The organism is Alkalibaculum sporogenes (assembly GCF_009362815.1).
GTDB classification, from domain to species: Bacteria; Bacillota; Clostridia; order Eubacteriales; family Alkalibacteraceae; genus Alkalibaculum_A; species Alkalibaculum_A sporogenes.
Genome location: NZ_WHNX01000016.1, coordinates 1 through 57,671 on the forward strand (window position 1 = coordinate 1; position 57,671 = coordinate 57,671).

At 31.3% G+C, this 57,671-nt stretch carries 54 protein-coding genes, 1 riboswitch and 1 other annotated feature (1 of these 56 running past the window's edge); all 54 genes read left to right on the top strand.

The annotated features are described in order from the left end of the window. The first annotated feature begins 233 nt into the window (after positions 1-233). Positions 234-968 carry an energy-coupling factor ABC transporter permease gene (locus tag GC105_RS10770; protein ID WP_193708384.1) on the top strand — a complete coding sequence of 245 codons (735 nt, stop codon included), beginning with the start codon at positions 234-236 and terminating at the stop codon, positions 966-968. Then, positions 952-1,233 carry an energy-coupling factor ABC transporter substrate-binding protein gene (locus tag GC105_RS10775; protein ID WP_152804621.1) on the top strand — a complete coding sequence of 94 codons (282 nt, stop codon included), beginning with the start codon at positions 952-954 and terminating at the stop codon, positions 1,231-1,233. Before GC105_RS10770 ends, GC105_RS10775 begins: the two co-directional genes overlap by 17 nt. Beyond that, positions 1,220-1,900: a cobalt ECF transporter T component CbiQ gene (gene cbiQ / locus GC105_RS10780; RefSeq protein ID WP_152804623.1), complete on the top strand. Its 681-nt coding sequence runs from the start codon at positions 1,220-1,222 to the stop codon at positions 1,898-1,900. Before GC105_RS10775 ends, cbiQ begins: the two co-directional genes overlap by 14 nt. Before the next feature lie 92 nt (positions 1,901-1,992). Continuing rightward, positions 1,993-2,817 (top strand): energy-coupling factor ABC transporter ATP-binding protein, encoded by an 825-nt coding sequence (locus GC105_RS10785; RefSeq protein ID WP_152804624.1) that lies wholly within the window; start codon positions 1,993-1,995, stop codon positions 2,815-2,817. Beyond that, entirely contained in the window at positions 2,792-4,027 is a 1,236-nt protein-coding gene (hemA, locus tag GC105_RS10790) for a glutamyl-tRNA reductase (RefSeq protein ID WP_152804626.1), read from the top strand. The genes GC105_RS10785 and hemA overlap by 26 nt, the downstream gene beginning before the upstream one ends. 4 nt (positions 4,028-4,031) lie before the next feature. Then, positions 4,032-4,646: a precorrin-2 dehydrogenase/sirohydrochlorin ferrochelatase family protein gene (locus tag GC105_RS10795; protein WP_152804628.1), complete on the top strand. Its 615-nt coding sequence runs from the start codon at positions 4,032-4,034 to the stop codon at positions 4,644-4,646. Between the two features lie 27 nt (positions 4,647-4,673). Then, positions 4,674-5,588, top strand: a complete 915-nt coding sequence (hemC, locus tag GC105_RS10800; RefSeq protein WP_152804630.1) for a hydroxymethylbilane synthase — start codon at positions 4,674-4,676, stop codon at positions 5,586-5,588. After that, positions 5,578-7,080, top strand: a complete 1,503-nt coding sequence (gene cobA, locus GC105_RS10805) for a uroporphyrinogen-III C-methyltransferase (RefSeq protein WP_152804632.1) — start codon at positions 5,578-5,580, stop codon at positions 7,078-7,080. Before hemC ends, cobA begins: the two co-directional genes overlap by 11 nt. Before the next feature lie 4 nt (positions 7,081-7,084). Then, positions 7,085-8,056 (top strand): porphobilinogen synthase, encoded by a 972-nt coding sequence (gene hemB / locus GC105_RS10810; protein ID WP_152804634.1) that lies wholly within the window; start codon positions 7,085-7,087, stop codon positions 8,054-8,056. A 138-nt stretch (positions 8,057-8,194) separates the two neighbouring features. Then, the gene (hemL, locus tag GC105_RS10815) at positions 8,195-9,481 is read left to right on the top strand and encodes a glutamate-1-semialdehyde 2,1-aminomutase (protein WP_152804636.1); all 1,287 of its coding nucleotides are present in this window, start codon (positions 8,195-8,197) and stop codon (positions 9,479-9,481) included. Positions 9,482-9,642: 161 nt separating this feature from the next. Then, complete coding sequence (gene cobI, locus GC105_RS10820) at positions 9,643-10,344, top strand: precorrin-2 C(20)-methyltransferase (RefSeq protein ID WP_152804638.1); 702 nt, start codon at positions 9,643-9,645, stop codon at positions 10,342-10,344. An 89-nt stretch (positions 10,345-10,433) separates the two neighbouring features. Beyond that, positions 10,434-11,216: a sirohydrochlorin cobaltochelatase gene (locus GC105_RS10825; protein ID WP_152804640.1), complete on the top strand. Its 783-nt coding sequence runs from the start codon at positions 10,434-10,436 to the stop codon at positions 11,214-11,216. Between the two features lie 54 nt (positions 11,217-11,270). Continuing rightward, positions 11,271-11,912, top strand: coding sequence for a precorrin-8X methylmutase (locus GC105_RS10830; RefSeq protein WP_152804642.1), 642 nt, complete (start codon positions 11,271-11,273; stop codon positions 11,910-11,912). A 3-nt stretch (positions 11,913-11,915) separates the two neighbouring features. Next, positions 11,916-13,043, top strand: coding sequence for a cobalt-precorrin-5B (C(1))-methyltransferase CbiD (gene cbiD, locus GC105_RS10835; RefSeq protein ID WP_152804644.1), 1,128 nt, complete (start codon positions 11,916-11,918; stop codon positions 13,041-13,043). Positions 13,044-13,115: 72 nt separating this feature from the next. Further along, positions 13,116-13,733, top strand: coding sequence for a precorrin-6y C5,15-methyltransferase (decarboxylating) subunit CbiE (gene cbiE / locus GC105_RS10840; RefSeq protein ID WP_152804646.1), 618 nt, complete (start codon positions 13,116-13,118; stop codon positions 13,731-13,733). Then, positions 13,726-14,310, top strand: coding sequence for a precorrin-6Y C5,15-methyltransferase (decarboxylating) subunit CbiT (gene cbiT, locus GC105_RS10845; protein WP_152804648.1), 585 nt, complete (start codon positions 13,726-13,728; stop codon positions 14,308-14,310). Before cbiE ends, cbiT begins: the two co-directional genes overlap by 8 nt. An 88-nt stretch (positions 14,311-14,398) precedes the next feature. Beyond that, a complete protein-coding gene (cobM, locus tag GC105_RS10850) occupies positions 14,399-15,154 on the top strand; it encodes a precorrin-4 C(11)-methyltransferase (protein WP_152804650.1) in 756 nt (251 codons plus the stop codon). Between the two features lie 2 nt (positions 15,155-15,156). After that, complete coding sequence (locus GC105_RS10855; protein WP_152804652.1) at positions 15,157-16,215, top strand: cobalt-precorrin 5A hydrolase; 1,059 nt, start codon at positions 15,157-15,159, stop codon at positions 16,213-16,215. Continuing rightward, a complete protein-coding gene (gene cobJ, locus GC105_RS10860) occupies positions 16,208-16,945 on the top strand; it encodes a precorrin-3B C(17)-methyltransferase (protein ID WP_152804654.1) in 738 nt (245 codons plus the stop codon). Before GC105_RS10855 ends, cobJ begins: the two co-directional genes overlap by 8 nt. Beyond that, positions 16,942-17,631 carry a precorrin-6A reductase gene (gene cobK / locus GC105_RS10865; protein ID WP_152804656.1) on the top strand — a complete coding sequence of 230 codons (690 nt, stop codon included), beginning with the start codon at positions 16,942-16,944 and terminating at the stop codon, positions 17,629-17,631. Before cobJ ends, cobK begins: the two co-directional genes overlap by 4 nt. A gap of 156 nt (positions 17,632-17,787) precedes the next feature. After that, positions 17,788-18,465 (top strand): cobalamin B12-binding domain-containing protein, encoded by a 678-nt coding sequence (locus GC105_RS10870; protein WP_152804659.1) that lies wholly within the window; start codon positions 17,788-17,790, stop codon positions 18,463-18,465. Between the two features lie 55 nt (positions 18,466-18,520). Then, positions 18,521-18,706: riboswitch (cobalamin riboswitch) on the top strand. Positions 18,707-18,852: 146 nt separating this feature from the next. Continuing rightward, positions 18,853-20,214, top strand: coding sequence for a cobyrinic acid a,c-diamide synthase CobB (locus tag GC105_RS10875; protein WP_152804661.1), 1,362 nt, complete (start codon positions 18,853-18,855; stop codon positions 20,212-20,214). A 45-nt stretch (positions 20,215-20,259) separates the two neighbouring features. Continuing rightward, a complete protein-coding gene (locus tag GC105_RS10880) occupies positions 20,260-21,321 on the top strand; it encodes a pyridoxal phosphate-dependent aminotransferase (protein WP_152804663.1) in 1,062 nt (353 codons plus the stop codon). Positions 21,322-21,329: 8 nt separating this feature from the next. Continuing rightward, a complete protein-coding gene (gene cbiB, locus GC105_RS10885; RefSeq protein WP_152804665.1) occupies positions 21,330-22,289 on the top strand; it encodes an adenosylcobinamide-phosphate synthase CbiB in 960 nt (319 codons plus the stop codon). A gap of 239 nt (positions 22,290-22,528) precedes the next feature. Continuing rightward, on the top strand, positions 22,529-23,398 hold the full coding sequence (locus GC105_RS10890) for a nitroreductase family protein (protein WP_152804667.1): 870 nt from the start codon (positions 22,529-22,531) through the stop codon (positions 23,396-23,398). Positions 23,399-23,436: 38 nt separating this feature from the next. Then, on the top strand, positions 23,437-24,057 hold the full coding sequence (locus GC105_RS10895; RefSeq protein WP_152804669.1) for an NUDIX hydrolase: 621 nt from the start codon (positions 23,437-23,439) through the stop codon (positions 24,055-24,057). A 301-nt stretch (positions 24,058-24,358) separates the two neighbouring features. Next, positions 24,359-24,865 (top strand): cell division protein ZapA, encoded by a 507-nt coding sequence (locus GC105_RS10900; protein ID WP_152804671.1) that lies wholly within the window; start codon positions 24,359-24,361, stop codon positions 24,863-24,865. 80 nt (positions 24,866-24,945) lie between these two features. After that, a complete protein-coding gene (locus tag GC105_RS10905) occupies positions 24,946-25,695 on the top strand; it encodes a hypothetical protein (protein WP_152804673.1) in 750 nt (249 codons plus the stop codon). Between the two features lie 185 nt (positions 25,696-25,880). Next, positions 25,881-26,300, top strand: a complete 420-nt coding sequence (locus GC105_RS10910) for an RrF2 family transcriptional regulator (RefSeq protein WP_343030016.1) — start codon at positions 25,881-25,883, stop codon at positions 26,298-26,300. 16 nt (positions 26,301-26,316) lie between these two features. Further along, positions 26,317-27,486, top strand: coding sequence for a cysteine desulfurase NifS (nifS, locus tag GC105_RS10915; protein WP_152804675.1), 1,170 nt, complete (start codon positions 26,317-26,319; stop codon positions 27,484-27,486). Position 27,487: 1 nt separating this feature from the next. Next, on the top strand, positions 27,488-27,862 hold the full coding sequence (nifU, locus tag GC105_RS10920; protein ID WP_152804677.1) for a Fe-S cluster assembly scaffold protein NifU: 375 nt from the start codon (positions 27,488-27,490) through the stop codon (positions 27,860-27,862). 115 nt (positions 27,863-27,977) lie between these two features. Next, complete coding sequence (locus GC105_RS10925; protein ID WP_152804679.1) at positions 27,978-29,036, top strand: AI-2E family transporter; 1,059 nt, start codon at positions 27,978-27,980, stop codon at positions 29,034-29,036. 47 nt (positions 29,037-29,083) lie between these two features. Then, positions 29,084-29,278, top strand: a binding site (T-box leader). 127 nt (positions 29,279-29,405) lie between these two features. Beyond that, a complete protein-coding gene (gene alaS, locus GC105_RS10930; protein WP_152804681.1) occupies positions 29,406-32,045 on the top strand; it encodes an alanine--tRNA ligase in 2,640 nt (879 codons plus the stop codon). Between the two features lie 189 nt (positions 32,046-32,234). Then, entirely contained in the window at positions 32,235-32,495 is a 261-nt protein-coding gene (locus tag GC105_RS10935) for an IreB family regulatory phosphoprotein (RefSeq protein WP_152804683.1), read from the top strand. Between the two features lie 238 nt (positions 32,496-32,733). Further along, positions 32,734-33,681 (top strand): aldo/keto reductase, encoded by a 948-nt coding sequence (locus tag GC105_RS10940; protein ID WP_152804685.1) that lies wholly within the window; start codon positions 32,734-32,736, stop codon positions 33,679-33,681. 1 nt (position 33,682) lies between these two features. Beyond that, the gene (gene ruvX, locus GC105_RS10945; protein ID WP_152804687.1) at positions 33,683-34,096 is read left to right on the top strand and encodes a Holliday junction resolvase RuvX; all 414 of its coding nucleotides are present in this window, start codon (positions 33,683-33,685) and stop codon (positions 34,094-34,096) included. A 15-nt stretch (positions 34,097-34,111) separates the two neighbouring features. Then, positions 34,112-34,363, top strand: a complete 252-nt coding sequence (locus GC105_RS10950) for a DUF1292 domain-containing protein (RefSeq protein WP_152804689.1) — start codon at positions 34,112-34,114, stop codon at positions 34,361-34,363. Between the two features lie 109 nt (positions 34,364-34,472). After that, positions 34,473-34,907 (top strand): Fur family transcriptional regulator, encoded by a 435-nt coding sequence (locus GC105_RS10955; RefSeq protein ID WP_152804690.1) that lies wholly within the window; start codon positions 34,473-34,475, stop codon positions 34,905-34,907. 35 nt (positions 34,908-34,942) lie between these two features. After that, positions 34,943-36,604, top strand: coding sequence for a ribonuclease J (locus GC105_RS10960; RefSeq protein WP_152804692.1), 1,662 nt, complete (start codon positions 34,943-34,945; stop codon positions 36,602-36,604). A 159-nt stretch (positions 36,605-36,763) separates the two neighbouring features. Continuing rightward, positions 36,764-37,798, top strand: a complete 1,035-nt coding sequence (gene mltG / locus GC105_RS10965) for an endolytic transglycosylase MltG (RefSeq protein ID WP_152804694.1) — start codon at positions 36,764-36,766, stop codon at positions 37,796-37,798. A gap of 63 nt (positions 37,799-37,861) precedes the next feature. Then, positions 37,862-38,509, top strand: coding sequence for an O-methyltransferase (locus GC105_RS10970; protein WP_152804696.1), 648 nt, complete (start codon positions 37,862-37,864; stop codon positions 38,507-38,509). Positions 38,510-38,535: 26 nt separating this feature from the next. After that, on the top strand, positions 38,536-39,762 hold the full coding sequence (locus tag GC105_RS10975) for a peptidase U32 family protein (protein ID WP_152804698.1): 1,227 nt from the start codon (positions 38,536-38,538) through the stop codon (positions 39,760-39,762). Positions 39,763-39,855: 93 nt separating this feature from the next. Beyond that, complete coding sequence (locus GC105_RS10980; RefSeq protein ID WP_152804700.1) at positions 39,856-41,325, top strand: penicillin-binding transpeptidase domain-containing protein; 1,470 nt, start codon at positions 39,856-39,858, stop codon at positions 41,323-41,325. Between the two features lie 130 nt (positions 41,326-41,455). Then, positions 41,456-42,166 carry an RNA polymerase sporulation sigma factor SigK gene (gene sigK, locus GC105_RS10985; protein WP_484476968.1) on the top strand — a complete coding sequence of 237 codons (711 nt, stop codon included), beginning with the start codon at positions 41,456-41,458 and terminating at the stop codon, positions 42,164-42,166. Between the two features lie 576 nt (positions 42,167-42,742). Beyond that, entirely contained in the window at positions 42,743-44,425 is a 1,683-nt protein-coding gene (locus GC105_RS10990; protein WP_152804704.1) for a GspE/PulE family protein, read from the top strand. Positions 44,426-44,441: 16 nt separating this feature from the next. Then, complete coding sequence (locus tag GC105_RS10995; RefSeq protein WP_152804750.1) at positions 44,442-45,512, top strand: type IV pilus twitching motility protein PilT; 1,071 nt, start codon at positions 44,442-44,444, stop codon at positions 45,510-45,512. A 15-nt stretch (positions 45,513-45,527) separates the two neighbouring features. Next, positions 45,528-46,739: a type II secretion system F family protein gene (locus GC105_RS11000; protein ID WP_193708387.1), complete on the top strand. Its 1,212-nt coding sequence runs from the start codon at positions 45,528-45,530 to the stop codon at positions 46,737-46,739. A 90-nt stretch (positions 46,740-46,829) separates the two neighbouring features. Beyond that, positions 46,830-47,195, top strand: a complete 366-nt coding sequence (locus tag GC105_RS11005; protein ID WP_152804707.1) for a type II secretion system protein — start codon at positions 46,830-46,832, stop codon at positions 47,193-47,195. Between the two features lie 506 nt (positions 47,196-47,701). Next, positions 47,702-47,989, top strand: a complete 288-nt coding sequence (locus GC105_RS11010; RefSeq protein WP_152804709.1) for a DUF2325 domain-containing protein — start codon at positions 47,702-47,704, stop codon at positions 47,987-47,989. A gap of 382 nt (positions 47,990-48,371) precedes the next feature. Next, on the top strand, positions 48,372-50,372 hold the full coding sequence (locus GC105_RS11015; RefSeq protein ID WP_193708388.1) for an Eco57I restriction-modification methylase domain-containing protein: 2,001 nt from the start codon (positions 48,372-48,374) through the stop codon (positions 50,370-50,372). A 77-nt stretch (positions 50,373-50,449) separates the two neighbouring features. Beyond that, positions 50,450-51,769, top strand: a complete 1,320-nt coding sequence (locus GC105_RS11020; RefSeq protein WP_152804713.1) for a replication-associated recombination protein A — start codon at positions 50,450-50,452, stop codon at positions 51,767-51,769. A 64-nt stretch (positions 51,770-51,833) separates the two neighbouring features. Then, positions 51,834-54,761, top strand: a complete 2,928-nt coding sequence (locus GC105_RS11025) for an insulinase family protein (protein WP_152804715.1) — start codon at positions 51,834-51,836, stop codon at positions 54,759-54,761. A 70-nt stretch (positions 54,762-54,831) separates the two neighbouring features. Then, positions 54,832-56,139 (top strand): D-alanyl-D-alanine carboxypeptidase family protein, encoded by a 1,308-nt coding sequence (locus GC105_RS11030; RefSeq protein ID WP_152804717.1) that lies wholly within the window; start codon positions 54,832-54,834, stop codon positions 56,137-56,139. A 23-nt stretch (positions 56,140-56,162) separates the two neighbouring features. Next, positions 56,163-57,671, top strand: the 5' portion of a protein-coding gene (locus GC105_RS11035) for a U32 family peptidase (protein WP_152804719.1). The gene runs 885 nt beyond the window's last position; only the first 1,509 of its 2,394 coding nucleotides appear in the window; it begins with the start codon at positions 56,163-56,165; its stop codon lies off the right edge, out of view.

The following is a 57,671-nucleotide window of genomic DNA, read 5'->3' on the forward strand; positions in this document are numbered from 1 at the left end:
CCCGTAATCGACAAGTCGATTACGGGTGAGGATTACTTGAACTGAAGCGAAGCCAGACAAATGGCTTGCCAATTTGTCTGTCATAGCAGAAGAATAAATGAAAACAAAGTTTTCATTTGGCGAGTGTCCGCGACCCAGGAATCGACTTGTCGATTACGGGTGAAGAAAATCATGAAAAATTTATTAAATAATACCACTAACTCCGCTTTAAATAATTAAAAGGAGAGGTTAGAATGAAAAGATTTAAATCACCAATCTTTATATGTTCACTACTACTCTTAACATTTTTTAGTGTAAGAGAAGTACAAGCAATGCACATTATGGAGGGATTTCTACCAAAAGGGTGGGCTGTATTTTGGACTTTGATAACGATACCATTCTTTATATTAGGAATTCGTAAACTTAATAGTATATTTAAAAATCAACCTAATAAGAAACTTTTAGTCGCATTAGCTGGTGCATTTGTATTTTTACTATCTGCATTAAAGATACCTTCAGTTGCTGGTAGTTGTTCCCATCCAACGGGAGTAGGATTAGGAGCTATTATGTTTGGACCGACTATTATGACTGTGATAGGAGTAATTGTGCTACTATTTCAGGCACTTTTATTAGCACATGGAGGAATCACGACATTAGGAGCTAATGCTTTCTCAATGGCCGTAGTAGGACCATTTGTTTCTTTTGGTATATTTATGATTTTAAGAAAAAGAAATGTAAATATTGGAGTTTCAGTTTTCTTTGCTTCTGCTTTAGGTAGTTTATGTACTTATATTGTGACTTCTATACAATTAGGATTGGCATTCCCAGATCCAGTAGGTGGTGTGGCAGCTTCACTAGTTAAATTTCTAGGTATTTTCGCTATTACTCAAATACCAATTTCCACTGTGGAGGGTATCATTACAGCGTTAGTCTACGATAAAATTAAAGAATATGAAGGGGAGAGTATACTAAATGAAAAAATCAACTAAATTTATTCTTGTCGCTATTATTTTACTATTAATCGTAACGCCACTTATATTTATAGATTCAGAATTTGGTGGAGCAGATGGTGAAGCAGAAGAAATGATAACTGTTATTTCTCCAGAATACGATCCGTGGTTTGAAAGTTTTATTGAACCTGCAAGTGGTGAGATTGAAAGCATGTTATTTTCATTACAAGCTGCTTTTGGTGCTGGGATTATTGCTTATTATTTAGGATATAATAGAGGTAAAAAAGTAAATGCTACAAATTGATAAGATCGCTTACACAAATAGATTAACTAAAATCAATCCGATGCTAAAATTCGTAGTATCGATAACATTATTATTTACAGCTATAATTTTTGAAAATATCTTATTTTACTTAGTGATTACAGTCGGGATAGCAATGATTCTGACATTATACGCAGGTATTGAATTAGGTCGGTATATTAAGCTTTTGCTTATACCGTCCTCCTTCTTGTTTATGAGCATAATGACAATACTTTTATCAATATCTAGTAGTGTGGACTTATTTATATATAAAATTCAGATTGGCAATATATATATTGGGATTACTCAAACTTCTTTAGACACTTGTATTATATTATTGTTAAGAAGTATAGCTTGCCTTTCAGCAACATATTTGTTAGCTCTTACATTACCAATGAATCAATTAATAAGAGTGCTTAAAACTCTAAAAATGCCCACAGTAGTTATTGAAATGGTGATGTTGATTTATAGATTTATAATGATGTTTTTAGAAGAATACAATGAAATGCAAACAGCTCTCTATTTAAAATTTGGATATGGAAATTTAAGAATATCCTATAGATCTATAGCACTACTAATAACAAGCTTGTTTACACGAATGATGAGTAGATACGAAGAACTAAATATTTCTCTTGAAGTAAAATTATACAATGGAGATTTTCACGTATGATTTGGGAAGTGAGAAGTGAGAAGTGAGAAGTGAGAAGTGAGAAGTGGGGATGGCACTTGTTGACTAATTGTAGTTACATATAGGAGGTACTTATGATAAAAGCAGATAATATAAGCTATAAATATAAAGATCATACTCTTGCTTTAAAAGACGTTAGTATCGATTTAAATAATGGTAGCAAAATTGCATTAATAGGTGGTAATGGAGCTGGTAAATCTACTTTATTTTTGAATTTAATGGGAATATTAAAACCAACACAAGGGTGTATATATTTTAATGACAAACCATTAGAGTATAATAAAAAATATATGTACAATTACCGACAGAAAGTAAGTATGGTATTTCAAGATCCAGACAAACAAATATTTCATTCTAATGTTTACGATGATGTTGCATTTGCTCTTCGCAATATTGGGATAGAAGAGGAAAAAGTAAAAGCTAGAGTTGACGAAGCGCTAATGAAAACAGGTGCCTATGCATTTAAGGATAAAGCAGTTCATTATTTAAGTTATGGTCAAAAAAAGAGGGTAGCTATTGCAGGAATTATCGCCTTGGATAGCGAGATAGTACTTTTTGATGAACCTACAGCAGAACTCGATCCTGCCATGACTAAGGGAATTATTGATATAATTAATAAATTATCTGATGAAGGTAAAAAAGTCATTATATCTAGTCACGATATGGATTTAATATACTCTATTTGTGATTATGGATATATATTAAGCGATAGAGAGGTAATCGCAAATGGGCCTATAGAAGATTTGTTTTCCATGGACGATATTTTAATGAAAGCAAACCTTTCGCAACCTTGGCTAATGAAAGTACATAAAAAAATGGGAGTTCCACTATTTAGAAACGAAGAAAGTCTTTTTGATTATTGGAGTGAATTACATGGAAATAGCAGTAATAGGAGTTAATCATCATCTGGCCCCAATAGAAATAAGGGAAAAGGTTTCTTTTACAGAATCCAGAAAAGATGAAGCAGTAAGAACTTTAAAAGATTATAATATTGATGAAATGGTTATTTTATCAACCTGTAATAGAAGTGAATTTTATTTCTCGTCGAATCACATAAATGAAGGTATAGAGCATGTTTGTGATTACTTAACACAATATGCCCAGTGTGATAATTTAAAGAAATACTTGATTATTAAGAAAGATGCGGATGCTGTACGTCACCTATACAAAGTAACTGCAGGACTAGATTCACTTGTTATAGGAGAAGATCAGATATTGGGACAAGTAAAAGATGCACTACAATATGCAATGAACAGTTTTCATAGCGGAAAATTACTCAATAAATTATTTAGGGATGCTATAACTAAGGCTAAACAGGTTAAAAATACCTATAAAATATCTGAAAATCCTACTTCTATTAGTTATGTAGGGTTAAAAATGCTTAAGAATGAAATAAAAACATTAGAGGGAAAGAAGGCATTAATCATTGGTGCTGGGAATATGGGATCACTTACCCTTCGTTATATTATGGATGAAAATCTTGAAAAAGTGTATTTAACTAATCGTACTCATAATAAATTGAATATTCTTTTAAATGATTTTAAAGAAGTTGTACCAATACCTTATGAGGATCGATATGACTATTTAGATGAAGTAGATATTCTTATTACAACTACAGCATCTCCACATATAATTTTCAAGAAAGAAAAAATGCCAGTGTTAAATAAAAAATTATATATTTTAGATTTAGCCTTGCCTAGAGATGTAGAAAAAGAGATAAGTGAAATAGATAATGTTAAACTATACGATATAGATGACTTAACAAAAGTAATAGATAAAAATATAGACTATAGGCGACAATTAATTGAACCTATTATGGAAATTATAGATAGTGGAGTCTGTGAGTTTTATCAATGGAAGTGCACTACTAAGTTAGACCCTACTATAGAACAATTACAGATAAGATGTGAAGAAATAAAAAGAGATACCCTTGACTACATTTATAAAAAGACGGACATTACTATCAAGGATAGAAAAATTATCGAAAAAATGATGAATTCTGCTCTTAAAAAAAGCATTCAAAAACCTATTTCTAATTTAAAGAAAATAGATGATCATGAAAAATTAGATGATTATATTACTATGGTAAACGAACTCTTTGGGATGTGATTTGATGTATTATCCAGTATTATTAGAAATAGAAAATAAAAAAACAATAATATTTGGCGGTGGAAAGGTAGCCTACAGGAAATCACAAAGCATATTACAATGTGATGGAAAGGTCACTTTGGTTAGCAAAGAATTTAGAGAAGAAATTCATTCTCTTAAAAGACAATACCCTAATCTGGTAACACTTATAAATGATAAGTTTCAAAGTGAATATATAACAGATTGTTATTTAGTAATTGCAGCAACAAATTCTTCTGACATTAACGAACAGATACATGAAGTCTGTAAAGCTAAAAACATTTTTTGCAATCGAGTAGATAATGGAAATAACTCAGATTATATAGTGCCTTCGGTAATAAGAAGAGGTGATCTTATTGTGTCGGTATCTACATCAGGGAAGAGTCCAACTTTAAGTATAAATATTAAAAAAAAATTAGAACAATATTTGGATGATGATATTGAAGAATATATACATTTGCTAGGTGTTATAAGAGAAAAAGTAATTAAGCAAGAGATTAGTGATGAAGAGAAGAAAAGTACTTTAAAAGGACTAGTAAAAATGGACTTAGAAGAACTTAAGAACTTAATTGAAATGAAAACTTATACACAAACAAAATAAAGTTAAAACATAAAAAGGAGATCATTTATGAAAGTAAATGTAGGCACAAGGGGAAGCAAACTTGCCTTGACACAAACAAAGTGGGTAATTTCTCAATTAAAGTTGAAAAATCCTGACACTGAATTCGAGATAAAAATTATTACTACTACTGGAGATCGAATTCAAGATGTAAGTCTAGATAAAATAGGTGAAAAAGGTGTTTTTGTAAAAGAAATAGAAGAACAACTATTAAGTGGAGATATAGATTTAGCTATTCACAGTATGAAGGATATGCCTGGGATATTGCCTAATGGATTAATGTTTTCTTGGGTACCGCCAAGAGAAGATTTTAGAGATGCACTTATTCTAAAGGAAGGGTATAGAACTTTAGGAGATTTGCCACAAGGAGCTACAATAGCAACTGGAAGTAAACGTAGGAAATATCAATTATTAAAGGTAAGATCTGATTTGAATATCGTACCTATTCGAGGAAATATAGATACTCGCTTGCGTAAGATGAAGGAACAAAATTTAGATGGGATTATTCTAGCGGCAGCTGGTCTAAAGAGATTGGATTTTTACAATGATTTAAAAGAAAATATCGAGCTTTTAAAACCGAATATCATGTTGCCATCTCCTGCACAAGGTGCACTAGCCTTGGAAATAAGAGAGGATCACAAAGAACTGCATCAAATAATAGAGAGTATTAAAGATGAAGAAACACATATTCAAGTTACTGCTGAAAGAGCTTTTTTGACTGGAATTAATGGAAATTGTCATATACCAATCGGAGCACTTTGCACAATCAAAGGCCATACCATAGAACTGGAAGGACTACTTGGTAATGAAGATGGTTCTACTTTAGTCAATAGGGCAGTTGCAGGGAACATAGACCAAGCAGAAGAATTAGGATATAAACTTGCAAAAATCATTAATGAGGAGTTGAAAAAAAATGAGCGGTAAAGTGTTTTTAGTAGGGGCTGGACCTGGAGATTATAAACTCATTACTATGAAAGGGCTTGAATGTATTAAGGATGCTGATGTTATAGTGTATGATAGATTGGCATCCCCTAAATTATTGACATATAAACGAAATGAGTGTGAATTGATTTACGTTGGAAAGGAATCAAGCAATCATACTAAGACTCAAGATGAAATAAATGAAATTATCTGTGAAAAAGCGTTAGAAGGCAAAATAGTTACAAGACTTAAAGGTGGAGATCCTTATGTATTTGGTAGAGGTGGAGAAGAAGGTCAATATTTAATAGATAGAGGCGTTGATGTAGAAGTTATACCTGGAATTACCTCTGCGATTGGCGGTTTAGCATACGCTGGAATTCCTATTACTCACAGAGACTATGCATCATCATTTCATGTGATTACAGGACACCTAAAGGAAGAAAACCAAGAATTAAATTGGGAAGTATTAGCTAAGTTAAAGGGAACTTTGGTGTTTTTAATGGGTATGAGTGAACTTAAAAATATTTCTGCAAATTTAATTGGTAATGGTATGAAAGCTAATACACCAGTTGCTGTAATAAATTGGGCAACTACTGAGAGACAAAAAGTTGCAGTAGGTACTTTAGACGATATTTACGATATAACACTTAGAGAAGGGCTATCATCACCTAGTCTTATTGCAGTTGGAGATGTAGTGAAAATGCGTGGAAGTCTAAACTTCTTCGAAAACAAGTTGTTAAATGGTAAAAAAGTATTAGTTACTAGAGCTAGAGCTCAGAGTAGTACACTATCAGATAAAATTTATAATTTAGGAGGAACGCCTATAGAGTTCCCAACCATTAAGATTGAAGATTTAAGCGAAGAAAAGTCTATTACAGACGAGATTATGAAAGTAAAAGAGTACAATTATATCATTTTCACAAGTCAAAATGGTGTTAAGTTATTTTTTAATAGAATGATTGATCTAGGCTTAGATATGAGACAACTAGCCAATGCAACTATTGTAGCGATTGGAAATGTTACAGCTCAAGAAATAAAAAAATATAATTTGATTGCAGATATAGTACCCAAAAAATACATTGCAGAAGGCATCTATGAAGAGTTAGAGAACCGTTTATCTTCAGACGACAAGATTCTTATACCAAGAGCAAAAGAATCACGTGATTTTCTGGTTGATGAATTAAACAAAATATGTTTCGTTAAAGAATTGAAGGTATATCAAACAGTTCTTGGCGAAGGTATCCAATCTCAGGATAATATCAAAAAAATGATTATGAATAAAGAGATAGATTACATAACTTTTACTAGTTCTTCAACAGTGAAAAATTTAGTAAAGATGATAGGTGATCCAGAAATACTAAAAAATAGCCATCTTATATCTATAGGACCTATAACTTCAAAAACAATGATGGAATTAGGATTAGAGGTGTACAGAGAAGCTGAAGATTACGATATAGATGGAATTATAAAAGTTCTCGTAGATTGTAAGGGGTGATAACATGTTAAAGAGACCTAGAAGAATGCGGGCAGATAATATCATACGCTCTATGGTTAAGGAGACGTATCTAGAAATTGATAATTTAGTGTATCCACTATTTGTAGTAGAAGGAGAAAATATTAAAAGAGAAATTTCTTCTATGCCTGGAAACTATCACTTTTCAGTGGACATGCTAATAGAAGAAGTAAAAGAACTTATCAGTATAGGACTTAATAAAATTATGATATTTGGTATTCCTAATCACAAAGACGAATGTGGTAGTGAAGCTTACAACAAAGATGGTATTGTTCAAAGGGCAGTTGAAGCATTAAAAAAACGGTTTAAAAATGAAATATATATAATAACAGATGTTTGCCTTTGTGAATATACATCTACAGGACATTGTGGATTAATAATCGATAAACGAGTGGACAACGATTCAACTTTACCATTATTATCAAAAACTGCATTAAGTCATGCAGAAGCAGGAGTAGATATGGTAGCACCTTCTGATATGATGGATGGCAGAATTAAACATATGAGATTATACCTAGATGACAATGGATTTTCACAAGTTCCAATTATGGCATATAGTGCAAAATACGCTTCCTCGTACTACGGGCCATTTAGAGAAGCCGCTGGGTCAACACCGGAATTTGGCGACAGAAAAAGTTATCAAATGAATCCTGCAAATAGTAGAGAAGCATTATTAGAAGTTGAGTTGGATTTAGAAGAAGGCGCGGATATTGTTATGGTAAAACCAGCTCTAGCATATCTTGACATTATTAGCAAAGTGAAAGAAATATCAAATGTGCCTGTAGCTGCCTATAATGTAAGTGGTGAATACTCTATGCTAAAGATGGCAATAGCTCAAGGTCTAATGAACGAAGACGTAATAATGGAAACATTGTTGTCTATAAAAAGAGCAGGAGCAGATATTATCATAACATATTTTGCGAAGGAAATAGCACTAACAAAATCAAGTTTGAGCTAGTGTGTTCATACTAGATGATATTTATATAGTTTAGACTAATATTCAGTAGGGGATGAAGAAAACCCCCACTGAACAAAGTTTCACTTTATAAACATAATATTAGAGAAAATATTGTAATTAACGGAAGGAGGATACAAGATGAATTTTAGTAAATCAGAAGAATTGTTTAAAGAAGCAAACAAATACATACCAGGTGGGGTAAATAGTCCTGTTAGGGCGTTTCAATCAGTTGGAATGAGTTCTATATTTGCCAGTAAAGGTAAGGGGAGTAAAATCACCGATGTAGATGGAAATGAATTTATAGATTATATTTGTTCTTGGGGACCTTTGATTTTGGGACATAGTAGTGAAATAGTATACAAAGGGATAGAAAAGGTTTTTGAAGAAGGCATAACATATGGACTCGCTACGGAAATGGAAATCAAAGTTGCTAAGCTTATCGTCGATGCATATCCTTCTGTAGAAATGATTAGAATGGTGAATTCAGGTACTGAAGCCACTATGAGCGCATTGAGACTAGCTAGAGGTTATACAAATAGGAGTAAAGTACTAAAGTTTGAAGGGTGTTATCATGGCCATTCAGATGGACTTCTTGTAAAATCGGGATCAGGTACTTTGACTTATGGTAGCCCAACTAGTTCAGGCGTTTCAGAGGATGCTATAAAGAACACTTTAGTAGGACAATATAACGATGCTAAAATGTTAGAAGAAATTTTTAAAATTCATGGGAAAGAATTAGCTGCTGTTATTATTGAACCAGTGGCTGGAAACATGGGTGTGGTACCTGCAAATGAAGAATTTTTAATAACACTGCGAAAACTAACAGAGGAGTATGGAGTAGTACTAATCTTTGATGAAGTAATCACAGGATTTAGAGTGAGTTTTGGTGGAGCACAGGAAGTATATAATATTAAACCTGATATTACTTGTTTCGGTAAGATTATTGGAGGTGGTTTGCCTGTAGGTGCCTTTGGAGGAAAGAGAGAGATTATGGAAATGCTTGCACCATTAGGATCTGTTTATCAAGCGGGTACCTTATCTGGAAATCCATTAGCGATGCTCTTAGGTTTTAATTGTTTAACGTATTTAAAAGAAAATCCTGAAATGTATAATAAGATAGAACAACTAGCAATTGAACTAGAAAAAGGAATGATAGAACATATTAAAGAATTTAAAGTAGAAGCAAGTGTCAATAGATTCAAGGGGATGTTAAATGTGTTTTTTACTGGTGAAAAAGTACAAACTTTTGAAGATGTAAGTAAATGTGATACAAAGGTTTATGAAAAGTATTTTAAACTTATGTTAGATTGTGGCATTTTGTTGCCGCCTGCTCAATTTGAAGGGATGTTTTTATCAACTGCACATACAAAAGAGGATGTAGAAAAGACACTTGAGGCAAATAAAAAGGCAATGTCATTATTGTAGTTAGTTGTTAGTTGGTTAGTTGGACATTTGGAAGTTGGACGAGGCTACAAGGTGAAGTAGGTACAAATATAAGTTCCAACTTTCCAACTTTCTACTTTCTAACTTAAAAAGACGTTAGTTAGACAGTTTGTAAGACGTGTTATAAAAAAAGGAGGATAAATATGTTGGGTACTTTGTATGGAATAGGAGTAGGGCCTGGAGATAGCGGTTTAATAACTCAAAAGGCCATAGAAATTATAAAAAACATTGATATTATAGTGGCCCCAATATCAAAAATGGGGAAAAAAAGCAAGGCTTTTCAGATTGCAAAACCACATTTAAAGGATAATGTAGAAACTGTTGAATTAGAATTTCCCATGATTGATTTAGAAAAAGAAAAAGACACGTTAACGACTAAGTGGAAAGAAAATGCTGAAGTAATTGCAAAATTGTTAGAACAAGGTAAAAATGTAGCTTTCTTAACATTAGGTGATCCTATGGTTTACAGTACATATTCTTATATGATTCCATATTTAGAAGAAGTAGATATTAAGCCTGTGACTATTCCAGGAATTACGTCGTTTTGTGCCTCAGCTTCTGCTTTAGGTGTACCTATTGTTCAAGGTAATGAGACTTTCTGTGTATTAACACAAATAACCTCTTTAGAAGAATTTGATAAATACAGAGTTTTATTTGAAAATATCATCATAATGAAGCCAAACAGTTCAAGAGAAACTATAAATGAAGCGATAAAGAAGTACGACTTGTATGATAAAGTCTATGCAGTATCGAATTGTGGTGATGAGAGCCAAGTAATTGCAACAGGCTTGATTAAAGAAGATGTAAGTTACTTCACAATAATATTGATAAAAGGACTTAAATAATAGACAAATTGTATCTAGTATAAATCACACAGATATTATAACAAAATAATGGGCCGTTTTTGCCTACGTCAAAGATAAAGGAGATCTACATGAAGAAGAAAGCGCTATTAGTAGTTAGTTTTGGAACTTCTTACGAGGAGACACGTAAGAAGACTATTGATAAAATTGAAGAGGATCTAGCTAATAATTTTCCAGAAGCTCAAATGTTTCGAGCTTTTACATCCCAAATGATTATAAATAAGCTTAAAAAACGTGATGGACTTATGATTAACAATCCTAAGGAAGCGTTAAATGAGTTAGTTAATCTGGGATTTGATGAAGTATTAATACAACCTACCCATATAATTAATGGGTCAGAATTTGAAGGTTTATATAGTGATATAATCGAATTTAAAAGTAAGTTTAGTAAAATTGAATTAGGAAGACCTCTTTTAACTAGTACAGAAGATTACGTAAAAGTAGTTCATAGCATGTCGCAAATATTTCCAAAGGACTTAGAAGATAAGATTATACTTCTAATGGGACATGGATCTGAGCATCATGCTAATGCAGCGTATCCATGTTTAGATTATGTTTTTAAAGAAGAAGGTTTTAATAATGTACATATAGCAACGGTAGAAGGATTCCCAGAGTTAGATACTATTATAGATAAAACTAAATCTCAGTCAATAAAAAATGTAACCCTAATGCCACTTATGATAGTAGCAGGAGATCATATACAAAATGATTTAGTAGGTGATGAAGAAGATTCATGGAAAAATATACTTTTATCTAAAGGATATAACGTAGACTCTATTATTGTAGGTATGGGAGAGATAGAACAAATCCGTCAACTATTTATAGAACACGCGGAAAATGCCGTCCTTATTTAACTTAAAGATATAAAAAAATATTCATTATAAATAATATAAAGAGGTGAAATGTTTATGCAAGATTATATTGCTCAACCTATGGAAATTGAAAAGAAGAGCTTTGAAATTATCTTTGAAGAAATGGATAAATCAGATAAAGAACTTTTTAGTGTAGATGAGTTGCAAGTTATTAAGAGGGTAATTCATACTTCAGCAGATTTTGAGTACTCAAAAATTACTAAATTTATTAACGAGCCCATAGAAAATGCTAAGAAGAGTATTAAAAGTGGTAACAAAGTATACGTAGATACTAATATGATTAAATCAGGTATTAATAAAAGAGTTTTAGAGCGATTTGGATGTGAAATGGTAAACTATGTATCTGATGAAGATGTTAGAGAAGAAGCCCAAAAAAGAGAAACAACTAGATCAGTAGTATCTATTGAGAAGGCTTGCAAAAAAGAAAACATTAAGATGTTTATTATCGGTAATGCTCCTACTGCCTTGTTTTCACTAATGAATATGATCGAAGAAGGCTTTGTTAAACCAGATTTTGTAATTGCAGTACCAGTAGGATTTGTAGGTGCAGCAGAGTCTAAATTTGAATTTAGCAAACTAAATGTACCATCTGTTGTTGTTCAAGGTCGTAAAGGTGGTAGTACAATAGGTGTTGCAATTTTTAACGCTATACTGTATATGATGGATAATAATAGGTAGTATATGGATAAGTTTATTATTAAAGGAGAAAAGAAACTAAGATATGGTTATACTACTGGCTCTTGCGCAGCTGCTGCCACAAAGGCTGGATTAACCATGTTGTTTTCAGGAGAAAAAACTGAGCATATTGATCTCCACACTCCAAAAGGATGGAATTTACATTTAGAAGTAGTAGATATTAAGCAAGAAGAAAATTCCGTAAGTTGTGCAATTATAAAGGACAGTGGTGATGACCCTGATATGACCAACGGAATATCTATCTATTCAAAAGTGAGTTTTACTGATGTTCCAGGCATTGTATTATCAGGTGGAATAGGTGTTGGAGTTGTCACGAGAAAAGGTCTTCCAGTCCCAGTTGGACAAGCTGCTATAAACCCAGTTCCCAGAGAAATGATTTTGTCTGAGACAAGAGCCCTTGTTGAAAGGTACAAATATCTAGGAGGTTTGCATATACAGATTTATACTCCTCAAGGTGAAGAAATAGCAAAGAGGACTTTTAATCCAAAACTTGGAATAGTTAATGGTATATCAATACTAGGTACTACTGGAATAGTGGAACCTATGAGTGAAAAAGCTTTAATAGATTCACTAAAACTTGAGATGAATGTGCTTAGTGCAAATAATAAAGAAAATATAATTCTTTTTCCTGGGAATTATGGGAGAAAGTTTGCTAATGAGGACTTAAGATTAAATATAAAAAATAGTGTAAAGATTAGTAATTACATTGGCGAGATTTTGGAAAGTATTGATACCTTAAGGTTTAAGAATGTTCTTTTTGTTGCTCATATAGGAAAATTGATAAAAGTTGCTGGTGGAATTATGAATACTCATAGTAAATCAGCAGATGCTCGAATGGAGATTTTAGGTGCATATACTTCTGCGTGTGGGGGAGACAGCCAATTAACTAAAGATATCCTTCACTGTATAACTACAGATGAAGCAATAGAACTATTAATACATCAGCCCTTTTATGAGGAAGTATTAGATAAAATTCTTGAAAGAGTATCTTATCATATGAACAGTAAGATATCTAGTTACACTAATATAGGTTTAATTATGTTTACTAATACACACGGTATTTTGAGGATGGATGAGAAAGCTAAACAGATGCTGCATCTATTCAGAGATTAAATAATAGGAAATCTAATATTTAATACCACTAACATATTTTATTCGTACTTATAAAAATGTGAGGTGAAAGATATGTACATTGACGTTATTGGGATAGGTCCTGGAAATCCTGATTATATATTACCTATTGGTATGAAGAAAATTTATGAGGCAGATGTGCTTATTGGAGGCCAAAGAAATTTAGAAGATATAAATGTACTGTATAAAGAGTTAATATATATCAGAAATAACTTGCAAGAAATTATTAACTATATACAAAATAATTATACAAAGAAAAAAATCGCTATTGTAGTATCTGGTGATCCAGGATTTCATAGTATGCTTGCATATCTTAATAAGAATACAAAAGGAATTGATATTGTAGTAACACCGGGGATTAGTTCTTTTACTTATTTCTTTTCAAGATTAGGAATGACCTGGGATGATGCGATTCTTAGCAGTGTTCATGGTGAAAAAAAAGATTACTTACAACTCATAGAAAATAACAATAAGATAGCATTTCTAACAGACACAAAATGTACACCCAAAATTATGGCTCAAGAAATGAAAAAGAAAGGAATAACACATAAAAAAATTTACATTGGTGAAAGGCTTTCCTATACAAATGAAAAGATACATAAGTTAAGTATAGAAGAGGCAGCAAAGTATGAGACAGATCCCTTATGTGTTGTGGTAATTACAAATGAGTGATGAAAGAAGACCAAGCTTTGGTATCCCCGACGAAGAGTTTATCAGAGGAAAAATACCGATGACTAAGGAAGAAATAAGAGTCATAACTTTATCTAAATTACAGATTCAGCAAGATAGTGTAGTTTTAGATATAGGAGCAGGTACCGGTTCAATATCTATAGAATGTTCTTTGATTGCTCGGTTAGGAAAAGTATATGCTGTAGAAGTAGTTGACGAAGGAATTGAACTAATTAAAAAAAATATTGAAAAGTTTGGTGTGAAAAATATTACTCCAATTCATGGAATGGCACCTAAATCTCTTGAAGGGGTTAAAATAGTTGATCGCATAGTAGTAGGTGGAAGCAGGGGAAACATCGTTGAAATCCTTGAATGGGCTAATGATCATCTCTCAAAAGATGGAATTATAGTAGCAAACTTTATAACTATTGAAAATTTATTTTATTTTATCGAAGCTTTGAAAGAAAAAAAATACGAGTATGAATTAACACAAGTAACTATTGCTAAAAGCAAAACTATTAAAGACATAACTATGATGCAAGGTCATAATCCTGTTTTTATTGTAAAAGCACAAAGATAGAAAAAGACTGATAACAGTTATGCACTAGAGAAAGATAGCTGAAAAGTAAAGAGAACGACAAATAATATAATGAAAGAGGTATGATGATATGGGTAAGGTTTATTTTATAGGTGCAGGACCAGGAGATCCTGAGTTAATAACTTTAAAGGGTAAGAGATTAATCGAAATAAGCGATGTGATTATTTATGCTGGTTCTTTAGTAAATCCTGAAGTACTGACATATTGCAAAGAAGGTGCTAAAATTTTCAATAGTGCTAGTATGGATTTAGATGAAGTATTAGCAGTTACTAGAGAAGCTATTAGAGAAGGAAAAGATGTAGCTAGAGTACATACTGGTGATCCTAGTATTTACGGAGCAATAAGAGAACAAATTGATCCTTTAGAAAAAGAAAATATCGAGTGTGAAGTTATACCGGGAGTTAGCTCATTTACTGCTTCTGCTGCAACTATGAAAAAAGAATTTACATTACCAAGTATTTCTCAGACAATAATTTGTACTAGAGTAGAGGGAAGAACTCCAGTTCCTGAAGAAGAGTCACTTGAAAAATTAGCGTCTCATAGAGCTTCAATGGCTATCTTTTTATCTGTTCAAATGATCGATAAAGTTATAGAAAAATTAACAGTACATTATCCAATTAAAACCCCTATTGCTGTAATTCAAAAGGCATCTTGGCCAGATGAAAAAATAGTACTTGGAACTTTAGAGGATATTGTAGAAAAGGTGAAAGCAGAAAATATCACAAAGACTGCTCAAATATTAGTGGGTGACTTTTTAGGAGATGAATATGAACTATCTAAGTTGTATGACAAAAGCTTTACCCATATGTATAGGGAAGGGAAATAATTTTGTGGGCAATTGTAACAGTAACTAAGAACGGAGTAAGTAAAGCTATTCAAGTTAAAGAGATGTGTGATTCTGAATTAAGTATAGACATTTATACAATCGAAAAGTATAAATGTGAAGGTGTACTTGCGCCTACACAGGATTTAAAAGAATTGATTTTACAAGTTTATTCAAAGTATAAGACCATATTATTCATTATGGCTAGTGGTATTGTAGTTAGAATGATTGCACCTTTGATACAATCAAAAATAGTAGATCCAGCTGTACTTGTAATGGATGACAAGGGAGAGAATATTATCAGTCTTTTATCTGGACATGTGGGTGGTGCAAATGAAAAGGCTAAAGTACTTGCAAAGATTATTAGTGCAAGACCTATTATTACTACATCATCAGATGTAAATAATAAAATTGCAGTAGATACATTTGCTATGAGACATAAATTATTTATAACAGATTTTACTTCTGCAAAGGAAGTAACTGCTTTAATTATTAATGAAGAAAAAGTATGTATTATAAATAATAGTGGCATTAATATAAATAAAGAGTGTCTTTGTGAAAATTTAACTATAGATGATTATGAAAATTATAAAAATTATGAAGGTGCAATAATTATTAGTCAAAAAAGTAACTTTGATATTAAGATACCATATGTACATTTAGTTCCTCAGGATATTATTCTGGGAATAGGATGTAGAAAAAATACAAAAACAAGAGATATTATTGAATTTATAAATACTACTATGAAACAAATACAATTGCATATCAAATCTATAAGAGCACTGTCTACTGTAGATGTAAAGCAATATGAAATAGGAATATTAGAGACGAAAGAACACTTTGGTGTAGATTTAGATATTATTTATAGAGATGAAATTGCGCTGCATCAAAATAAATTTAAACAATCATCCTTTGTTATGAAAACAATTGGGGTAGGAAATGTAAGTGAACCCTGTGGTTATATATCATCACGGGAGGGTACGTGTCTTTTAAACAGGACAGTTAATAATGGAATTACATTATCTATTTGGAAAGAAAAAGAGGAGGTACACGTAAATGAATAAATTATATGTAGTTGGGATCGGACCAGGTAATAGAGAAAATATGACTTTATCTGCAGTTAATGCATTAAAGGATAGTAATATTATTATTGGCTACGATACATATATCGATTTAATAAAAGATTTAATAATAGATAAAGAAATTGTAAGTAATGGAATGAGAAAAGAAGTAGATCGTTGCAAGGAAGCTATCGTACTTGCGTCAAAGGGCAATACTGTATCTGTGGTGAGTAGTGGTGATGCAGGTGTATATGGTATGGCAGGTCTAATATTAGAGATTATTAGTAAAGAATATTCACTATCAGAATTTGATGTTCAAGTAATTCCAGGCGTTACTGCTGGCAATTCTAGTGCAGCTATTTTAGGAGCACCGCTTATGCATGATTACGTGACAATTTCTTTATCAGATTGGTTAACTAAGTGGGAAACTATTGAAAATAGACTTCATTGTGCCGGTAAAGGAGATTTTATCGTAGTTCTTTATAATCCGAAAAGCAAATCTAGGACTGAATACATTAAAAAGACGCAAGAGATATTATTAAATTACAAATCTCCTCAAACCCCAGTAGGAATTGTGAAAAGTGCTTTTAGAGATGATCAAAATTCGCAGATTACGACATTAAAACAGATGGTAGACTGTGATATAGATATGTTTTCTACCGTAATTATTGGTAATTCAAATACTTTTGTAGATGGTGAATATATTATCACTCCTAGGGGGTATAGCATTTGAAATTGGTTTTTGCAGGGACAAAAATGGGTAGAGAATTTGTAGAAGAACTACTCCAAAATGGCGAAAAAGTAATAGTGTCAACTGCTACTACTTACGGTGCATCCCTATATAAACCCCATAAGAACTTAACGGTAAATGGTCATAAAATGAATCTTGAAGAGATGAAAAACTATATAGATAGCAATAAAATTGACGAAATAATAGATGTTACTCATCCATATGCTGTTAATGTTACAGAAAATATGATAAAATGTGCAAGAAAACTAAATATACCTTATAGAGTCATTGAACGAGATTCTTTTATAAAAGAAAATAACAGTGATGGTATAACTATTATGAATAATTATGTGGAAGCATGCGACTATTTACTTCAACAAGAAGGAAATATATTATTGGCAATAGGGAGTAATAACTTAGAAACATTTAAAAGTTTGGATCCTAACAGAGTATTAATTCGCGTTTTACCCACATCTCAAGTTTTATTAAAATGTGAGACATTAGGTTATAATCCTAAAAATATTATAGGGATGCAAGGTCCATTTAGTTATGAATTTAATAAGACTTTATATAGTGATTATTGTATAAAATACCTTGTAACTAAAGATAGTGGTAAATCTGGAGGAGTAGTAGAAAAAGTCAAAGCAGCTTTAGATTCTGAAGTAGAAGTTATAATGATTACACGATAGTTTGACTAAAGTATTTATTCAAATGAAGATATAAGTAATATACTAGACGATTTTTCTGGCTTTAGCTAGAAAAATCGGTATTATAAATTATTTATTTTATATATAGTACTTAGATTAAGGATTAATATCTAGGATTATAAATAGGAGGAGTATTACATGATTTTAGAGGATATAACTAGCGCCCTTGGTGAATTAGACGAAGAACTACTCTTTAGATTAATAAACGAATATTTATCTTCAGATCCCTCAGAGGAAAAAGCTAATAAGATAATTAGTTACTGCCAAGAAGGTACTAAAATTGTAGGAGAAAGATACCATATGGGAGAGTATTTTGTTGGTGATTTAATATTTGCTGGAGAGTTATTAACTGAGGTTATAGACATGGTAAAACCTTATTTAATTCACGAATCAAGTGAATATATTGGCAAGATATTACTAGGAACTGTCCACGGAGATTTACATGATATAGGTAAGAATATATTTAAAAGTATGTGCGAAGCAGCAGGGTTTAAAGTTTATGATATTGGAATTGATCAAAAAGAGAGTACATTTGTACAAAAAGTAAGAGAGATTAAACCGGATATTGTTGGTATGAGTGGTATTTTAACAGTAGCAATTGAAGCAATGAAGGAAACTGTCGATGCGCTTAAAGAAGCAGGCCTTCGTGACAACTTAAAGATTATTATCGGTGGAAATCCCGTTAATATAGAAGCATCGAATTATATTGGTGCTGACGCTTTTTCTGTCAATTCAAATGAAGGTGTAAATATATGCATAGATTGGATGAAAGAAAAAAAGCAAATTAAAGATCCATCAAAAAATGTCGAGATATAAATATTTCCTAGGAAAATCTATGTATCGTCATTAAATTTTAAAAAGATATTGTATATCTATAAGATGTATGATAGTATCTAATTAAGTAAATAAAGAAACATGGGAAAACGGTTAAAGTCCGTTGCAGCCCCCGCTACTGTAAGTGCAGACGAAACATCTAAAAAAACCACTGGAATATCTGGGAAGGTAGATGTAAGAATGAAGCACAAGCCAGGATACCATCTGTTTACATATCTTCGGAGGGAAGAAAGATATAACGAATCCCTAATTCCGACGATAAGCGGAATTTTTTTTGTTTACGATAAGACATTATTACCTCCTTTATTATTCGGTGAGAAAACTCCTACTTTCTCACCGTTTAAAATTTATTAGGCAGAAGGTGTATAAATGAATAGGTTTATGATAGCTGGAACGAATAGTGGTGTTGGAAAGACTACTATAAGTATTGGTATAATGGCAGCATTAAGAAAAAGAAAATATAGAGTAGCACCATTTAAGACAGGACCTGACTATATAGATCCTGGTTTTCATAAATATGTTACAGGTAACCCATCATATAATTTAGACAGTTATATTCTAGAAGAAAACCATATAAAGTACTTAGTTAATAATGCTAGTGTGGATAAAGATATAGGGGTAATAGAGGGCGTTATGGGCCTATACGATGGTTTTGGAGTAACCTCAAATATCGGAAGCAGTGCACATATTTCTCTTGTGACACAGACGCCTGTTATTTTAGTAATCGATGCAACAGGCATGTCCAACAGTGCAGCAGCAGTAGTACTAGGATATAAAATGTTAAATCAGAATGTCAATATACAAGGCATAATAGTAAATAGAGTCTCAGGTAAGGAACATTATAAATTGGTGAAAGAAATTATTGAATACCATACGAATATAAAGTGTATTGGCTATATGCCTAAGAATAATGATATTTCTTTGTACAGTAGACATTTAGGTTTAATTCCTGCTGATGAACTGATATATTTAGAAGATAAAATTAATAAGTTGATTGATATTATAGAAGAATGCATTGACGTAGATTTATTGCTAGAAATTTCAAAGCAAGCTAATAAGCTTGAATACAATAATAAAATATACGACAATTTTATAAAAAAACATAGTAAAGATTATAAAAACAAGAAAATTGGTATTGCTTGGGACAAGGCCTTTACTTTTTATTACCAAGCAAATTTAGATATATTAAAGAAACTAGGTGTTCAATTTATTGAATTTAGTCCCTTAGCAGATAAAAAAATCCCAGATAATCTCGATTCAGTGTATATTGGAGGAGGATTTCCAGAAATTTTTTCCAAGGATTTAGAAAGTAACACTGAATTCAAAAATAGTTTAGTTGAATATATGGAAAATGGCGGAAAGTGCTATGGTGAATGCGGTGGTTTCATGTACCTTTCTAAAGGTATCAAAAATTTAGAAGGAGAATATCATGAAATGCTAGGATTTTTGCCAGTAACTTGCGAAATGACTGTAAAACTTCAACGGTTCGGATATATTGAAATGGATGTTGAAGTTGATAATCAAAAATTTACTACTAGAGCACATGAATTTCATCATTCTAAATTAATAAATGTAGATTCTAATATAGATTATAAGTACAAAATTAAAAAGTATAGAGATAAAAAAATTCTTCGTCAATGGGAATGTGGTATACAAAAGCAAAATACTATAGCAGGATATCCTCATTTGTATTTTTTGAGCAATTTAGAATTAATGACGAAACTTCTTTAAAAATATTTTAAAGATAATTTATACTTATAGAAAAGAGGAAATAACATGCCTAATTATATACATGGTGGTAATGTTTGGGCGGATGGGGCTCCTGAACAATGGATAGACTTTTCTGCTAACTTAAATCCAAAGGGAATACCTGAAGTAATGATAAACAGTATAAAAAATAATCTTGATAAAATTGTATACTATCCTGAAGTAGATATGGAACTGCCAAGCTTAAATATTGCTAGCTACCTAGGAGTACCCTCTGAGCAAATACTACCTACTAGTGGTGGTATCGGAGCTCTTTCTTTAATTAGCGAAGGATTAGTATCACCTAAGATAGCTATATTACAGCCAGGATTTGTAGAGTATTTAAGATTGGCAAAAAATAAAAAATCAGAAGTAGTACATATTCCGATTATTAATGAACAAGGCAAAGTTTTTTATCCAGAAGACAAAATAATAAATGCATTAGATGAAAAGACTATGCTTTTCATTTGCAACCCATCAAATCCTATAGGTACAACTATACCTAGAGACTCAATGTTATCTATTATAGATTGTGCACAACAAAAAGGTGCTACTGTAGTAGTGGATGAAGCTTTTATAGAATATTCACAAGAAGATAGTGTTAAAGACCTTGTTGAAAAATATCCTTGTTTAGTTATTGCAGGATCTTTAACAAAGATTTTTGCTATACCAGGTATTAGGCTAGGATATATATGCGCAAATGCAAATTTAATTGAGGAACTAAAACAAAGACAAACTCCATGGAGTTTATCTTCTTTTGCTTGCGACGTTACAAATGTATTGGGAAGCACAAAAGAATATGTGGAAGATTCCATTAAAGAGAATAAGATTCAGAGACAATTTTTAACCTATGAATTAGAGAGTCTAGGTGTATCTGTATTTGACTCTAAAGCAAATTTCTTGTTATGTGACCTTAGACAAAAGAAAATAAAAACTGAAGAATTACAGAAGTCTTTACTAAAACATAAAATATTAATTCGCAATTGTTCTAATTATATATTTTTAGATGACTACTATACTAGAATTGCAGTGAAAAGTAAAGAGGATAATGAATATCTAATATATTATATGAAAAAATATTTAGGCAAATAGGAGAGAGTATGGAGTATTATTTAATAGCTTTTATTATTGATTTAATTGTTGGAGATCCTCATTTTTTACCACATCCTATAAAGTTCATTGGAAATTACATAAATTTAATAGAAAAAGTAACAAGAAAGATTGCTAAAACTTCATTTGCATTAAAAATAGCAGGAGTTTTTTTGCTGTGTAGTACTATACTTGTGTCAATGGCAATAGTATACATACCGTTACAAATATTAAAATATTTTGGCGCTAATTACTATATAGTGGGAGTGATTTATTTCTCCTATTCAATACTATCGACTAAGTGTTTAAAAGATGAGGCTCTTAAAGTGAAGGAAGCATTAGAAGTGAGTCTTGAAGCTGCTAGAAAACAAGTGGCGTTTATTGTAGGTAGGGATACAAATGAATTAAAAAAAGATGAGATTATAAAGGCTACTATTGAAACTGTTGCAGAAAATACTACTGATGGGATAATAGCACCGCTTTTGTTTTTATTTCTAGGAGGCCCAATACTCGCTATGGCATATAAAGGAGTGAGTACTTTAGATTCTATGGTAGGATATAAAAATGATAAGTATATAGACTATGGATGGGCGTCAGCTAAAATGGATGATATATTGAATTTTATTCCTGCAAGAATAGCTGGTTTTGTAATGGTATTTGCTTCTTTTATAGTAAATTTAGATATAAGAGCTTCTTTAAAGATATTATTACGGGATAATAACAAGCATGCAAGTCCAAATTCAGCGTGGACAGAAGCAGCAGCAGCAGGTGCACTTAATATACAGTTAGGTGGAACTCATACTTACTCTGGAAAAGAAATATACAAGCCTACAATAGGTGATGAATATAAATCAGTTGACATTGCAGATATCTTAGAAATGAATCGGCTGATGATTTCTACATCCTGTTTATTTATGATATTTAGTTGGTTAATGCATATGTTAATAAGTTATAGTAATATTATAAGTTGAGAAAGCACTTATTTATATGAAATTGCTGACCTTCTTTATTTGATACTATATATATGATAAAAGATTTAGTGAGTTTAACTATATTCTTTATTACTTTATGGTAAACTTTGCTATTCAGAGAATGTGTGGTAAAATAATATCAATGATAAAGATTTTAAATTGAAGCTGTCATTGAATACAACTTTTAAAAAGTTAATATTAGGGTATAAATAATAATAATACTTTAGGGAGGTATATAGATGAATTATAAAGAACTGATTGAACAGTCAAAATCAACTAGAGATTTTAAAGATAAAGAGGTACCTCAAAAAATAATTGAACAAGTGTCAGAATATAGTAGTGATTCTACAACTATTTTTCCAGATCAAAAAATCCAAATGAAACTACTTCAAGATGGCCATGAAGTCTATCATGCTTTAGAGGGAATGGCAGGATTTAATGGAATCATGATTAAAGCTCCTCAGTATATATTATTTTCAACAGACAATACAAAAGATCACCAGATAAATGTGGGATACTATGTACAAAATATGATTTTAAAGTTAGAAGATTTAGGAATAGATTCCTGTTGGATAGCTATTCCAGAAGATGGTGAGATCATTAAATTAGCATTAAATATAGCGGATGATAAAGAAGCGGCAGCTTTAATAGCTATAGGATATGATAACAATCAAGTGAAAGTGATTAATAGGTTTCACTTTGGTGAGAACTACTCTAAGACAGATATGAAAGTGGTAGAAAATAATGTTGCTACAAGACTTACTATGGATAAAATTGTATACTTAGACTCTTGGGGAAACAATATGTCTGTAGATAGATTGATTGAAATGAAAATGAATGATATATTTCATTATGCAGTTATGGCTCCTTCTACTTATAACAGACAACCGTGGAGGTTTATACTTAAAGGCGATCATTTGTATTTGGCAATTAGACGTGATCCTGGTGTAAATGATGAATTAGATTTATTAGATGCAGGTATTATTATGCTATATGTTGAACTGATGATGAGGGATGCTAATATTACTGGAAAATGGCATGTAGTGACTGATACAAAAATGGATGGGATACCTCAAAATTATCGTTATATTGGATTTTATTCCCATTAAAGTTTAAAACAAGGATATACCGAAGGGGTGATGTTGGTATGAAAAATGACATTTTAGAATGGGCAAAACAAATACAAAGTTACTGTAAAACTGGATTATATTATGTTGAAAATGAATATGAAATTGATAGATACAATCAAATAATGGAAGCAAGTGTAAATATTATATCTTTGATATGTGATAAAGAACCTGAAAAAATTAGTTTGTCATTAAGTGCAGACGACCTTTATATAACACCTAAGGTTGATTTAAGAATAGTTGTATTTAATGATAAAGGAGAATTTTTGTTTGTCAAAGAAAAGGTAGATAATCTTTGGACCTTACCAGGTGGTTTTTGTGATGTTGGTTTTTCACCCTCTGAAGTTGCAGTAAAAGAAACTTGGGAAGAAGCAGGTATCGAAGTAGAACCTGTTAAATTACTAGGAGTATTAGATAAAAAGCACTACAATCATCCTAGAAATATTTACTATTTATATACCATTTTCCTTTTGTGCAAAAAAATAGGTGGGATAGAAAAACCAGGGATGGAGACACTTGCAGTTGAGTACTTTTCTCTAGACAATTTGCCACCTTTATCAACTCCAAGAATTACTAAAGAACAGTTAGAGATGATGCATGGATTTTATACAGGTAAGCAGACAGAAGCTTTCTTTGATTAAGTTATTAAGAGAAAGTTAATATTAATTATTAAGTAAAACGAATAATAGTTTATAAAACTAAAGTTCGTTTTTTTAATATGTTTCTTTTTAAAGGAAAAAATATTATAATGATTAATATGGTAGGTATTCACACTAGCAGATTGGCAACTTACTTCTTACTTCTCAAGGGAACAAGTGCAATGACCGAGACCCCAAAGGGTTTGAGGATATTCAATTAGCAAACATAGTTTGCATCAGGTTACTAAAGGCTTTAAATATAGAAATTAAAGTATTCTTGATTAATATAGATAGGAGTATAGATATGGAAAATAAGAGCAAAGTAGTAGCGAAAATTCAGGATGTTGAATATACTCTACTTGGAACTATAGATCAGAAACATATAGATGAAATTAGTAAAATGGTTGATGATATGATGTCAATTGTTAAAAAATCGAACCCTTTAATGAATAGGAGTATGGTACTTATACTCAGTTGTATTAACTTTTGTGATGAGATAATTAAATTAAATAGTAGAAATGAAAAATTAGAACAAAAACTCGAGAGTATAGAAGATGTAAATGATTTAAAAGAACAATTGACTACTTACAAAGAGTATAATAAACAAAATAATGACGTAAATAGTGAGATGAAAAAAGAAAGAGATACACTAAAAAAAGAACTCATTAAGTCGAAAGATCTTATCGAACAATACAATAAAAAAAATAGACAATACAAGTTTGATATAGAAGAGAGCAGAAAAACTATATTAGATTTACAAAATCAACTCTTTGAAAGCCAAATAGAATTAGTGAAAGCTAATAAACAGTGAAGTAAGTTTCTCTTTATTCTGTAACACATTAATCTCCTAAACATATAATATTGTAGAAAATTTAAAAGGAGGTTAACTACATGGAAGACGCAAGAATAGAAGGAATAGGTGGCGGTGGTTTTAAAAAATACGAGGTCGATTGTTTAAAAGTAAAAAAGGTCTATTTTTCTTGTCAGTTAAGAGAATGTATAGAAGACCAATTATTTGACTTAGATTATCCAACAGGTAATAGTTGCGATTATAAGTTTGTAAGATGCGAATTTGGTGATGCAAGTATAGAGCCAATAAAACATGTGCCGCTATTTACAGAAGTAGATGAATATTATGCGAAACTAAGAGGGGTAGTTGCTGTACCTATATACGTTGTAGTTAGACGTAAATGTGATGGAGAAATATTTAAATTAGCTGCACATCCTATAATCGATGGGTGTGAACAAAAAGATAATAAAGTAAGATTCCCAATTGATGTTATAGTATATGCTCCAGCTAATTTTTTAAGACAAGGAAGATTTATTGCTGATGCAGAATCATTAGCAGAGTGCGATCATAATCTTGTAAGGTTCATAGGTAGTGATAACATAGAATTGAGTATAGGATTCTTTATAATTATAAAAGTGCTATCAGAAGTACAATTAAAGATTCCTACATTTGGCTTTTGTGAAATTCCAGAACCGTGTGACGAAGTAGCTCCTATTAGCGACGTATTTTGTGAATTGTTCTTAAATGAAGAATTAACACCATTCCCACAAGATTTCTTTCCACCACAAAGACACCAAGTTGAAGATATAGAAGATATTACTTGCCCACCTAAAAAACCCAAAAGATGTTAATTCAAAAAAAGGCTGATAACCAGCCTTTTTTATTTGGGTAAGAGAGTGTTACTATTCTACTCAATAAAAAAGAATGGGTTATGTACTCTACTATAGTATTAAATTACCTTGACAATTATAATAGGCCTATGTTAATATTTACTTAAATTCCGACCGAAATAGTAGGGAATGATAGGAGTGAGAAAGTGAGATTATCTACAAAGGGAAGATACGGTGTTTCTGCCATGTACGAATTATCCACTTATTACGATGAAAGGTCTGTTTCATTAAAAGAAATTGCACAAAAACAAGAGTATTCAATGGCTTACTTAGAACAGTTGTTTTCAACTTTAAAAAAAGAAAGGCTCATAACTAGTCAAAGAGGAGCAAAAGGTGGATACAAGCTAGCAAAGCCTCCAGAGAAGATTACTGTAGGTGATATTATGAGAGCATTAGAAGGACCTATTGAATTATCGGAATGTGTAGGTGGTAGTGAAGATTATAAATGTAATAAATCATCAATATGCGTTACTAAGGATATATGGAAAGAGGTTAATGATAGCATAAACACTGTTATTGACAATATAACACTAAAAGATTTATTAGATAAATACAAATCGGACTAAAAGGAGTAAGGAGATAATGAAAAGAGTTTATTTTGATTATGCTGCTACAACACCATTAGATAAAGAAGTTTTAGAAAAAATGATTCCTTATTTTAGTGAAAAGTTTGGAAATCCTTCTAGCATCTACTCCGAAGGTAGAGAAGCTAGAAAGGTGATAGATGAAGCGAGACAGAAGGTTGCCAATTCTATTAATGCTAATGCCAATGAAATTTTCTTTACTGGTGGCGGTACGGAAGCAGATAACTGGGCACTAAAAGGAGTTGCTTTTGCTAATAAAAATAAAGGAAATCACATTATTACAACTGTTATAGAGCATCATGCAGTATTACACACTTGTGAATATCTGGAGAAGCATGGTTTTGAAGTTACTTATTTAAAAGTAGATGAATATGGGCTTATAGATATTGAAGAGCTAAAGACATTGATTAAAGACACAACTATTTTAATTAGCATAATGTTTGCAAACAACGAGATTGGAACAGTACAACCTATAAAAGAGATTGGACAGATAGCAAAGGAAAAAAATATTTACTTTCATACAGATGCAGTACAAGCTTTAGGAAATGTCCCTATTGATGTGAGAGATTTAAAAGTAGACTTGCTTTCAATATCAGCACATAAAATATATGGTCCTAAAGGCATTGGTGCTCTATACGTAAGAAAAGGTGTTAAAGTTGATAATTTAGTTCACGGAGGTGCACAAGAGAGGAAAAAAAGAGCTGGAACAGAGAACACACCAGCTGTAGTAGGATTTGGAGAAGCCTGTTACTTAGCAGTTACGGATTTATTAAAACGAAATCAAAAGACAGAGGAACTTAGAGATTACCTTATAAAAAGTATATTATCTACTGTTCCAAATGTTCAACTAAATGGGCATCCAACCAAGAGGCTACCTGGAAATGCGAATATTAGTTTTGAATTCATAGAAGGTGAGTCATTATTACTTAGTTTAGACTTAGTAGGAATTTCAGCTTCAAGTGGTTCAGCATGTACATCTGGTTCTCTAGATCCATCCCATGTATTATTGGCTATTGGCTTGATTCATGAGATTGCCCATGGTTCACTTAGGGTTACATTGGGTAAGAATACTAACAAAGAAGAAATTGACTATCTCTTAGAGCAATTACCACCAATAGTACAAAGACTTAGAGATATGTCACCACTATATATCCAAGGGGGTAAATAATATGTATACAGATAAAGTAATGGAATATTTTCAAAATCCTAAAAATGTTGGAGAAATTAAAGCAGCAGATGGTGTAGGCGAAGTCGGTAGCCCCGCATGTGGAGACATAATGAGGATGTACTTAGAAATAGAAGATAATATTATTAAAGACGTAAAATTTAAGACTTTCGGATGTGGTGCGGCCGTTGCAACTAGTAGTATGGCTACCGAAATGATTAAAGGAAAAACTATAGAAGAAGCTGAAAAAATAACAAATAAAATGGTTGTCAGTGAATTAGGAGGTCTGCCACAAGAAAAAATACACTGTTCTGTATTGGCAGAGCAAGCTATCAGAGCAGCAATAAAAGATTATAAATCTAAGCAAGAGAATAATTAAATATAAGGACTGGTACGTGCATGCCAGTCCTTATATTTAGTAATAAAATAAATAATGAATGATTTGAATATATAATAATATTATATATTGAAGTGCATTAACCAGAGGAGAATTTATGGAATTAGATCGTAGGCGTATTAATTTGTTTTTTGATGTAGCAGTATTTCTAGTTATATTTTTATTTTTAGTATTAATTCGTAGAAATATTATTAATGTAATTAGCCCATTTATATTTGCTTTAGTAGTAGCTTATTTGCTAGATCCTTTGGTACGGTTTATTGAAAAAAAAGGTGTAAAAAATAGGGCATTATCTATACTCTTAGTTTTTATAATAATAATAGGGCTGATAATAGGACTTTTTATGACAGTTATACCAAATATAACAAAAGACGTAAGTGTATTAATTGCTGATATACCTAATATCATAAATTCAGTAGAACATTTTATTAATAATTTTAGAGAAGGAAATACTGTTTTTCAATCAGTTGATTTTTCTAATTATATTGATATAGATAATGAGTTGGCAAATTTGTCTGATGGACTTATATCTGTACTAGGTGCAATGTCAACAAAGCTTATTGCTGGAACTGGAAAATTAGTAGACATTATCATGGTTCCTATTATTACTTTTTACTATCTAAAAGATAAAGAGGATTTTGTATCACTGGGTTCTAAAATAATTCCAAGAAAATTTAAGACAAAGTTAAAAGCAATATTAAGTGATATCGATGTAGTCCTTGGTGGATTCATACGTGGACAGTTATTAATAGCGTTATTTGTTGGAATATTGACGGGAATAGCATGTAGAATTATTGGATTACCTTATTCTATAACAATAGGAATGATAGCAGGCTTGACTAATGTAATTCCTTATTTTGGACCGTGGATCGGTGGTATATTTCCTATCATATTGGCTCTGATTACAAATCCGGTATTAATATTATGGACACTTGTAGCAATTATAATTATACAACAGATTGAATCAACTTTTTTATCACCACAAATCATGTCTCATAGTGTAGGGCTCCATCCTATTGCAGTTATATTTTCAATTCTCTTATTTGGGAATATATTTGGAGTTATAGGAATGATTATTGGAGTTCCTATAGCAGGAACTATAAAGGTTTTAATAAAATATGTTATTGAATTTAGAGAAGAGCAAAGTGTGGATTGACAAATTAAGATGAGTTTATTATAATTTTCATTATAATGATATATATGATAAAGACGATGATTGAAACGAGTACTTTTAACTATCATAATAGAGAAAAAATCCTAGGCTGGAAGATTTTTGCAATGTTAAAGGGAAGCTATTCATGAGTTTAAGGTGAAAGCCGATACGTTAAAGACGTTACCTATAAAGAGATAATCCTAGATTAAATGAGGGTGGTACCGCGACTTCTTTTCGCCCCTTAATATAATCGGGATTTTTTTGATACTGTGAAGGGCACTACAATAAAATGATAACATTAGAAGAGGTTTAAAAAAATTAATAACTCGCTTTTGCAGCGTTGTTTATAACTAATCGAAAGGTGAATATTATATGAAAAAACTTGGTTTAAATGATATACGTGAAATGTATTTAAAATTTTTTGAAGAAAAAGAACATCTGAGACTTCAAAGTGCTCCGTTAGTACCTATAAATGATAATAGCTTATTACTTATTAACTCTGGAATGGCTCCTTTAAAGCCATACTTCACTGGTGATGAGATACCTCCTAGAAAAAGAGTTACAACATGTCAAAAGTGTATTAGAACTCCTGACATTGAAAATGTCGGTAAAACAGCAAGACATGGAACATTTTTTGAAATGTTAGGAAACTTTTCATTTGGAGATTATTTTAAAGAGCAAGCAATACCATGGGGATGGGAGTTTGTGACAGTGGTAATGGAAATACCTGTGGAGAAATTATACGTCTCTATTTATGAGGAAGATGATGAATCTTTTGAAATATGGAATAAAAAAGTTGGAGTTTCTGATGATAGAATTGTTAGGTTAGGTAAAAAAGACAATTTCTGGGAGCATGGGCTTGGTCCATGTGGTCCATGTTCTGAAATTTACTATGATAGAGGACCTAGATACGGCTGTGATAAGGCAGATTGTTCCGTAGGTTGTGAATGTGATAGATATATCGAGTTTTGGAATCTGGTCTTTACACAGTTTGACAAAGATGCGCAAGGAAACTATAATAATTTGCTAAATCCAAATATTGATACAGGTATGGGCCTTGAAAGAATGGCGACTATTATGCAAGGTGTAAATACCATTTTTGAGGTAGATACTATTAAGCATGTCTTAGATAAAATATGTAGTTTATCAAGGGTGTCATATGGGGAAGACACAAAAATAGATGTATCTGTAAGAGTTATTACGGATCATATTAGAAGTGTTTCATTTATGGTAGGTGATGGTGTACTACCAAGTAATGAAGGCAGAGGATACGTTCTTAGACGACTTTTGAGAAGAGCTGCTCGACATGGAAAAATTCTAGGAATAGAAGGATTGTTTTTACACAATCTAGCTAAAGAAGTAGAAAAGGTATCTGGTAAGGCTTATCCTGAATTAACAGAAAAACTTGACTACATTATGAAAGTAATTCGAATTGAAGAGGAAAAGTTTCAAGAAACAATTGACCAAGGTCTTATTCTTTTAGAGGATGAGATAAAACAATTGAAATCAAAAGGTTTGGAAGTTCTATCTGGTAAAAGTGCATTTAAATTATACGATACTTTTGGTTTTCCTCTTGACTTAACTAAAGATATATTAGAGGAAGTAGGTCTAAAAGTCAACGAAAGTATATTTGCTGAAGAAATGAAGAAACAAAAAGAAAGAGCTAGAAGTGCGCGATCAAGCAAGGATATCAGTACATGGAGCGAGGATCCTTTTGAATTTTTAGATGGAAATACATTAACTAAATTTGTGGGCTACGATACTCTAGATAATGAAAGTATTATTATAGGTATAGTTAGGAATGGCTCTGCAGTTCAAGAAGCTGTTGCAGGAGAAGAAATATTGCTATTATTAGAAGAGACGCCGTTTTATGCGGAAAGTGGTGGACAAACTGGTGATATAGGTCAAATTATTTCGGAAACAGGAATTGTGAAAATTTCTGACTGTAAAAAAGGGAGTTTAGGTAGGCATATTCATTATGGAACAGTAGTCAAAGGTAGGATAAACACTAACCAAATAACTTCTAATCTAGTTGATAAAGATAGACGCATAGCCATAGCAAGAAATCATACAACAACTCATATACTCCATAAAGCACTTAGAGATGTTTTAGGAGATCACGTTTCTCAAGCTGGTTCATTAGTAAATGAAAAGCGACTACGTTTTGACTTTAATCATTTTGAAAAATTAACAAAAGAGGAATTGTATGAAGTTGAGATGAAAGTAAATCAAATTATCTCTAATTCGCCAATTATAACAGTATTTGAAACGGATATCCAAGCGGCGAAAGAACATGGGGCTACAGCTTTATTTGGAGAAAAGTATGGTGAGATTGTGAGAGTTGTAAAAGTTGGGCAATATAGTACAGAACTATGTGGTGGAACGCATTTGAACAACGCTAGCCAAGCAGGCATGTTTAAGATAGTAAGTGAGTCAGGAATTGCTTCTGGAGTTAGAAGGATAGAAGCTGTTACTGGAATTAATTCATATAATTATGTCAATAATATTGAAGAAGACTTAAAAACAATATCAACACTGTTTAAGACAAAGCCAGATAATGTACAGCAAAAGGTTGAAGATACTCTAGTGAAATTAAAAGCATTAGAAAAAGAGAATGAACTTTTGCGTCAAAAATTAAATAGTGATTCAATAGGAGATTATACTGAAAATTGTAAAAAAATTAATGGAATCCCTACGGTGATTCAAGTAGTTGAGCAGTTGCCAATGGATGACTTAAGAGATTTAGCCGACAAAATTCGCGATAAATTACAAGCTGGCATCGTATTATTAGGTTCAGTAAATGTTGATAAGGTAAATTTTGTAGCCATGGGGACGAAAGATGTAGTTGAAAAAGGATTCCACGCTGGAAAACTTATTAAAGAGGTTGCAAAAGTTGCTGGAGGAGGAGGTGGAGGACGACCAGATATGGCTCAAGCAGGTGGTAAGAATCCAACTAAATTACAAGAAGCATTGGAAATAGCAAAAGAAATAATTGAAAAACAAATATCTTAGATATAATGTCGGTATCATATATTGAAGTATTTATGAAAAAAACTGTTAGTATTTTTATTGATAATAATAAACTAATATAAGCTCAAAAACAGATGCTATAAAAATAACTTGAGTTTTTTAATTTTTATGTTTTAAACTTGTGGTATAATATAACTATAATTATGTATTTTCTTAAGGAGGAGCATGTATATGGATAACAATAAGGATTTTACAGTAAAATTTCAAATCGAAAAGGATAGATCAGAAGAAATTAAAGAGATAGTTAAGAATGTATATACAGCTCTTGCTGACAAAGGATATAAACCGGTGGAACAATTAGTAGGATATATTATGTCAGGTGACCCTACTTATATAACAGGGCATATGAATGCGAGAAATCTAATAAAAAAAATAGATAGAGATGAATTGTTAGAAGAATTAGTAAAGAATTATTTTGAAAATCTAAAGTAGATATAAATAGTCTTAAATTTAGATATCATTATTAAACGGATAATAAATGAATGGTATAATTACTGTATTATTTCACAATGGATTAAAGCCTAAAACTGCTGTAAGACGCAGTGTATCTGCTAGGAGTTAACACCCGTTTATCTCTTTTATGAAACAAACTAAAAAAAGTGGGTGGTCTTACTCATAGTAGCAAGATATGAGACCCTAAGAGGGTCTTTCATCATGTTAGGAGGATAATTTGATTTATAATTTACTTGGTACTACAGGGTTAAAAGTATCTAAAATTTGCTTTGGAAGCCTTACACTAGGACCACTTCAAAAAAATGTGACTCCTGAAGAAGGCGGAAAGATCATAGCTTATGCAATGGAGCATGGCGTAAATTTTATAGATACTGCTAATTTGTATCATAATTATCCTCACATTAAAAATGCTGCAAAATATTGTGAAAGAGAGTTAATTATATCTACAAAGTCATACGATTATAATGAAATAGGTGCTAAGATGAGTTTAACTAAAGCACAAAAGGAACTGAATAGGGATGTTATTGATATATTCATGTTACACGAGCAAGAGAGTATTCATACTATTAGAGGTCATTGGGAAGCAATTAATTTTCTAATAAAAGAGAAAAAAAAAGGAAATATAAGGGCTTTAGGTATTTCTACTCATCGTATTGAAGGAGTATATGGTGCATGTGAAATTGATGATTTAGAAGTAATTCATCCTATTATTAATTATAAAGGTTTAGGTATAGAAGACGGTTCTTTAGAAGATATGGAAAAGGCTATTGCTTGTGCAAAGTCAAAAGGTAAAGGTATTTATGGTATGAAAATATTTGGTGGTGGAAATCTAATTAATAATGTTGACGAGTGTTTTAATTACATTAATAATTTAAATATTTTAGATTCAATAGCTATTGGTATGCAGACAAAATCAGAAGTTGATTATAATATAAATAAAGTGCTAGGCAGAAAAATAGATGTAAATCTGGCTAATGAAGTAAAAAACAAGAAAAGAAGGCTTCTGATAGATAGCTGGTGTAATGGTTGTGGCAGTTGTCAGATAAAGTGTCATCAAAATGCTATAAAACTAATAGATAATAAAGCAATAGTAGAGGAAGAAAAATGTATTACATGTGGTTACTGTGGAGCTTATTGCCCACAATTTTGTATAAAGGTAGTGTAACATGAAAGATAGAATACTAAGCTTAGATGTAGGGAATAAGTACATAGGGATTGCAGTATCAGATCAACTTAGAATTACTGCTCAAGGAGTGACAACGTTAATTAGAAAAAATTTAGATGAAGATTTATTAAGTATTAAAAATCTAGTTGAAGAATATGATGCTAAGGAAATAGTAATAGGATTACCTAAAAACATGAATGGAACAATTGGCATCCAAGGTAATAAAACTATCAATTTTGGGAATTATCTAAATAAGAGATTAGATTGTGAGATTATATATTGGGATGAACGTCTCACTTCTAAATTAGCAGAGAATTTATTAATTGAAGCAAATGTGAGAAGAGAAAAAAGAAAAAACATAATCGACAAGCTTGCGGCACAAGCTATACTGCAAAGCTATATAGATTCATTATAAAAAGGAGGAATTTAAATGCAAGAAAATGAGAATACAATAATACTATTAGATGAGGAAGGTAATGAGGTAGAATTAGAACTAATAATAACAATGGAAAAAGAAGGAACTGAATATGCGCTATTAAAAAATCTAGAAGATGAAAGTGACGATATGTTTGCTTTTAGGATAGATGAGGATGGAGAAGGTGACATACTTACTCCTATAGAAGACGATGATGAAATAGAAATGATACAAGAAATGTACAATGAAATAATAAAAGAAGACTAACAAGAAAACTGTAATAGACATAAAATAATAAGCAACTGCTTGACAAAGATTACTTATCATTATAATATGATAAGTGATAACAACTATTAATTGATAAGTGGTGATAAAAATGTCTACAACACTTGAAAGACTAATTTTTTTAATGAAAAACAAGGGGTATAAGTTAACTCCTCAAAGAAGATATATTCTAGATGCTGTAATGGAGAATAACGAGAGCCATTTAAGCATAGATGAAATATACACTGTAGTTAAACAAACTTGTCCTGAAATTGGCATTGCTACAATTTACAGGACAGTACAAATGTTAGAAGAGATAGGTGTTTTAACGAAACATCATTTTGATGATGGCTGTTCTAGGTACGAACTAGCCGACGATAGTAAAAGACATAATCATCATCATTTAGTTTGCGTTATTTGCGGAAAGGTTATTGAAATACAAGATAATTATTTTGATGAGCTCGAGCAACATATAGAGAAAGACAAAAATTTTACCATTACTAATCACACTGTAACATTTTATGGAAAATGTGAAATTTGCAAGTGAAAGACGGTACGGAAGAGATTGAAAGGAGAATAATATTGACAACGAAAAAAAGTAAATTAAAAGTTATCCCATTAGGTGGGCTTGGAGAGGTGGGCAAGAACATAACTCTATTTGAATATAAAAAGGATATTGTTATTGTTGACTGCGGAATAGCGTTTCCAGATGAGAGTATGTTCGGAATCGACATAGTGCTTCCAGATTACACCTATTTAGTTAATAATAAGGATAGAGTAAAAGCTATAGTTCTTACTCATGGACATGAGGATCATATAGGTGGAATTCCATACTTATTAAAAGAATTGAATGTACCAATTTATGGGACAAAGCTCACTATAGGACTAGTGGAAAATAAGTTAAATGAGCACAAATTATTAGATACCACTGAAAGAATAGTAGTAAAACCAAAAGATGTAGTAAAGATAGGTGGATTTGAAATAGAATTCATACGCACGAATCATAGTATTGCAGATAGTGTAGCATTATTTATAAAATGTGAAGCTGCTAAAGTTCTCCATACAGGCGACTTTAAAATAGATTATAATCCAATAGACGACGAAGTAATAGATCTTAAAAGATTTGCTGAGTTAGGTACTGAAGGTGTAGATCTATTAATGGCAGATAGTACAAATGTAGAACTTCCAGGATATACGCTATCTGAAAGTTCTGTTGGAAAAACATTTATGGAACTATTTAATGGTGTGAAAAGTAGAATTCTCGTTGCAAGTTTTGCATCAAGTGTACATCGTGTTCAACAGATTGCAGATGCTGCTATAGCCCACAATCGAAAAATTGCTCTTAGTGGACGTAGTATGATTAATGTATCAAATACAGCATTAGAATTAGGTTATCTTCATATTCCACAAGACGCTTTAGTAGATATTAGGGACATTAACAAATATGATCCAAGTGAGATAGTAGTAATATCTACAGGTAGTCAAGGAGAACCTTTAGCTGCTTTAAGTAGAATGGCAGCAGGAGAGTATCGTCAACTATCTATTAATGCAGGAGACTTAGTCATTATATCTGCTTCTCCAATACCAGGAAATGAAAAGATGATTAATAGAGTTATTAATAATTTGTACAAACTAGGTGCAAATGTTATCTACGAAAAACTTGCTGATATACATGTTTCAGGTCATGCAAAGCAGGAAGAATTAAAACTAGTTCATACTCTAGTGAAGCCTAAGAATTTTGTGCCAGTACATGGAGAATACAGAATGTTAATGCATCATGCCAAACTTGCTCAGGAACTAGGAATGTGCGAGGAAAATACCATAGTAGCTGAAAATGGCGGTGTAATTGAAGTAGATGAGACTGGTTGTAAAGTTATTGGGAAAGTTCCTTCAGGAATTACATTAGTAGATGGTCTAGGAATCGGAGATGTTGGAAACATAGTACTTCGTGATAGAAAACATCTTTCAGAAGATGGTTTGTTCATAGTCGTAGTAACACTTAGCAAGGGAAAAACTGTTGCTGGACCTGATGTAATTTCAAGAGGATTTGTATATGTACGAGAATCTGAGGAGCTAATAAATAATGCAAGACGTGTGGTAAAAGAAGCTCTTTCTAGATGTGAAGAAAAAAATATTTATGAATGGAATAAAATAAAAGGTGAGATAAAGGAAAGTTTAGATCAGTTCTTATTTGAGAAGACAAAACGTAAACCAATGATATTACCAATACTAATGGAAGTGTAATAACGCTCTAATTTTAAATGCATAGCAGTAAAAAATGAGAATTCCTTTGAATGTGAGATATTATCTCTAATGATAGTATTACTCTTAAAATTCAAAGGAGTTCTATAATATGCAAGACAAATAAGTCGTACACTACAAAATGCAAGTCGGAGGATTTCCATGAATAAAAAGAAGATGATGAAGGTGGCTATAGTCACCCTATTGTTGTTTGTTTCTATATTTATAGCATTAACGATATACTATACTGCTAGTTTAAAGCCCTTAGAAAAGAATGGTAAAGAAAAGTTGGTGGAGATTCCATCTGGATATGGACTGAATAGTATTAGCGATCTTTTAGAAAATTCTAAAATTATAAGAAGTAGTACAATCTTCAAGGTTCGTGTTAAGTTAAAAGACGTAGGCAATCAGTTGAAAGCAGGAAAATACTTGCTGAGTGCAAACTATTCTGTAGATGAGATTATAGATATTATTGCTCAAGGAAAAGTTGTCAATGAAAGTACTGCATTTACAATACCTGAGGGATGGAAGCTAGATCAAATTGCACAAGAATTAGAAAAACAACAACTAGTACAGGATAAAGATGATTTCATTAAAGAAGCAAGCAAAATAGAAAAGTATCAAGAAAGCTACAAATTTTTGTCTACTATAAAGGATGCTCCAGAAAGAACCTTGGAAGGATATCTATTCCCAGATACATACTTTATTGACAAAGAAGAAAATACACAAGATATTGTTAAAAAGATGCTGGCAAGATTTGGAGAAGTCTTTACAGAAGAATACATAAATCAAGCAAAGTCAATTGATATGACAATAGATGATATTGTGATACTTTCATCTATAGTGGAGCAAGAAACAAAATACGATATAGATAGGCCTGGAGTTGCAGGAGTTTTTTATAATCGCATAGATATAAATATGCCACTTCAATCTGATGTAACAGTATTGTATGCATTAGGAGTACACAAAGAGCAAGTATTATATAAGGACTTAGAAGTGGATTCAAGATACAATACATACAAGTATACTGGTTTGCCAGTAGGGCCAATAGGGTCATTTGGTATATCTTCTTTAAAAGCAACTTTATATCCTGAAGAAAATGAATACTATTATTTTATAGCAAAACCGGATGGTTACTGTGTATTTAATAAAACTCTTGGAGAACATAATGTTGATGTAAACAAGTATTTACGATAGCATATGTGATAGTATTCTATAACTCATTTATAATGATGTATCAGTAGTTAGGGGTAGAAAAAATTGGGGACAATTACTCAAGATTATATTGAAAATTATATTAGAAATCTTATTATAGAAGAAGATTCATTTGTACAAAAGCTTGAACTCTATTCATTAGAGCATAATGTTCCAATCATCCATCCAGAAGTAAAGCAGTTCTTATCAGTAATTATAAAGTCCAGTGGTATTAAGTCGATATTAGAAGTTGGTACTGCCATAGGGTATTCGTCTATTGTTTTCTGCAATGCTATGAATAATGGGAAGGTAGTTACTATTGAAATAAATGAAGATATGAAATGTGAAGCATTAAAGAATATTGATCTAGCAGGTTATAATAATAATATAGAAGTTATTTTGGGAGATGCAAACCATGTTATTAAAGAAATACGTGGCCAATTTGACTGTATTTTTTTAGATGGTGCTAAAGGTCATTATATTCACTTGTTAGACACATGTTTAGAACTACTAAAACCTGGAGGAATTCTAATTTCTGACAATGTATTATTTAGAGGTATGGTAGCTAATAATGAATTAGTTAAGAGAAGGAAAATTACAATAGTTAAAAGAATGCGAAAATATCTAGAAGTTATAACAAGTCACCGACAATTAAAGACTAGTATAATACCAATTGGAGACGGGGTAGCATTAAGCTACAAGCTTAAAGATTAGCAATTGTTGATTGAAAGGAAGTTTCTATGAGAAAGCCTGAACTACTAGCACCTGCTGGAAATATGGAAAAATTAAAGTATGCACTGCATTACGGAGCTGATGCGGTATACCTAGCTGGAACAAGTTATGGACTTAGGGCGAAGGCAGGTAATTTTAGCATAGATGAAATGTATGAGGCTGTTAAATATGTTCACGATAGAGATAAAAAAATATACATTACTATGAATATTATACCTCATAATCAAGATTTTGAAGGTATGAAGGACTATGTAAAAATTCTCGAAGCCTTAGGTGTAGATGGAGTTATAGTAGCAGATCCAGGGATTATTATGTTAATTAAGGAAATAGCGCCAGAACTCAAAATATCTCTTAGTACCCAAGGTAATACAACTAATTATTATAGTGCAAAGTTTTGGCACCAAATGGGCATTAATAGAATAGTATTAGCGAGAGAACTAAGTATTCAAGAAATTAAGACAATTATAGATAATACGCCAGATACTTTAGAAATAGAGACTTTTATTCATGGTGCTATGTGTATATCTTACTCAGGTAGATGTTTGTTAAGTAATTATATGGCAAACAGAGATGCTAATAAGGGAGATTGTGCACAACCTTGTAGGTGGAATTATAGTCTTATGGAAAAAACAAGAGAAAACGAGTATTTTCCCGTATATGAAGATGAACGTGGAACGTATGTGTTTAATTCAAAAGATTTATGTTTAATCGAGAATATCCCAGAGCTTATAAAAGTAGGAGTAAATAGTTTTAAAATAGAAGGTAGGATGAAAAGCGTTTTTTACGTTGCTACAGTAGTAAGAGCTTATAGAAAATCAATAGATGAGTATTTAAAATGCCCTCAAAAATATGTATTTAATACAAGTAATTTAGATGAATTAAAAAAAGTAAGTCATAGAGAATATACAAGTGGATTTGCACTTAATAAACCAACTCAAGAAGATCAAAATTATACCTCTAGCACATATGTAAGAGAGTATGACTTCGTTGGTATAGTATTAGATTATAATGTAGAAACTCAAATTGCCACAATTGAGCAAAGAAATAAGATCGAAATTAATGATACTATAGAAATCATGAGACCAAATGAGGATTTTATAGAACAAAAAGTACTACAAATGTGGAATGAAGAAGATCAACTACTAGAGTCGACACCACATCCTAAGATGATTTTTAGAATGAAAATGAATAGTAAAGTTGAACCAATGGACTTACTTAGAAAAGCATTAAAGTGATAGATAAATTTCATAACTGAATCTTAATTATATTTTGTATATTCTCCCTTTATATGGTTTACACTAGAAATATTATATAGAGGGAGTTTTTTTATGCGGAAAAAGAGAATAGTATTTGTATCGATGATGTTCTTAGTTGCATTTTTTTCTATATCATTACGTACAGGATATCTATTAGTAAATGATAATAAAGTAAGTATTGATAGAATAACAAATCAAGTAAGTAGTAATAGTTTTCTGTACTACCCACGAGGAGAAATCACAGATCGCAATGGAATTATTTTAAGTGGCAAGGTTGTAGATAAAGAACTACCTATTAAAGATTACAATGCTATAATAGCTAAAGATGTTATCGGTCATTTGAGTACTGATGAAGGAAATACCACATCAAAGGGAATCAAGGGAGTTTCAGGACTACAGCAACTTTATGACACAGAGCTTAATGGTGGTATACCTATCAAAATAGCTATGTATAGTGATGCTAAAGGTGAAAATATTTTCGGTGAAAGTGCATTGGTATATGGAGATCACTTAAATGAAGGATCATCATTAGTAACCACATTAGACTATCACATTCAAAATCTAGTAGAAACTGAAATTTCAAGTATAAATAAACAAAAAGGTTACCCTGGAATAGCTGTAGTTGTTAGCGATGTAGCTAGTGGTGATATACTAGCTATGGCTTCTAATGGTGATGAGACTAATAAATCACTCTTATCATTTCAACCAGGTTCAGTTTTTAAAACTCTAGTAATTGCTAAAGCGTTAGAGGACGAAAAAATCGATATAGATACAATGTTTAAGTGTAATGGTCATATAGATATAGATGGCACTACGAAACATTGTAGTAAGTCTGAAGGTCATGGTGAGATAAGTTTGAAAGATGCATTTGCACAATCATGTAATATAGTTGCTTATGAAGTAGCGATGATGTTGAATCAAGAAGATGATAATGAAAATATTATATATAATGATGTATTGAATTTAGCGAAGGAATTTGGGTTTCAAGATGATACTGTAAAAAGCATGAAAGAGTTTCCCATTAGCTATGACTATTCTTATCCAAGTATACCTACGAGATTATATAATAAAATGGATGTTTTTAATTTAGCTTTAGGACAAGGTAAAGTTATGGCATCTCCCCTTACTATGACAAAGATCTTAGCCACTATTGCTAATGATGGAACATTGATAGAGCCACGTATTGTTTTAAGTCAAACTCATCCGTTAGGAGACCAAATTATATATGAAACAGATAGAAAACAAATATTTTCTAAAGAAGTAAATGATAAATTAAAAATCTTATTAGAAGAAGTATGTAAAACAGGTACGGGAGAAGAAAATTCATTAATTGATCTAGGTGGATTAGCAGGTAAAAGCGGTACTGCCCAGCATATATCTGATAGAGAAAATCATGGTTGGTTTGCTGGATATTTCCCTGCTAATGAACCTAAGTATGCCATGACAGTACTTGTAGAAGAAGGTGGCACTTCATCAGATACGGCCTTACCTATATTTGATAAAATAGCTGTTGAAATTCTCAAATTGTATCCAGAAAATTAATTATACAATAAAAGTATTAATAAACAGAATAAATTCATTTGCGAAAATCCAATGAAAAAACAAATATAAAGCACAAAAACACTTTTAGATGCATATACATTTAAAACAATAGATACTGGAGGTGTTTTTTGTGCTTGGTACTTCTTTATTAGGAATTGCCGCCTTACTAAAAAATATTTACTTTCTGTTAGGATATCTTACTGGCAATTCATTTCCTAATCCATTAAGTAGAGAAGACGAACAAAAATACTTAAACTTATACAAAAATGGGGATCAAAAGGCAAAAAACATACTAATAGAGCATAACCTACGATTAGTTGCTCATATAGTAAAAAAATACTCTTACTCCTCATTGGATACAGAAGATTTGATTTCAATAGGCACTATTGGTCTAATAAAAGCCATATCTACATTTAAAGCAGATAAGGGAACTAAACTAGCTACTTATGCTTCAAAATGTATAGATAATGAAATACTAATGTTTATTAGATCAGAACAAAAAACGAGAAATGATGTCTCACTATACGATCCTATTGGAATTGATAAAGAAGGTAATAAGATTTCCCTAATGGATATATTAGGAACAGAGGGAGATACAGTATACGATAACGTGTTGTTAAAAATACAGGCGGGGAGATTACAACAGTTAATGGACAAAGTTCTTCATATAAGAGAAAAAGAAATTATCATCTTAAGGTATGGGTTAGACAATCACGATAGGAGGACACAAAAACAAATTGCAGACGATATGGGAATATCACGTTCATACGTATCTAGGATAGAAAAAAAAGCAGTTCAAAAATTAGCTCAAGAGTTCTCGAAAAAATATGTTGAACGATAGGAACTGGTATAACCAGTTCCTTATTTTTTCGTAGAACAAGCACCAATGATCAAAGCAGTGTAGTTAGTGGTGAAATTTGCAGCAAATTAAAGTAGGCAATAGGTCTACTATTGCAATCTATGATATAATATTCGAATCAGCAGATTGGCTCGCAGAATTCATATAATTTTCTGTGCTTGCACAAGAAAATAGTATGAATTCTATGAGCAAGTGCCAACGACCGAAGCAGCAAGGCTGCTGAGGTAAAATCTGCAGCAGATTGGCTCGCAGAATTCATATAATTTTCTGTGCTTGCACAAGAAAATAGTATGAATTCTATGAGCAAGTGCCAACGACCGAAGCAGCAAGGCTGCTGAGGTAAAATCTGCAGCAGATTGTTCGCAGAAGTCATATGGTTTTCCGTGCTTGCACGAGAAAAACAAATGACTTCTATGAACGAGTGCCAACGACTGAGACCGCAAAGCGGTCGAAGTAATCTGCGTAGGATAAAGTAGACTGCTAAGTGCGACTACTCAAATATATGATATAATATAACCAGTTAAGTAACATTTATTAATGTTACGGATAGGAGAATACATGAGAAACTCTAAGAGAATTGGTGATTTATTAATAACTAGTAATAAGATTAATCAAGAACAATTATCTAAGGCTATTTCAATTCAAGCAGTGTCTAAAAAAAAGATAGGTGAAATACTCTTAGAACAAGGTTACATTGAGGAAGAAGATATTATAGAAACTCTACAAAGGCAAATAGGAATTCAACGTGTAGATTTTGATAATGTTTACGTAGATAAAGATGCAGTTAAGTCACTACCATACATATTGGCAAAAAAACACATAACTGTACCTCTATATTATGATAATAGGGCTAATTTAGTAGTGGCTATTAATGACCCACTAGATATTATTGCTCTTGATAATTTAAAGTTGGTCACCAAAAAAAATATTATTCCATTAATAGCTACCAAAAATGAAATCATTCATCTTATAGAAAAATTTTATAATTCTGATGATGCTGAGAAAGCAGTAGAAGAATTTAACAAATCTCAAACAAGTATAGAAATTGAAGACAAAGAGAACCAAGATGAAATAAGCAATGCGCCAGTAGTTAGGTTAGTAAATAATATAATAGAAACTGGAGTTCGAGATGGCGCAAGTGATATCCATATAGAACCTTTTGAAGAAAGAATAAGAGTTCGTATGAGAGTTGATGGCAGACTTGTTGAAATGATGAAACTAGATATAAGAACTCATAATGCTATCGTAAGTAGAATTAAAATTTTAAGTGACTTGAATATTGCAGAGAGAAGACTTCCACAAGATGGCGCAGTTTTAATGAAAGTTGAAAATAGGGACATTGACTTCCGTGTATCAATACTACCTACAATTTATGGAGAAAAAGTAGTTATTCGTATATTAGATAAAGGAAAATTCAAATTAGATATAAGAGAATTAGGATTTACAGATTATGAGATGAATAGGGTCAAAGAATTCATAGCTGCTCCACATGGTATTATTTTAATCACAGGACCTACTGGAAGTGGTAAAACTACTACTCTTTATACTATTTTAAAAGAATTAAATAAAATGCAGGATAATATAATTACCGTTGAAAATCCAGTAGAATTAAAACTAGATGGAATCAACCAAGTTCAAGTAAATGCTAAAACAGGACTTACATTCTTATCAGGTTTGAGATCTATATTAAGACAAGATCCAGATGTTATTATGATAGGTGAAATTAGAGATGTTGAAACATCTGAAATAGCTATAAGAGCTGCGATTACAGGACATTTAGTACTCAGTACAATACATACTAATGATGCTGTGTCAACGATCAATCGTTTACTAGATATGGGCATAGCTCCATACTTAGTGTCCTCTTCTATATTAGGTATCATTTCCCAAAGGCTAGTGAGGCAATTATGTCCAAAATGCAAATCCAGCTACTTAGGAACAATAGAAGAAAAAGAAATTTTAGGCATACCCCTAGACGATGAGATAATTTTGTACAAGCCAAAAGGTTGTGCGATTTGCAGTAATGTGGGATATAAAGGGCGAATAGGTGTCCACGAAGTGGTAAAAATAAACAAAGAGTTAAGAGAAGGAATTATGCAAGGTTTAAGTTATGATCGACTAAATCAAATTGCAAGGAAGAGTGGAATGGTATCACTATTAGAAAATTCAAAAGAATTAATACTTAAAGGGAGTACTACTATAGAAGAAATATTAGAGATTGCATTCTTAAGTGAATCATAAAAATAATAGTGAAAGGATGTTAGAGTTGAAAGAAAATTTATTTGCCCTTCTTGAAGAAACTACAAAAAGAGGTGCCTCTGATTTACATATTACTGTAGGAGTACCTCCTATAATACGAGTTAATGGAAATTTAGAAGCTTTATCAGATGAAAACTATTCTGTAGAGGATACAAAGGCAGTAGTAAGTTCTATAATGAGCAAAGACCAATTAAAAACTTTAGATGAGAAAGGTCAAGTTGATTATTCATATTCCATTCATGGGAAAGGAAGATTTAGAGTAAATGCATATAAGCAAAGAGGTAGTTACTCTATGGCATGTAGGTTAGTAGGATCAGAAATACCTTCATTACAAGAGTTGCATTTGCCGAATATTATTCATAGTCTAACACAAATAAGTAAAGGTTTAGTTCTTATTACAGGGCCTACAGGAAGTGGCAAGACGACTACTCTTGCTTCCATGATAGATATTATAAATCATGAAAGAAGTTGCCATATACTTACGTTAGAAGACCCCATTGAGTATCTTCATAAACACAATAAAAGTATGGTTAATCAAAGGGAGATAGGATATGACACTATGGATTATGGAGCTGGTCTTCGGGCGGCACTTAGACAGGATCCAGATGTAATCCTAATAGGAGAGATGAGGGACCTAGAAACAATATCCATTGCATTAACTGCTGCAGAAACAGGGCATTTAGTCTTTTCTACTCTTCATACTGTAGGGAGCGCTAAGACTATTGATAGAATTATAGATGTTTTTCCACCTCATCAACAGCAACAAGTACGAGTACAATTATCTACTGTATTACAAGGAGTCATATCACAACAACTGATTCCAAGACAAGATCAAAAAGGTCGTATAGTGGCTCTAGAAGTAATGCTTGCAAATCCAGCCATTAGAAATTTAATAAGAGAAGGTAAAACCCATCAAATAAATTCTATTATTCAGATGAGCAGTAAGCTAGGTATGACATCTATGGATTCATCTTTAACAGAGTTACTAAGTTTAGGTAAAATATCTAAGGAAAATGCACTTTTTTATAGTTTGGATCAAGAAATTATGAGAAATAAATTAGCATGGTAGAGAGGTGGAATGACTTTGATCACATATGAATATATAGCTAAAGATAAGAACGGTAAGACTATAAAAGGAACTCATAGTGCAGAGTCTAGGGAAGAAGTATTAAACTTTATACGCGGCAAACAATTTTTCCCTCTTAAAATAGATGAACAAAAAGCTTCGTGGAATTTTGATGTAAATCTAGATATTGTATTAAAAGTGAAAGTCAGGGATCTTGCCTTGTTTTGTAGACAGTTTGCTACAACTCTTCGTTCAGGGATTACAGTTGTAGATAGTATAAGTATACTGCGTAAACAATCCTCGAGCAAGAAATTATCACAGACCCTAAATATGGTATATGATGAGATACTAAAAGGCAACTCTTTATCTGCATCTATGGCAATGGAGCCTAAAGTTTTTCCATTCTTACTCATCAATATGGTTGAGACTGGCGAAGTGAGTGGTAATTTAGATAATGTAATGGATGACATGGCAAAGCACTTTGAAAAAGAATATAAATTACATCAAAAAGTGAAGGGTGCTCTTACTTACCCTATAGTTGTGTCCATAGTATCTGTGGTAGTAGTAGTACTATTGCTAACCTTTGTTATGCCTACGTTTGTAAAAATGTTTGATTCCTTTGGAGCTGAGCTGCCTGGGGCAACTAAATTATTAATGACTATCAGTGATAGCATTAAAAACCATTGGTTAATATACTTACTTGTCATTTCCATTAGCTATTATTCATTAAACAAGTATATAAAGACATCTTCTGGAAAACTTACGTACCACAAATTTCTCCTTAAGATGCCCATATTTGGTCAATTGAATAATAAAATTATTATGGAGAGATTTGCTAGTACTATTTCAGTACTCCTATCTAGCGGTGTGGATATTCTACAGGCAGTAGAAATAGTGGAGAGAGTGGTAGGTAATGAACATATTAAAAAAAGTTTGGTACAAGTCCGTGATGGGGTAAGAAAAGGTTTTGGATTTGGGAAAACTATGGAGGCTACTGGAAGTTTTCCACCTTTAGTTTACCAAATGGTAGACGTAGGGGAGAATTCAGGGACTTTAGATTTCGTATTGCAAAAAGTAGCTGATTTCTACGAGTCCGAAGTAGAGACTACAATAGGTCAGTTAACTACATTAATAGAACCCTTAATTATTGTAGTATTAGGAGGTATTGTCGGATTTATAGTAATAGCAATGGTTTTACCTATATTTGACTTATATAATGTAATAGGGTAGTATTTATATTTTACCTATTATAATTAATTGATATTTACTGTAGACTTATGTATAATTGATGTAGTTATTGTAGAAAAAGGGGATGGAATTATGCTTAAGTTAAGAAGTAAGTTGATTAAGAAGAATGAAAAAGGCTTTACTCTTGTTGAATTAATTGTTGTAATTGCAATATTAGGAATATTGGCAGCTATAGCTGTACCAAGAGTTACTGGATCACTTGAAAAAAGCAAGTTGAGTACTCATATTGCCAATATACGAAGTATAGAAAGTGCTATGGTACTTTATGAAGCAGAAGAGGGTAAAAAACCAGCTAATAATGCAGCACTAGTTGATTATATTGAAATGCCAACTTCACCGGGTACATACACTGTAGCAGATGGAGTACTTACAGCAAGCCCTAGTAAAGTAAATACTCAAAAGGCTATAGAAGACGGTTCAGAGGTAACGTGGCCTTAATAAAGGTTTATTGAACACTATAATAATAATTAAAGAGTGGAATACGCTCTTCAAGTTAGAAAACCACCTCTATAGAGATTTATCTTTGTAGAGGTGGTTCTTGTATTATGTTTGACTTTGAGTAGATGGGGGTATAATAGTAATAACAAGGTAATGGAAATTAAAGAGCAAGACTTTGAGAGATTATTAAATCTAACAAGACAGTAAGCAAAAAAATCATAGAAAAAGAAATAGGAAGCAAATGATTGTTTTACAGATAATTTTAAAAATGCAATAGCTCATTAATTGACCAAACCTTGAAATACATTTAATTAAGGAAGGATGTGGTTAGATGGCAAATAATAATATGATATAGGGAACGAAATTCATAGATTGTTATGATTTCGTTCCTTATATCTTTTTTGAATAAATTTGGAATTTACCTTGACACGATCTAATATAAGTTGTACAATACATATAAAGCAAATGATAATGATTATCATTATCATTACGAAAGGACGGTTTATATGAGTATTATATTAGTTGGTGGTCACGACAGGTTGCACGATACATATAAAGGTGTTGGGTCAAAGAGAGGACATAAAATGAAAGTATATACACAGATGCCTCCCAAGTTTGAAAAGAACATAGGTAGTCCAGATGGAATAGTATTATTTACTAGCACTGTTTCTCATAAGATGGTAGGAATAGCAGTAAAGGAAGCTAAAAGAAAAGGGATACCTGTTATACGATGTCATAATAGTAGTGCTGGTTCTTTAGAAAAATCTATCATGGAATTAGAAGGATCTAAGTGAGATGAAAGTTATGTTATTATTGAGCTTTAATGATCGATATGCGCTTAAGCATTAAAGTAAGAGCAAAAGTGATCTGGATAAGATTAGTAACACTACATTTTAATATTAACTATAGAAGTACATATTTGTAATATTTAATATGTGCTTTTTTATTATCGCGAAGTAATGAGCCAAGTGGCTGCTTGCAGACATTTGGCGACTACCGCGTAACCGCGAGAAACTCGCAAAGCGTGTTTCTTGTGGTTATGGCTAAGAAACTTTTTTGTGGTAAACAATTATGAATTAAAAGACTAGAGTTATATAGTTGATTTTTACACAAGTAATCTATATGATTAGTTATAATTAATTAGTTTAACTACTAATGAATTATTGGAGGAAAGATTTGAAGAGTATATTTAAAGAAGTTAGTGATTTACATAAAAAACTTAATCTAATCACAGAAGAAACTTATGGAATAATATGTATTATAAAAATTGTATTATTAAAGTTCCTTATAGATAATGAGTATATAAAATGTATTAATAAAGAGATAAAAGAATATTTTACTATTAATAGGATAATAAAAAGTTGGTATGGTGAGGAAATTGATTATTACCAGGAAGAAAACTCTGAGCTTTGTGAGTATTCGTGGAAAGTTATATTAGATTATATAGAATGTGGTTCATCACTTAAAGGTTTAAATAGTAATATTATTGGGTTTGTATATGAATATCTAAATACATTAACAATAAAAAAGAAAAAAGGGTTATTTTATACGCCAAAAGAAATTATTGACCACATGATAGATTTACTAGATATAGATAAGGGAAAAAAATTTACAGTTATTGATCCAGCCTCTGGTTGTGGCTTTTTTCTAAGTGAAATTTATGATTCTATAATCGAAAATCAAGGAGATTTAAGTTCCAAAGATAGATTTTATTACCATAGGAAAATTATTGAGTGTCAATTGTATGGTATTGAAAAAGATCGCTTGGCTTCTTTAATTGCTAGGCTGGTATTAACTCTGAAACATCCAATTTTTATCCCAGTTTTAAATATAATTAACGAAGATGCATTAATTAATAACATTAATAAATTAGAGGATATTCGCTTTGATTATGTAATTGGTAATCCTCCATACATAGGGCATAAGTTGTTAGATCGAGACTATTTTATAGAATTAAAGAGAAGATATAAGGAAATTTTCTATGATAAAGCTGATATTTCATTTTGTTTTTTTAAGTTAGGTTTAGATCTACTAAAGAGTGATGGGCAACTAATATATATAACATCTAGATATTTTTTAGAGTCTTTAAGTGGCAAGGGCTTAAGAAAATATATAAATGAAAATTCTAAGATTAATAAAATCATTGACTTTAATGGCAATAGAGTTATTAAAGGTGCGAAAGTAGATTTGGCAATTTTACATCTAACAAATAATACTGAAAATAACAATTCTACACGAGTGTATAAGTTAAGTGAAGATATAAATTATAAAGATTATATTGAGCTATTCCATGAGAATTCTAATTACAGTAGTTTAATCATTAAGCAAAATAATATGAATGATGATGGATGGATATTTATTGATGAATTATCTACGAGTATTTTAAATAAAATACGACAAAATACGAAATTAACATTAGATGATATAGCAAATAGTTATCAAGGGATTATTACAGGACATGATAAGGCGTTTGTACTTGAATGCAAAGATATTCATAAGTTTAATAAGGGTTTACTTCAACCGTGGATTAAAAATACTAATGTTGATAAATATAGTATTCGTAGTAATAATAAATATTTGTTATACACAGATGACATTAAAGACATTAATGAGTTCACCTATGAATTTGAGTACTTAGAACCTTTTATAGAACGTTTGAGTAATAGAAGAGAATGTAAAAATGGAGTTAGAAACTGGTATATGCTTCAATGGGGAAGAAATAAGCTAAACTTTAAAAAGCAAAAAATAATTTTTCCATATAAAGCAGCAAATAATAGATTTGCATTAGATAATGAGGGATTCTTTTTTAGTGCTGATATTTACTCTCTTATATTAGAAGATAATACTTTTTATAACTACACATACGAATTTTTAGTATGTTTGTTAAATAGTAAACTTTATGAATTTTACTTTAAGAGTTATGCTAAAAAATTAGGTGGTAAACTATATGAATATTATCCGAATACTATTATGAGATTGAGAATACCGAATATAGATTTCAATATAAATGTTTTATTTAAAGAATATTATGATAAAATTATGTATTGGAAACTATTTGGTAATATTGAGAAAGTAGATATAATACAAGGCGAGGTTAATAAGTATATATATGATTTTTTTGGTTTAAGTGAAGAAGAAAGAACTAAAATTGATATAAGTATAAAAAATCAACAATAGATTAGTAAAAACAACTTTCGAAAAATAATTGATTATAATATTTGAAATTCATTTGAAATTCAAAGGAGGTGAATGAAATGCAACAGAATTTTTTTGATAAAAATATAGACGATACTATGAAAAGAGAAGCTCCACTATCAGTAAGAATGAGACCGCATTCGTTAGAGGAGTTCTTTGGACAAGATCATTTAGTTGGTATAGGCAAATTACTTTATCGTTCAATTCAAGCAGATAAAATTACTTCGTTAATACTGTATGGACCTCCAGGAACAGGGAAAACTACCTTAGCAAAAATAATTGCACATAAAACTAAATCAATATTTAGTCAAATCAATGCAGTTACTTCAGGCATCAAAGATATTAGGGAAGTAATTGATAAAGCAAGAGAAAATTTAGGCTTGTATAATAAGAGAACTATACTTTTTATCGATGAGATTCATCGTTTTAATAAATCACAGCAGGATGCTTTACTACCTGCAGTAGAAGAAGGTATTGTAGTTTTAATAGGTGCAACTACAGAGAATCCATATTTTGAAGTAAACTCTCCATTAATTTCAAGATCTAGAGTTTTTCAATTAAACAAGTTATCAGTAAAAGATATTCAACATATCATAGAAAATGCACTAAAAGATAAAACTCGGGGACTAGGAAGTTTACCAGTAGAGATTACAACTAGTGGAATAGAACAATTATCACTATTAAGTGAAGGTGATGCAAGAAGTGCCTTAAATGCCCTTGAATTAGCTGTGCTTACCACAACTCAAGATGAAAATGGAAAAATTCTTATTACTACAGAAATAATAGAAGAGTGTATTCAAAAAAAAGCGGTATACTACGATAAAAAAGGTGATAATCATTATGATACTATTTCTGCTTTTATAAAAAGCATTAGAGGTTCAGATCCCGATGGAGCTATCTACTGGATGGCTAAGATGATAGCAGGAGGTGAAGATCCGAAATTTATAGCGAGAAGGTTAGTTATTTCAGCATCAGAGGATATAGGAAATGCGGATCCACAAGCTTTAACTATTGCAGTAGCTGCTTTTAAAGCAGTAGAAATTATTGGTCTACCAGAAGCTCGAATAAATCTTGCTCAAGCAGTCACCTATTTAGCATCTGCGCCAAAGAGTAATGCTTCATATACAGCTATAGATAAGGCTTTAGACGATGTAACTACGAAACGATTAGGCGATGTGCCGATCCATTTAAAAGATAGTCATTATAAAGGTGCAAAAGAACTAGGAAACGGAAAAGGTTACAAGTACCCTCATAGTTATGAAGGGAATTATACAAAACAGGATTATTTACCAGAAAAAATGGTAAATATAAAGTATTATGAACCAACAGAAAATGGATATGAAAAGAAGATTAAAGAAAGACTTAGTAAGTTGAAATAAGGGGTAAATTTGTTATAGCTATACTATATACTAAGCAACATCCGAAAATTAAAGGAGTGGTTACATGAATTTTAAAATTGGTGAGATTTATAATGGATTTAAATTAATTGAAACTAAGGAAGTAAAAGAAATTAATTCACTTACTCTTCTCTTTGAACACAGTAAGACAGGAGCAAAATTGTTTTATATCTCTAATGACGATAATAACAAAGTATTCTCTATTTCTTTTAGAACACCTCCTCAGGATAGTACTGGTTTGCCACATATTTTAGAGCATTCAGTATTATGTGGATCAGATAAATATCCAATCAAAGAACCCTTTGTAGAACTGATTAAAGGCTCATTAAATACATTTTTGAATGCTATGACATTCCCAGATAAAACTATGTATCCTATTGCCAGCATGAACGAGAAGGATTTTATAAACTTAATGGACGTATACTTAGATGCTGTATTCCACCCAAGAATATACACTGACAAAGGTATATTTTTACAAGAGGGATGGCATTACCACTTAGAAAATAAGGAAGATGATATAGAATATGTTGGTGTAGTATATAATGAAATGAAGGGTGCATTTTCTAATCCAGAGGAAGTAGTCAATAGAAAAATTCAAGAATCTCTTTTTCCTGATACTCCTTATGGCAAAGAATCTGGAGGAGATCCTGAATTTATTATAGATTTAACTTACGAAGATTTTATTGATTTTCATAAAAAATACTATCATCCATCAAATAGTTATATTTATCTTTATGGTGATGGAGATATATTAGAACAACTTGCTTTTTTAAATGATAATTATTTAGAAGATTATGACGAAATAAATATGGACTCATCCATACCTATTCAAGAGAGCTTTAATGAGCCTAAAGAGTGTGAATACTTTTACCCAATTTCTAACAAGGAGTCGTTAAAGGAAAAAACTTATCTCACTATGAACTTCGTTACAGGTACATCAACTGATGCACAGACTCATCTTGGGATGGAGATACTTACACATATATTGTTAAACTCTCCATCAGCTCCTCTTAAAAAAGCCTTATTAGATGCACAATTAGGCAAAGATGTAGTAGGTTCTTTTGATGGAGGTATCCTCCAACCAGTTATTAGCATTATGATTAAAAACTCAGAAGAAGGTAAAAAAAATCAGCTAAAAGATATTGTAATTAATACTTTAAAATCGTTAGTAAAGGATGGTATTGATCAAGAGCAAATAAAAGCTGCTATTAATATAACAGAGTTTAGACTAAGAGAGGCAGATTATGGTTCATATCCAAAAGGTCTTATATATGGAATTAACATTATGGATAGTTGGTTATATGATGCAGATCCAACAATGCATTTAGAATATGAGGAGTATATTTCTAATATTAGAGATGAGTTAGAAAACAACTATTTTGAAAAAATAATTCAAAAGTATTTAATTGATAATAATCATTGTAGTTTGTTGATTGTAAAACCGGAACAGGGATTAGTTGATAAAAATGACGACGAAATTGCTGAGAAATTAAAATCCTATAAAGAAACACTTAAAGAGAAAGATCTAGATAATTTGATACAAGAGACAAAAGATTTAATAAAAAATCAAAACACACCAGATAAAGAAGAAGATATTATAAAAATACCAGTGTTACCTATTGAAGATATTGTTAAGGAAAGTGAAGTTTTACCGTTAGAATTACGTAAGTATAAGGAAAATGAAGTACTGTATCATAATATTAATACAAATGGTATTGTATATGCTGATTTGTTATTTAGCATTAATAATATAAAACAAGAGTTAATTCCTTATATTGCATTATTGGCTAGATATCTTGGGGAAGTTAGTACTGAAAAGTACTCATTTGAACAGTTGACTAATGAAATTGAGATAAATACTGGTGGAATAGACTACGATATTGATGTATACGGTGATATAAAGGACTTAGAAAGTTATAGCCCTAAGTTTATTGTAAAAGGTAGAGTTCTCAATAGCAATATAGAGAAGATGTTTGAACTCTTTAAAGAAATATTATGCAATAGTAAGTACGATGAAAAACAAAGACTAAAAGAGATTATCCAAAGCTCTAAGGCTAAAACAGAGATGACATTTTTAAGTGTAGGCCATAAAATTGTAGCGAATAGAGTACACTCTTATTATTCTAATTCAGCTAAATTTTTAGAGTATATAAATGGTATAGAGTATTACAATTTCATTAAGAATTTAGAGAAAAATTTTGAGAATCAGTATGAAGAGATATTCTCTAGTATGGAACAAGCAAGCAAGCTTTTATTTAACAAGAAAAATATGATTATAAGTTTAACCAGTGAAGAGGATGGTTATAAAGTATTTGATGAAAAATTTAATATTCTATATGATAATTTATACAATGACAGTATAAACCAGAATATCTTTAAATTTGACCTTAATAAGTTAAATGAAGGATTAATGACCTCAAGTAAAGTACAATACGTTGGCAAAGCCTTTAATATTCAAAAATTAGATTATAAATATAGTGGAGTTCTACAAGTTCTAAAGACAATTATTAGTACTGACTACCTATGGAACAAGGTAAGAGTTCAAGGTGGTGCATATGGCGCATTCTTTAGTATTGGTAGAGCAGGATCATTATTTATTGGTTCTTATAGAGATCCAAATTTAAAAAATACTGTAAATACAATTAATAGAGCATATGAGTACGTGGAAAATTTTAAGACATCAAAGAGAGAAATGAATAAGTATATAATCGGTACCATAAGTAACTTTGATGTACCTATGACTCCCTGGACCAAGGGTAACTTAGCCACAGGAAATTATCTAAGAAATATTACACAAGAAGATATCCAAAGAGAAAGAGATGAAATGCTAGGTTGTAATGTAGAAGACATTGTGAATTCATCAAAAATTATAAAAGATTGTATTGATGAAAACTACCTATGCGTACTAGGAAATGATAAAAAAATCAAAGGAGATAAAGATCTCTTTGAAAATCTAATAGATTTATTTGAATAGCATGTAAAACATTATGATTTAGATATGGGTCGCTGTAGGCAGCGACCCATACGATTGTTGAGGTAATAAAATGAATAAAAAAATTAGAATTATAATACTTATTATGTTGTTATTACTAAATAGTACAGCCTACGCTAATAATCTGAATTTTGCAGATGATAGAGGAATACTATTATTTGAAGAAAAGAGTGATACGGTTTTATATGAACAAAACTCTGAAATTAGATTCTATCCTGCGAGTACTACAAAGATTATGACTGCCTTATTAGTAATTGAAAACATGAATTTAGATGATAAAATAACTGTTGGCAATGAAGTGACGCTAATATCTGCAGATAGTAGTAAGGCTGGAATAAAGCAAGGAGAAGTATTAACCGTCAAAGAATTACTGTATGGATTGTTAATTGCATCTGGAAATGACATTGCAAATACCCTTGCTACTAATGTAGGTCAAAAAATTGGAAATGTTAATAATACGGTAGATTCAATAGATTATTTTGTAAGTATGATGAACGAACGAGCCTATAGTCTAGAGACAAAGGACACAAACTTTGTTAATCCTCACGGACTACATGATGAAAATCAATACAGTACTCCTTCAGATATGCTTATAATTACTAGAGAGTTATTAAAACACGAAGAAATAAAAGAAATTGTTAGTACAGTTAAGTATCCACTAGTAACGAAAACGTCAAACTATTTATGGGTCAATACAAATGTATTATTACATAAAAATTGGGATGATGTTCCTTATATAAGTAGGCAAGGAAAAAATCAATATTACAGCCAACAAGTAAATGGAATAAAGACAGGATTTACAAATCCAGCAGGTAGATGTATTATTTTTTCTGCAAACAAAAATAAAATGGAACTTTTAGGATTAATATATCATAGTACATATGATGATATATGGCAAGAAAGTATTGATTTAATGAATTTTGCTACTGAAACCTATTCATATATAAATATTATTGAAAATAATAAAGAAATAGATAGTTTTAAAATATCAAATCCCAGGGATATAGAACACAATAGTATATCAATTATTACAAAGAAAGATATACCTTACTTATTATACGCTGAGGATAAAAATAATATTGAACAGATAGTTAGTTATGATGAGGAAATATTCTATGAAGTTGAAGATAGGATTTATAAGCTAAAGAGAAATATTAAGGAAAATGAAAAAGTTGGACAGGTCACATATTCTTTAGATGATAAAATAATAGCTAAGAGTGAAATATATACAGCTAATTCTATTGAAAAAATAAGTTTTTTAGATTTATTTTATCATTGGCAATTTCTATTATTGTGTTTTGTTTTATTATGTTTAATTATTCGAATATATAGAGTTAAAAGAAAGAGAAGAAAAAAATAAAAATTACGTTAGGTGTAGATAAATTGAAAATACCAGAATTATTGGCCCCTGTAGGCCATATGGAAGCTTTAAAAGCAGCTGTTTTTGCAGGTGCAGATGCTGTGTACCTTGGTGGCAAGGAATTTAATGCCAGAATGAATGCAGACAATTTTTCAAGAGAGGAATTAATTGAAGCAGTAAAGTACTGTCATATATTTGAAGTAAACATATATATTACTATTAATATTCTATTAAAAGACAAGGAAATTAAACAAGTTATAGATTATATTTACTTTTTATATGATATTGGCGTAGATGCACTAATTATACAAGATTTAGGCTTATTCTTTCTTTTAAACAAAATCTTCAAAGAACTTCCTATTCATAGTAGTACACAGATGTTTGTGCATAGCCTGTATGGTGTTAAATTATTAGAAGAATTAGGATTTGAAAGAATAGTATTGGCTAGAGAATTGACTGCAAACGAAGTTAAATATATCGTAGATCATACAAATAAGGAAATTAAGATATTTAATCATGGTGCTATGTGTTTATGTTATTCTGGACAATGTTTAATGAGCTCTATGATAGGTGGAAGAAGTGGTAATCGAGGATGTTGTGCACAACCTTGTAGAAAAACTTATGAACTATGGAGTGAAAACAATCAAATTGACAAAGGACATTTGTTAAGTCCTAAAGATTTAAATACTTTAGATAGAGTATCAAGTTTAATTAATACAGGTGCACATTCTTTAAAAATAGAAGGTCGTAAGAAAAGTGCTGAGTATGTATACACTGTAGTTTCTGCATACAGGAAACTGATCGATGCTAGTTATATTGGTGATAAGGTAAGTTTATCAGCTAGAGAGTTGCTGGATGTTGAACAGGTCTTTAATAGAAAATTTACTAGTGGATACTTATTTACAGAGAAACTTACACAAGAAGAATTAATAATTAAAGATAATCCTAGAAAAAGGGGAGTATTAGTAGGTGAAGTAATAAGTATAAAGGGAAATATGTCGTGTATTAAACTAACTAACCATATTACTTTAGGTGATGGATTATTAGTTTTGGGTAAAAATACTGAATATGGAGAAACTTTAAACGAATTATATGATGAATATGGTAAAGAAATAGAACATGGATCTACTGGCGAAAAGGTTATTGTTTCTTTAAGAAAAAGTGTTCATAATGGAGATAAAGTATATAAGACATCAGATAGTACAATTACTAGTAATCTAAAAGAATTACTGAACAAAGAATTTCCTAGAATTATCCCTATTAAAATGAATGTATCTTTAAGAATAGGCGAAGTCATCAAGGCTCAAGCACAATGGAAAGAAAATAGATTCGAGTTTAGTGGTACTAAGATAGTTGAAAAGGCAAAGAACAAACCTTTGGAAATTAAAAGAATTCAAGATCAGTTTTCCAAGCTTGGAAATACACCTTTTAAACTGTCAGAAATTTCAGTTGAGCTTGATGAAAATGCTATCGTCTCAATTTCAGAACTAAATGAAGTAAGAAGAGCATTAATTGAAAAAATAACTGATAAG

Excerpts from the sequence above, each read along its gene's own strand:
- GC105_RS10770 (WP_193708384.1), top strand. The coding sequence starts at position 234 with ATGAAAAGATTTAAATCACCAATCTTTATATGTTCACTACTACTCTTA.
- GC105_RS10775 (WP_152804621.1), top strand. The coding sequence starts at position 952 with ATGAAAAAATCAACTAAATTTATTCTTGTCGCTATTATTTTACTATTA.
- cbiQ (WP_152804623.1), top strand. The coding sequence starts at position 1,220 with ATGCTACAAATTGATAAGATCGCTTACACAAATAGATTAACTAAAATC.
- GC105_RS10785 (WP_152804624.1), top strand. The coding sequence starts at position 1,993 with ATGATAAAAGCAGATAATATAAGCTATAAATATAAAGATCATACTCTT.
- hemA (WP_152804626.1), top strand. The coding sequence starts at position 2,792 with ATGGAAATAGCAGTAATAGGAGTTAATCATCATCTGGCCCCAATAGAA.
- GC105_RS10795 (WP_152804628.1), top strand. The coding sequence starts at position 4,032 with ATGTATTATCCAGTATTATTAGAAATAGAAAATAAAAAAACAATAATA.
- hemC (WP_152804630.1), top strand. The coding sequence starts at position 4,674 with ATGAAAGTAAATGTAGGCACAAGGGGAAGCAAACTTGCCTTGACACAA.
- cobA (WP_152804632.1), top strand. The coding sequence starts at position 5,578 with ATGAGCGGTAAAGTGTTTTTAGTAGGGGCTGGACCTGGAGATTATAAA.
- hemB (WP_152804634.1), top strand. The coding sequence starts at position 7,085 with ATGTTAAAGAGACCTAGAAGAATGCGGGCAGATAATATCATACGCTCT.
- hemL (WP_152804636.1), top strand. The coding sequence starts at position 8,195 with ATGAATTTTAGTAAATCAGAAGAATTGTTTAAAGAAGCAAACAAATAC.
- cobI (WP_152804638.1), top strand. The coding sequence starts at position 9,643 with ATGTTGGGTACTTTGTATGGAATAGGAGTAGGGCCTGGAGATAGCGGT.
- GC105_RS10825 (WP_152804640.1), top strand. The coding sequence starts at position 10,434 with ATGAAGAAGAAAGCGCTATTAGTAGTTAGTTTTGGAACTTCTTACGAG.
- GC105_RS10830 (WP_152804642.1), top strand. The coding sequence starts at position 11,271 with ATGCAAGATTATATTGCTCAACCTATGGAAATTGAAAAGAAGAGCTTT.
- cbiD (WP_152804644.1), top strand. The coding sequence starts at position 11,916 with ATGGATAAGTTTATTATTAAAGGAGAAAAGAAACTAAGATATGGTTAT.
- cbiE (WP_152804646.1), top strand. The coding sequence starts at position 13,116 with ATGTACATTGACGTTATTGGGATAGGTCCTGGAAATCCTGATTATATA.
- cbiT (WP_152804648.1), top strand. The coding sequence starts at position 13,726 with ATGAGTGATGAAAGAAGACCAAGCTTTGGTATCCCCGACGAAGAGTTT.
- cobM (WP_152804650.1), top strand. The coding sequence starts at position 14,399 with ATGGGTAAGGTTTATTTTATAGGTGCAGGACCAGGAGATCCTGAGTTA.
- cobJ (WP_152804654.1), top strand. The coding sequence starts at position 16,208 with ATGAATAAATTATATGTAGTTGGGATCGGACCAGGTAATAGAGAAAAT.
- GC105_RS10870 (WP_152804659.1), top strand. The coding sequence starts at position 17,788 with ATGATTTTAGAGGATATAACTAGCGCCCTTGGTGAATTAGACGAAGAA.
- GC105_RS10875 (WP_152804661.1), top strand. The coding sequence starts at position 18,853 with ATGAATAGGTTTATGATAGCTGGAACGAATAGTGGTGTTGGAAAGACT.
- GC105_RS10880 (WP_152804663.1), top strand. The coding sequence starts at position 20,260 with ATGCCTAATTATATACATGGTGGTAATGTTTGGGCGGATGGGGCTCCT.
- cbiB (WP_152804665.1), top strand. The coding sequence starts at position 21,330 with ATGGAGTATTATTTAATAGCTTTTATTATTGATTTAATTGTTGGAGAT.
- GC105_RS10890 (WP_152804667.1), top strand. The coding sequence starts at position 22,529 with ATGAATTATAAAGAACTGATTGAACAGTCAAAATCAACTAGAGATTTT.
- GC105_RS10895 (WP_152804669.1), top strand. The coding sequence starts at position 23,437 with ATGAAAAATGACATTTTAGAATGGGCAAAACAAATACAAAGTTACTGT.
- GC105_RS10900 (WP_152804671.1), top strand. The coding sequence starts at position 24,359 with ATGGAAAATAAGAGCAAAGTAGTAGCGAAAATTCAGGATGTTGAATAT.
- GC105_RS10905 (WP_152804673.1), top strand. The coding sequence starts at position 24,946 with ATGGAAGACGCAAGAATAGAAGGAATAGGTGGCGGTGGTTTTAAAAAA.
- nifS (WP_152804675.1), top strand. The coding sequence starts at position 26,317 with ATGAAAAGAGTTTATTTTGATTATGCTGCTACAACACCATTAGATAAA.
- nifU (WP_152804677.1), top strand. The coding sequence starts at position 27,488 with ATGTATACAGATAAAGTAATGGAATATTTTCAAAATCCTAAAAATGTT.
- GC105_RS10925 (WP_152804679.1), top strand. The coding sequence starts at position 27,978 with ATGGAATTAGATCGTAGGCGTATTAATTTGTTTTTTGATGTAGCAGTA.
- alaS (WP_152804681.1), top strand. The coding sequence starts at position 29,406 with ATGAAAAAACTTGGTTTAAATGATATACGTGAAATGTATTTAAAATTT.
- GC105_RS10935 (WP_152804683.1), top strand. The coding sequence starts at position 32,235 with ATGGATAACAATAAGGATTTTACAGTAAAATTTCAAATCGAAAAGGAT.
- ruvX (WP_152804687.1), top strand. The coding sequence starts at position 33,683 with ATGAAAGATAGAATACTAAGCTTAGATGTAGGGAATAAGTACATAGGG.
- GC105_RS10950 (WP_152804689.1), top strand. The coding sequence starts at position 34,112 with ATGCAAGAAAATGAGAATACAATAATACTATTAGATGAGGAAGGTAAT.
- GC105_RS10955 (WP_152804690.1), top strand. The coding sequence starts at position 34,473 with ATGTCTACAACACTTGAAAGACTAATTTTTTTAATGAAAAACAAGGGG.
- mltG (WP_152804694.1), top strand. The coding sequence starts at position 36,764 with ATGAATAAAAAGAAGATGATGAAGGTGGCTATAGTCACCCTATTGTTG.
- GC105_RS10975 (WP_152804698.1), top strand. The coding sequence starts at position 38,536 with ATGAGAAAGCCTGAACTACTAGCACCTGCTGGAAATATGGAAAAATTA.
- GC105_RS10980 (WP_152804700.1), top strand. The coding sequence starts at position 39,856 with ATGCGGAAAAAGAGAATAGTATTTGTATCGATGATGTTCTTAGTTGCA.
- GC105_RS10990 (WP_152804704.1), top strand. The coding sequence starts at position 42,743 with ATGAGAAACTCTAAGAGAATTGGTGATTTATTAATAACTAGTAATAAG.
- GC105_RS10995 (WP_152804750.1), top strand. The coding sequence starts at position 44,442 with ATGTTAGAGTTGAAAGAAAATTTATTTGCCCTTCTTGAAGAAACTACA.
- GC105_RS11005 (WP_152804707.1), top strand. The coding sequence starts at position 46,830 with ATGCTTAAGTTAAGAAGTAAGTTGATTAAGAAGAATGAAAAAGGCTTT.
- GC105_RS11010 (WP_152804709.1), top strand. The coding sequence starts at position 47,702 with ATGAGTATTATATTAGTTGGTGGTCACGACAGGTTGCACGATACATAT.
- GC105_RS11020 (WP_152804713.1), top strand. The coding sequence starts at position 50,450 with ATGCAACAGAATTTTTTTGATAAAAATATAGACGATACTATGAAAAGA.
- GC105_RS11025 (WP_152804715.1), top strand. The coding sequence starts at position 51,834 with ATGAATTTTAAAATTGGTGAGATTTATAATGGATTTAAATTAATTGAA.
- GC105_RS11030 (WP_152804717.1), top strand. The coding sequence starts at position 54,832 with ATGAATAAAAAAATTAGAATTATAATACTTATTATGTTGTTATTACTA.